Source organism: Pseudomonas sp. GW823-FHT02F05, assembly GCF_058797315.1.
The window spans coordinates 1-57,671 of sequence record NZ_JBXAJM010000003.1 but is presented as its reverse complement, the minus strand read 5'-3'; the positions used below and the strand labels follow the sequence as shown (position 1 = coordinate 57,671).

At 56.3% G+C, this 57,671-nt stretch carries 53 protein-coding genes (1 of these 53 running past the window's edge); 44 read left to right on the top strand and 9 right to left on the bottom strand.

The window, feature by feature from the left end; all coding sequences use genetic code 11:
• Positions 1–13, bottom strand: partial view of a LuxR family transcriptional regulator gene (locus tag AC1RAC_RS05285; protein WP_034126677.1) — the 5' portion only. 752 nt of this gene lie to the left of the window's left edge; only the first 13 of its 765 coding nucleotides appear in the window; its start codon is at positions 11–13; its stop codon lies beyond the left edge, outside the window.
• Positions 14–196: 183 nt separating this feature from the next.
• Between AC1RAC_RS05285 and AC1RAC_RS05280 the strand changes: the two genes are divergently transcribed.
• The 6 genes from AC1RAC_RS05280 to AC1RAC_RS05255 are packed head-to-tail and all read left to right on the top strand — an operon-like array spanning position 197 to position 6,357.
• Positions 197–1,084: a proline iminopeptidase-family hydrolase gene (locus tag AC1RAC_RS05280; protein WP_034126678.1), complete on the top strand. Its 888-nt coding sequence runs from the start codon at positions 197–199 to the stop codon at positions 1,082–1,084.
• Positions 1,085–1,087: 3 nt separating this feature from the next.
• Positions 1,088–2,035, top strand: coding sequence for an ABC transporter permease (locus tag AC1RAC_RS05275; RefSeq protein ID WP_072446751.1), 948 nt, complete (start codon positions 1,088–1,090; stop codon positions 2,033–2,035).
• Complete coding sequence (locus AC1RAC_RS05270; protein ID WP_054898622.1) at positions 2,032–2,889, top strand: ABC transporter permease; 858 nt, start codon at positions 2,032–2,034, stop codon at positions 2,887–2,889. Before AC1RAC_RS05275 ends, AC1RAC_RS05270 begins: the two co-directional genes overlap by 4 nt.
• Positions 2,886–3,842, top strand: coding sequence for an ABC transporter ATP-binding protein (locus tag AC1RAC_RS05265; protein WP_492616330.1), 957 nt, complete (start codon positions 2,886–2,888; stop codon positions 3,840–3,842). The genes AC1RAC_RS05270 and AC1RAC_RS05265 overlap by 4 nt, the downstream gene beginning before the upstream one ends.
• Complete coding sequence (locus AC1RAC_RS05260) at positions 3,839–4,810, top strand: ABC transporter ATP-binding protein (RefSeq protein WP_492616329.1); 972 nt, start codon at positions 3,839–3,841, stop codon at positions 4,808–4,810. Before AC1RAC_RS05265 ends, AC1RAC_RS05260 begins: the two co-directional genes overlap by 4 nt.
• A gap of 32 nt (positions 4,811–4,842) precedes the next feature.
• Complete coding sequence (locus AC1RAC_RS05255) at positions 4,843–6,357, top strand: ABC transporter substrate-binding protein (protein WP_054898619.1); 1,515 nt, start codon at positions 4,843–4,845, stop codon at positions 6,355–6,357.
• 134 nt (positions 6,358–6,491) lie between these two features.
• Here AC1RAC_RS05255 and AC1RAC_RS05250 read toward each other — a convergent pair whose 3' ends face one another.
• The 4 genes from AC1RAC_RS05250 to AC1RAC_RS05235 all read right to left on the bottom strand — a co-directional run bounded on the left by AC1RAC_RS05250 (position 6,492) and on the right by AC1RAC_RS05235 (position 10,180).
• Complete coding sequence (locus tag AC1RAC_RS05250; RefSeq protein ID WP_014717613.1) at positions 6,492–7,232, bottom strand: YciK family oxidoreductase; 741 nt, start codon at positions 7,230–7,232, stop codon at positions 6,492–6,494.
• A gap of 177 nt (positions 7,233–7,409) precedes the next feature.
• Positions 7,410–8,081 (bottom strand): N-acetylmuramic acid 6-phosphate phosphatase MupP, encoded by a 672-nt coding sequence (mupP, locus tag AC1RAC_RS05245; protein WP_003189759.1) that lies wholly within the window; start codon positions 8,079–8,081, stop codon positions 7,410–7,412.
• Between the two features lie 4 nt (positions 8,082–8,085).
• The gene (gene ubiG, locus AC1RAC_RS05240) at positions 8,086–8,784 is read right to left on the bottom strand and encodes a bifunctional 2-polyprenyl-6-hydroxyphenol methylase/3-demethylubiquinol 3-O-methyltransferase UbiG (protein ID WP_003189760.1); all 699 of its coding nucleotides are present in this window, start codon (positions 8,782–8,784) and stop codon (positions 8,086–8,088) included.
• 64 nt (positions 8,785–8,848) lie between these two features.
• Entirely contained in the window at positions 8,849–10,180 is a 1,332-nt protein-coding gene (locus AC1RAC_RS05235) for a TRZ/ATZ family hydrolase (protein ID WP_034126684.1), read from the bottom strand.
• A 109-nt stretch (positions 10,181–10,289) separates the two neighbouring features.
• Here AC1RAC_RS05235 and mtnA point away from each other — a divergent pair, with 109 nt between their 5' ends.
• From mtnA to AC1RAC_RS05080, 31 genes are all read left to right on the top strand, one after another.
• Entirely contained in the window at positions 10,290–11,360 is a 1,071-nt protein-coding gene (gene mtnA / locus AC1RAC_RS05230; protein ID WP_034126685.1) for an S-methyl-5-thioribose-1-phosphate isomerase, read from the top strand.
• A gap of 346 nt (positions 11,361–11,706) precedes the next feature.
• Positions 11,707–14,361: a DNA gyrase subunit A gene (gene gyrA, locus AC1RAC_RS05225; RefSeq protein WP_032892792.1), complete on the top strand. Its 2,655-nt coding sequence runs from the start codon at positions 11,707–11,709 to the stop codon at positions 14,359–14,361.
• 242 nt (positions 14,362–14,603) lie between these two features.
• A complete protein-coding gene (gene serC, locus AC1RAC_RS05220; protein WP_105226206.1) occupies positions 14,604–15,689 on the top strand; it encodes a 3-phosphoserine/phosphohydroxythreonine transaminase in 1,086 nt (361 codons plus the stop codon).
• Positions 15,689–16,783, top strand: coding sequence for a prephenate dehydratase (gene pheA / locus AC1RAC_RS05215; RefSeq protein ID WP_032902668.1), 1,095 nt, complete (start codon positions 15,689–15,691; stop codon positions 16,781–16,783). The genes serC and pheA overlap by 1 nt, the downstream gene beginning before the upstream one ends.
• A 9-nt stretch (positions 16,784–16,792) precedes the next feature.
• Positions 16,793–17,905 (top strand): histidinol-phosphate transaminase, encoded by a 1,113-nt coding sequence (gene hisC, locus AC1RAC_RS05210; RefSeq protein ID WP_198862917.1) that lies wholly within the window; start codon positions 16,793–16,795, stop codon positions 17,903–17,905.
• A 28-nt stretch (positions 17,906–17,933) separates the two neighbouring features.
• Positions 17,934–20,144 (top strand): bifunctional prephenate dehydrogenase/3-phosphoshikimate 1-carboxyvinyltransferase, encoded by a 2,211-nt coding sequence (locus AC1RAC_RS05205; RefSeq protein ID WP_492616449.1) that lies wholly within the window; start codon positions 17,934–17,936, stop codon positions 20,142–20,144.
• Positions 20,141–20,830, top strand: a complete 690-nt coding sequence (gene cmk / locus AC1RAC_RS05200) for a (d)CMP kinase (RefSeq protein WP_003189772.1) — start codon at positions 20,141–20,143, stop codon at positions 20,828–20,830. Before AC1RAC_RS05205 ends, cmk begins: the two co-directional genes overlap by 4 nt.
• Positions 20,831–20,950: 120 nt before the next feature.
• Positions 20,951–22,636: a 30S ribosomal protein S1 gene (gene rpsA / locus AC1RAC_RS05195; protein ID WP_003189774.1), complete on the top strand. Its 1,686-nt coding sequence runs from the start codon at positions 20,951–20,953 to the stop codon at positions 22,634–22,636.
• 160 nt (positions 22,637–22,796) lie between these two features.
• On the top strand, positions 22,797–23,081 hold the full coding sequence (locus AC1RAC_RS05190) for a lipoprotein (RefSeq protein ID WP_034126690.1): 285 nt from the start codon (positions 22,797–22,799) through the stop codon (positions 23,079–23,081).
• A 130-nt stretch (positions 23,082–23,211) separates the two neighbouring features.
• Positions 23,212–23,508, top strand: a complete 297-nt coding sequence (gene ihfB / locus AC1RAC_RS05185) for an integration host factor subunit beta (protein WP_003189779.1) — start codon at positions 23,212–23,214, stop codon at positions 23,506–23,508.
• A gap of 24 nt (positions 23,509–23,532) precedes the next feature.
• Positions 23,533–23,775, top strand: a complete 243-nt coding sequence (locus AC1RAC_RS05180) for a LapA family protein (protein ID WP_054921884.1) — start codon at positions 23,533–23,535, stop codon at positions 23,773–23,775.
• Between the two features lie 428 nt (positions 23,776–24,203).
• Entirely contained in the window at positions 24,204–25,547 is a 1,344-nt protein-coding gene (locus AC1RAC_RS05175; protein ID WP_072446741.1) for a Wzz/FepE/Etk N-terminal domain-containing protein, read from the top strand.
• A 468-nt stretch (positions 25,548–26,015) separates the two neighbouring features.
• Positions 26,016–26,822, top strand: a complete 807-nt coding sequence (locus AC1RAC_RS05170; RefSeq protein WP_054921880.1) for a GNAT family N-acetyltransferase — start codon at positions 26,016–26,018, stop codon at positions 26,820–26,822.
• Between the two features lie 67 nt (positions 26,823–26,889).
• Positions 26,890–27,930, top strand: a complete 1,041-nt coding sequence (locus AC1RAC_RS05165) for a DegT/DnrJ/EryC1/StrS family aminotransferase (protein WP_198862922.1) — start codon at positions 26,890–26,892, stop codon at positions 27,928–27,930.
• Positions 27,931–27,944: 14 nt separating this feature from the next.
• Complete coding sequence (locus AC1RAC_RS05160; RefSeq protein WP_083544064.1) at positions 27,945–29,093, top strand: DegT/DnrJ/EryC1/StrS family aminotransferase; 1,149 nt, start codon at positions 27,945–27,947, stop codon at positions 29,091–29,093.
• Positions 29,093–30,448: an oligosaccharide flippase family protein gene (locus tag AC1RAC_RS05155; RefSeq protein WP_072446737.1), complete on the top strand. Its 1,356-nt coding sequence runs from the start codon at positions 29,093–29,095 to the stop codon at positions 30,446–30,448. The genes AC1RAC_RS05160 and AC1RAC_RS05155 overlap by 1 nt, the downstream gene beginning before the upstream one ends.
• Before the next feature lie 11 nt (positions 30,449–30,459).
• Positions 30,460–31,470, top strand: coding sequence for a polysaccharide biosynthesis protein (locus AC1RAC_RS05150; protein WP_197882943.1), 1,011 nt, complete (start codon positions 30,460–30,462; stop codon positions 31,468–31,470).
• 1 nt (position 31,471) lies between these two features.
• Positions 31,472–32,659, top strand: a complete 1,188-nt coding sequence (locus tag AC1RAC_RS05145; protein WP_492616328.1) for a glycosyltransferase family 2 protein — start codon at positions 31,472–31,474, stop codon at positions 32,657–32,659.
• The gene (locus tag AC1RAC_RS05140; protein ID WP_082430495.1) at positions 32,616–33,539 is read left to right on the top strand and encodes a glycosyltransferase family 2 protein; all 924 of its coding nucleotides are present in this window, start codon (positions 32,616–32,618) and stop codon (positions 33,537–33,539) included. The genes AC1RAC_RS05145 and AC1RAC_RS05140 overlap by 44 nt, the downstream gene beginning before the upstream one ends.
• 32 nt (positions 33,540–33,571) lie before the next feature.
• A complete protein-coding gene (locus AC1RAC_RS05135; protein ID WP_172415457.1) occupies positions 33,572–34,588 on the top strand; it encodes an EpsG family protein in 1,017 nt (338 codons plus the stop codon).
• 104 nt (positions 34,589–34,692) lie between these two features.
• On the top strand, positions 34,693–35,712 hold the full coding sequence (gene galE, locus AC1RAC_RS05130; RefSeq protein ID WP_072446731.1) for a UDP-glucose 4-epimerase GalE: 1,020 nt from the start codon (positions 34,693–34,695) through the stop codon (positions 35,710–35,712).
• The gene (locus AC1RAC_RS05125; protein WP_054921858.1) at positions 35,709–36,833 is read left to right on the top strand and encodes a glycosyltransferase family 4 protein; all 1,125 of its coding nucleotides are present in this window, start codon (positions 35,709–35,711) and stop codon (positions 36,831–36,833) included. The genes galE and AC1RAC_RS05125 overlap by 4 nt, the downstream gene beginning before the upstream one ends.
• Before the next feature lie 28 nt (positions 36,834–36,861).
• Positions 36,862–37,845 carry a UDP-glucose 4-epimerase family protein gene (locus AC1RAC_RS05120; protein ID WP_072446729.1) on the top strand — a complete coding sequence of 328 codons (984 nt, stop codon included), beginning with the start codon at positions 36,862–36,864 and terminating at the stop codon, positions 37,843–37,845.
• Positions 37,842–38,861, top strand: coding sequence for an MraY family glycosyltransferase (locus AC1RAC_RS05115; protein WP_072446727.1), 1,020 nt, complete (start codon positions 37,842–37,844; stop codon positions 38,859–38,861). Before AC1RAC_RS05120 ends, AC1RAC_RS05115 begins: the two co-directional genes overlap by 4 nt.
• 86 nt (positions 38,862–38,947) lie before the next feature.
• Positions 38,948–40,945 (top strand): polysaccharide biosynthesis protein, encoded by a 1,998-nt coding sequence (locus AC1RAC_RS05110; protein WP_072446725.1) that lies wholly within the window; start codon positions 38,948–38,950, stop codon positions 40,943–40,945.
• A gap of 125 nt (positions 40,946–41,070) precedes the next feature.
• Entirely contained in the window at positions 41,071–42,093 is a 1,023-nt protein-coding gene (locus AC1RAC_RS05105) for a glycosyltransferase (protein ID WP_054921849.1), read from the top strand.
• Positions 42,093–43,274, top strand: coding sequence for an NAD(P)/FAD-dependent oxidoreductase (locus tag AC1RAC_RS05100; protein WP_054921846.1), 1,182 nt, complete (start codon positions 42,093–42,095; stop codon positions 43,272–43,274). Before AC1RAC_RS05105 ends, AC1RAC_RS05100 begins: the two co-directional genes overlap by 1 nt.
• The gene (locus AC1RAC_RS05095) at positions 43,267–44,061 is read left to right on the top strand and encodes an NAD-dependent epimerase/dehydratase family protein (RefSeq protein ID WP_054921844.1); all 795 of its coding nucleotides are present in this window, start codon (positions 43,267–43,269) and stop codon (positions 44,059–44,061) included. Before AC1RAC_RS05100 ends, AC1RAC_RS05095 begins: the two co-directional genes overlap by 8 nt.
• Complete coding sequence (locus tag AC1RAC_RS05090) at positions 44,058–44,882, top strand: sugar phosphate isomerase/epimerase family protein (RefSeq protein WP_054921842.1); 825 nt, start codon at positions 44,058–44,060, stop codon at positions 44,880–44,882. Before AC1RAC_RS05095 ends, AC1RAC_RS05090 begins: the two co-directional genes overlap by 4 nt.
• The gene (locus tag AC1RAC_RS05085) at positions 44,879–45,241 is read left to right on the top strand and encodes a DMT family transporter (RefSeq protein WP_232241726.1); all 363 of its coding nucleotides are present in this window, start codon (positions 44,879–44,881) and stop codon (positions 45,239–45,241) included. Before AC1RAC_RS05090 ends, AC1RAC_RS05085 begins: the two co-directional genes overlap by 4 nt.
• Positions 45,242–45,252: 11 nt before the next feature.
• On the top strand, positions 45,253–46,062 hold the full coding sequence (locus AC1RAC_RS05080; RefSeq protein WP_054921837.1) for a glycosyltransferase family 2 protein: 810 nt from the start codon (positions 45,253–45,255) through the stop codon (positions 46,060–46,062).
• Positions 46,063–46,209: 147 nt separating this feature from the next.
• Here AC1RAC_RS05080 and AC1RAC_RS05075 read toward each other — a convergent pair whose 3' ends face one another.
• Both AC1RAC_RS05075 and AC1RAC_RS05070 read right to left on the bottom strand, forming a co-directional pair.
• Positions 46,210–47,076, bottom strand: a complete 867-nt coding sequence (locus AC1RAC_RS05075) for an acyltransferase (RefSeq protein ID WP_054921834.1) — start codon at positions 47,074–47,076, stop codon at positions 46,210–46,212.
• Between the two features lie 376 nt (positions 47,077–47,452).
• The gene (locus AC1RAC_RS05070) at positions 47,453–48,772 is read right to left on the bottom strand and encodes a hypothetical protein (RefSeq protein WP_054921832.1); all 1,320 of its coding nucleotides are present in this window, start codon (positions 48,770–48,772) and stop codon (positions 47,453–47,455) included.
• Between the two features lie 196 nt (positions 48,773–48,968).
• Here AC1RAC_RS05070 and AC1RAC_RS05065 point away from each other — a divergent pair, with 196 nt between their 5' ends.
• The 3 genes from AC1RAC_RS05065 to AC1RAC_RS05055 all read left to right on the top strand — a co-directional run bounded on the left by AC1RAC_RS05065 (position 48,969) and on the right by AC1RAC_RS05055 (position 50,947).
• Positions 48,969–49,301 carry a ComEA family DNA-binding protein gene (locus AC1RAC_RS05065; RefSeq protein ID WP_073844195.1) on the top strand — a complete coding sequence of 111 codons (333 nt, stop codon included), beginning with the start codon at positions 48,969–48,971 and terminating at the stop codon, positions 49,299–49,301.
• A 138-nt stretch (positions 49,302–49,439) separates the two neighbouring features.
• Positions 49,440–50,084 (top strand): GntR family transcriptional regulator, encoded by a 645-nt coding sequence (locus tag AC1RAC_RS05060; RefSeq protein ID WP_089041205.1) that lies wholly within the window; start codon positions 49,440–49,442, stop codon positions 50,082–50,084.
• A gap of 14 nt (positions 50,085–50,098) precedes the next feature.
• Positions 50,099–50,947, top strand: a complete 849-nt coding sequence (locus AC1RAC_RS05055) for an urea carboxylase-associated family protein (RefSeq protein ID WP_492616327.1) — start codon at positions 50,099–50,101, stop codon at positions 50,945–50,947.
• A 59-nt stretch (positions 50,948–51,006) separates the two neighbouring features.
• On the opposite strand, the gene AC1RAC_RS05050 is transcribed toward AC1RAC_RS05055, so the two are convergent.
• Together AC1RAC_RS05050 and eat are read right to left on the bottom strand one after the other, a co-directional pair.
• Complete coding sequence (locus AC1RAC_RS05050; protein ID WP_003172675.1) at positions 51,007–51,174, bottom strand: DUF2897 family protein; 168 nt, start codon at positions 51,172–51,174, stop codon at positions 51,007–51,009.
• A gap of 110 nt (positions 51,175–51,284) precedes the next feature.
• Positions 51,285–52,649: an ethanolamine permease gene (gene eat / locus AC1RAC_RS05045; RefSeq protein ID WP_492616326.1), complete on the bottom strand. Its 1,365-nt coding sequence runs from the start codon at positions 52,647–52,649 to the stop codon at positions 51,285–51,287.
• 413 nt (positions 52,650–53,062) lie between these two features.
• On the opposite strand from eat, the gene kdpF reads away from it, so the two are divergent.
• The 4 genes from kdpF to kdpC all read left to right on the top strand — a co-directional run bounded on the left by kdpF (position 53,063) and on the right by kdpC (position 57,600).
• A complete protein-coding gene (gene kdpF / locus AC1RAC_RS05040; protein WP_003218754.1) occupies positions 53,063–53,152 on the top strand; it encodes a K(+)-transporting ATPase subunit F in 90 nt (29 codons plus the stop codon).
• Positions 53,153–53,161: 9 nt separating this feature from the next.
• Positions 53,162–54,856: a potassium-transporting ATPase subunit KdpA gene (gene kdpA / locus AC1RAC_RS05035; RefSeq protein ID WP_054921822.1), complete on the top strand. Its 1,695-nt coding sequence runs from the start codon at positions 53,162–53,164 to the stop codon at positions 54,854–54,856.
• Between the two features lie 15 nt (positions 54,857–54,871).
• Positions 54,872–56,929 carry a potassium-transporting ATPase subunit KdpB gene (gene kdpB / locus AC1RAC_RS05030; protein ID WP_492616325.1) on the top strand — a complete coding sequence of 686 codons (2,058 nt, stop codon included), beginning with the start codon at positions 54,872–54,874 and terminating at the stop codon, positions 56,927–56,929.
• Between the two features lie 125 nt (positions 56,930–57,054).
• The gene (gene kdpC / locus AC1RAC_RS05025) at positions 57,055–57,600 is read left to right on the top strand and encodes a potassium-transporting ATPase subunit KdpC (protein ID WP_492616324.1); all 546 of its coding nucleotides are present in this window, start codon (positions 57,055–57,057) and stop codon (positions 57,598–57,600) included.
• Positions 57,601–57,671: the final 71 nt, after the last annotated feature.

The following is a 57,671-nucleotide window of genomic DNA, read 5'->3' as shown; positions in this document are numbered from 1 at the left end:
GCTTGGCCAGCATCCGTTCTGCTCCCGAATTCATTTGAATCTCGACTTGCTGCAAGTAGAATGCCACGCCCCGGCGAAGGACTGCCAGGCCAAACCTATAAGAAATACTAGGTTATGGACGCACGGCATCCTCGGTAGTGTTGACCTGATAAACGGCCGCTACCCGCCAGGCCGATACAACACAAGGAATGTATGCATGTGGCGTGAAATTGCCCCCGACCAGCAGTACAACGTGCAAGTCGACGGCCATAACCTCGTGGTCTACAGCTTTGGCGAAGGCGATGAGGTGCTGCTGTGTCTCAACGGCGGGCCGGGCCTGCCGTGTGACTATCTGCGCGACGCCCATGGCTGGCTCAAAGCACATAACCTGCGAGTGGTTGCATTCGACCAGCTTGGCACGGGCGCATCAGCCAGACCGACCGATGCCTCACTGTGGGAAATCCGCCGTTATGTCGAAGAAGTCGAGACCGTGCGCCAGGCGCTGGGCCTGGGCCGCGTGCATCTGCTCGGGCATTCCTGGGGCGGTTGGCTGGGGATCGAATATGCCGTGCATTATCCCGGTGCGCTCAAAAGCCTGATCCTGGAAAACACCGTCGGCGACATTCCCCACCTGTCCCAGGAACTGGAGCGTCTGCGCGGCGCCCTGGGCAGCGAAACCGTGGCCATGATGCAACGCCACGAAGCCATGGGCACCCTCGACCACCCGCAGTACCAGGCCGCCATCACCTTGCTCAACTACCGCCACGTGTGCCGGCTCGACGAATGGCCAGAGCCGGTCAAGCGCTCCCTGGGCGACTGGAACATGGGGCCGTACGAAACCATGCAAGGTCCCAACGAGTTCCTCTATATCGGTAACCTCAAGGACTGGAACCGCCTCAAGGAAATGGCCGAGTTCACGATGCCGATCCTGATCACCACCGGCCAGCATGATGAACTCACCCCCGCCTGTGCGATGCGCATGAAACTTGCAGCCCCCCACGCCGAGTTGCATGTGTTCCCCAACAGCAGTCATATGCCTTTTTACGAGGAGCCACAGGCGTACTTCCCGGTGCTGCTGGACTTTCTCGCTCGCCACCGAGGCTGACGCATGAACCTGGCGCGCTACCGTTTTGTGTTGTCCCGGCCCCTGCAATTGCTGCCGGTGCTGCTGGGCATCAGCCTGATCACCTTCGTGTTGGTGCGCTCGATTCCTGGCGACCCGGCGCGTGCCTTGCTGGGTGCGCGCAGCACGCCGGATGCGCTGCTGAAGATCCGCGCCCAGTTCGGCCTCGACCAGCCCTTGTGGCTGCAATACTTTTACTTCCTGAAAAACCTGCTCAAGGGCGACCTCGGCCAATCGCTGCTGTACAAGGTCGACGCCCTCAAACTGATCGTCACCCGCATCGAGCCGACGCTGGTGCTGGTGCTGGGCAGCGTGGTGCTCGCTTTGTTGATAGCGGTGCCACTGGCAACGATTGCGGCGCGCCAGCAAGGCCGTTGGGCGGACAAGCTGATCCGCGTGTTCACCACGGTCGGCCTGGGCATGCCGGCGTTCTGGCTGGGGTTGATGCTGATCCTGCTGCTCAGCGTGAAATGGGGCTTGTTCCCGGTGTCCGGTTACGGGCGCACTTGGCTGGATAAGGCGCACCACATGCTTTTGCCATGCCTGACCATCGCCCTGGCGCTGTCGGCGGTGCTGGTGCGCAACCTGCGGGCGAGCATGTTGATGGAGTTGCAGGCGGATCACGTCACCGCCGCACGTGCACGCGGGCTGGCGGAAGGCGCGGTGTTTCGCCGGCATGTACTGCCCAACGCTCTGGTGCCGGCGGTCAACCTGCTGGCGGTCAACATCGGTTGGCTGATCAGCGGCACGGTGGTCATCGAAAGCCTGTTCGCGATTCCAGGCATCGGCCAGTTGCTGGTGCGCGGCATTTTCACCCGTGACTACATGGTGGTGCAGGGTGTGGCGATGGTGCTGGCCTGTGCCACGGTGGTGGTCAACTTCCTGGCCGACCTGGTGACGGTGGCCCTCGACCCACGGGTAAAGATGCAATGAGCAGCCGCCCATTGATTGCCCCGTGGCGCTTGCGCCTGCGCTTTGGTTTTCGCAATGGCCGGCTGACCGCCGCATGGGGTTTGTTGATCCTGTTCGCGTGGTTGGCCCTGGCGCTGTTTGCGCCGTGGGTCGCGCCCTATGACCCTATCGCGCAGGACACCAGCATGAGTTTGCTGGCCCCCAGCCTTGCCCATCCGTTGGGTACGGACAATTACGGCAGGGACATCCTGTCGAGGGTGATCTGGGGTGCGCGCATCGACCTGCAGTTGGCGGTTATCGGGGTGATCTTCCCGTTCATCATTGGCACCTTTATCGGTGCGGTCTCGGGTTATATCGGCGGGCGTTTCGACAGTGTCTGCATGCGTGTGATCGATGTGGTGCTGGCGTTCCCGTTCCTGGTGCTGATGCTGGCGATCATGGCCATCCTCGGGCCGGGCTTGCAGAGTTTTTATATCGCCATGGCGCTGGTGGGCTGGGTGTCGTACGCGCGCCTGATTCGCTCGCAGATCCTGGTGCTCAAGGAAAGCGAGTTCGCCCTGGCCGCCAAGAGCCTGGGCTTTGGCCATGGGCGCATTCTGTTCCGGCATTTGCTGCCTAATGCGCTGTTTGGCTCCATTGTGTTTTCCATGTCCGACGCGGTGCTGGTGCTGCTCAACGGCGCCGCCGTCAGTTACCTGGGCCTGGGGGTGCAACCACCGACCGCCGAATGGGGGACGATGGTGGCCGAGGGGCAAGCCTTTATCACCACCGCCTGGTGGATCTGCACCTTTCCGGGCCTGGCCATCGTGACCTTGGCCATGGGCTTCAGCCTGTTGGCCGATGGTGTTGCGCAGGTATTGGGAGAGCGCTCATGAGCCTGCTGAAGGTGCGCGACCTCAGTGTGATCGCCAACAACGCCGGGCGTGAGGTTACCTTGGTGGATCGGGTGTCCTTCGACCTGGCCGAAGGTGAAATCCTTGGCTTGGTGGGTGAGAGCGGTTCCGGCAAGACCATGGCCTGTCGTGGCCTGATGCGTCTGTTGCCATCGCCCAATCTGCGCGTGCAGGGCGGCGCTGTGCAGTTGGCCGGCCAGGACCTGTTGGCACTGGATGATGCCGGTATGCGCGCCGTGCGCGGCGGGCAGTTGGGCATGGTCTTCCAGAATCCCAGCAGCCACCTGGACCCGTTGATGCGCATCGGTGAGCAGATCGCCGAGGGCATCCGCCTGCACCAAGGCGTGTCGAAAAAAGACGCGCGCTTGCAGGCGATCGAGGTATTGCGTCAGGTCGGGATTCCCGACCCCCAGGCGCGGGTCGACAACTACCCCCATGAGTTTTCCGGTGGCATGCGCCAGCGCGCCATGATCGCCGTGGCCCTGGGCTGCAACCCGAAGGTGTTGATCGCCGACGAACCGACCACGGCCCTGGATGTGACGGTGCAGGCGCAAATCCTGCGGCTGTTGCTCGACCTGCGCGACCAGCGTGGCCTGTCGATCATCATGATCACCCATGACCTGGGCGTGGTGGCGCAAACCTGCGATGCCATCGCCGTGATGTATGCCGGGCGCCTGTGCGAGCACGGCAGCAAATACGAACTGCTGGCCCAACCGCAACATCCGTATACCGCAGGCCTGATCGACTGCCAGCCAGCCCACAGCAGCGGGCATGCGTTGTTGCGCACCATTGCTGGCCAGCCGCCGTTGCTCGATGCATTGCCCGACGGCTGCCGCTTCCACCCGCGCTGCCCACAGGCCGGCGCCTTGTGCGCCGAGTTGCTGCCCCAAGGCGCACGCGTGGCCTGTCACTACCCGTTGGGAGCGCGCCCATGAGCCTGTTACAGGTCAAGGATTTGGAAGTGCGCTTTACGGCGTCCGGCAGCGGCCTGTTTGGCCTCAACCGCCAGTGGGTGAGGGCGGTGAACGGGGTATCGCTGAACCTCGCCGCCGGTGAAACCCTGGGTTTGGTGGGCGAGTCCGGCAGTGGCAAGAGCACCCTGGGCCGGGCAATTCTGCACCTCAACCCGATCAGCGCCGGGCAGGTGTTGTTCGACGGTATCGACATGGCCCATGGCAGTGCCATCGACATCGCCCGGCTGCGGCATGAGACCGCGATGATTTTCCAGGACCCCTACGCCGCGCTCAATCCACGGCACAGCATTGGCGAAACCATCGCCGAGGTACTGCGTGTGCAGCGTAAGGTGGCGGCGCAGCAGATTCCTGATCGTGTGAATGAGTTGCTCGAACTGGTCGGCTTGCGTCCTGAGCTGGCTTCACGCAAGCCCGGCTCCCTCAGTGGCGGCCAGTGCCAGCGCGTGGGTATCGCCCGGGCGCTGGCGGTGGAGCCACGCCTGATCATTGCCGATGAATGCGTGGCCGCGCTGGATGTGTCGATCCAGGGCCAGATCATCAACCTGCTGCTGGAACTGCAACAGCGTATGAACCTGGCGATCCTGTTTATCGCCCATGACCTGGCCATCGTAAGGCGCCTATGCGACCGCGTGGCGGTGATGTACCTGGGCAAGATCGTCGAAGAAGGCCCGGTGGAAGCGGTGTTCACCGCGCCCCGTCACCCGTACACGGCGGCGCTGATCCAGGCCATCCCGGAGATCGATCCGCACCGGCCATTGCCTGCGCAGCCATTGCCCGGCGAACCGCCGAGCCCGCTGAATCTGCCGACAGGCTGTGCCTTTCACCCGCGTTGCCGGTATGCGCAAGCCATGTGTTCCTCGGTATTGCCTCCCACCCATTTCGTGCACGAGCATCGGTACAGTTGCGTGCTTGAAGACCCTTTGCTTTGACCCTCTGCCATTCATTAACAAGGAGTTGTGATATGCACTCGCGCCACTTGAAATTGCTCGCCGCCGCTACCCTCACGGCCTGGTCGCTGACCGCCGGCCTGGCCCATGCCGCCGGTGTGCTCACCATCGGCTGCCGTGAAGACAGTACCACTTTCGACCCGATCAAAAGCGCGCAAAACCGCGACACCTGGGTATTTGCCAACGTCTACGACACCCTGGTGCGCGTGGATAACCTGGGCACCAAGATGGAACCGGGCCTCGCCGAAAGCTGGGACATTTCCAAGGATGGCCTGACCTACACCTTCAAGCTGCGCGAGGCGAAGTTCTCTGACGGCTCGCCGATCACTGCCGCCGACGCCGCGTTCAGCCTGCTGCGCATCCGCGACAACAAGGCCTCGTTGTGGAGCGACCCGTTCAGCCTGATCAACACCGCCACGGCCAGCGATGCCAAGACCCTGGTGGTCACCCTGAAAACCCCGGCTGTGGCCTTCCTCTCGCAACTGGCGTCGCCAACGGTGTCGATCCTGTCGGAAAAAGCCATGACCAAGATGGGCGAAGACGCCTACTCGGAAAACCCGGTGACGTCCGGCGCGTTTACCGTGGACGAGTGGCGCAAGGGCGACCGCGTGATCCTGAAGAAAAACCCGAATTTCTGGCAGGCCGGCAGCGTGAGCCTGGACGGCGTGGAATGGGTGTCGGTGACCGATGACAACACGCGCATGCGCATGGTGCAGAACAACGAACTCGACACGGCGATCTTTGTACCGTTCTCCCGCGTGGAAGAGCTGAAGAAAGACCAGAACGTGGTGATCCACGCCGACCCGTCCACCCGTGAAGATCACCTGTTGATCAACCACGAGCACGGCTTGTTGGCGAAGCCGCAAGTGCGCCAGGCCCTGGACATGGCCATCGACAAGCAATCGCTGGTCAAAGCCGTCACTTACGGTCAAGGCACCGTGGCTTATTCCTACATTCCAAAGGGCTCGCTGTACCACTACGCCAACAACCTGCAACGCCCGTACGACCCGGCCGAAGCCAAGAAGCTGCTGGCCGCTGCGGGTGCCCAGGACTTGAAGCTCAACTACGTGGTCAACGCCGGCAACGAGGCCGACGAGCAGATCGCGGTGATCATCAAGGACCAGCTAGCCAAGGTCGGCGTGACCGCCAACCTGCAGAAAGTCGACCCCACCCAAAGCTGGCAGATGCTGGTGGACGGTGAATACGATATTTCGGTGATGTACTGGACCAACGACATCCTCGACCCTGACCAGAAAACCACCTTCGTACTGGGCCACGACACCAACCAGAACTACATGACCCGCTACAAGAACGACCAGGTCAAGGCGTTGGTGGCGGCCGCGCGGATCGAGGCAGACCCGGCCAAGCGTGAGCAAATGTATGTGGAGTTGCAGAAACTGGCCAAGCAGGATGTGAACTGGATTGACCTGTACTACAGCCCGTACATCAACATCTCACGCAAGAACATAAGCAACTTCCTGCAGAACCCGTTGGGACGTTTCACCTTGGAGGAAGTGGTCAAAAACTGAGTTTTTAACTACACCACAACGCAATGTGGGAGCTGGCTTGCCTGCGATGCAGACACCTCGGTGCTTCAGTTGCACCGCGGTGATGCTATCGCAGGCAAGCCAGCTCCCACCTTTGTTTTGCGGTGTGTCAGGGCTTATTGCGCATCGAAGGCCTGGCCATTGATGCCGGCACTGTCGGGCCCCATCAGGTACAGGTACACCGGCATGATCTCTTCCGGCGCCGGCCTTTCCATCGGGTTTTCCCCTGGGTACGCCTGGGCGCGCATGCTGGTGCGGGTGCCGCCCGGGTTGATGCTGTTGGCGCGCACTGCGGCCACATCTTCCAGCTCATCGGCCAGGGTTTGCATCAGCCCCTCGGTGGCGAACTTGGACACGCCATAGGCACCCCAATAAGCACGGCCCTTGCGCCCGACACTGCTGGAGGTGAACACCACCGACGCGTCCTGGGACAGTTTGAGCAGCGGCAGCAAAGTGCTGGTCAGCATGAACATCGCGTTGACGTTGACGTGCATCACCCGCATGAAATTCTCGCCGGACAACTGCTCGATGGGCGTGCGTGGGCCGATGATCGAGGCGTTGTGCAACAGGCCGTCGAGGTGGCCGAATGCCTTTTCGATCATCGCTGCCAGCTCATCGTATTGATGGGGCAGGGCGGTCTCCAGGTTGAACGGGATTACCACCGGCTGTGGGTGGCCCGCGGCTTCGATCTCGTCATACACCTGGGCCAGGTTGGCTTCGGTCTTGCCCAGCAACAGCACGGTGGCGCCATGGGCGGCATAGGTTTTTGCCGCTGCCGCACCAATCCCGCGCCCGGCGCCGGTTACCAGGATGATCCGGCCTTTGAGCAGTTCTGGCGGTGCAGAGTAATCAAACATAAATAGCCTCGACAAAATTCAAGGTGATACACCACTTGAAGTGGAATCCATTTCCTGTGGGAGCTGGCTTGCCTGCGATGGCGGACTAACTGCCGCCAGATGTGCTGGCTGGCAGGCCGCTATCGCAGGCAAGCCAGCTCCCACATTGATCTCAGCGTTGTTGAGATCTTCGAACAATCAGCAACTGCACAGCGCGTTATCCAGCACCTTGCGCAATTCCAGCGGGTGATCCACCACCACATCCGCGCCCCAGTGGCGTGGGTTGTCATCCGGGTGGATATAGCCGTAGGTGACCGCCGCCGTGCGCGTACCGGCGTCGCGGCCGGATTCGATGTCGCGCAGGTCATCGCCCACGAACAGCACGCTGGCCGGGTCCAGGTCGAGCATTTTGCACGCCAGGATCATCGGCTCCGGGTCCGGCTTGCTGTTTTTCACATGGTCCGGGCAGATCAGCACGGCCGAGCGTTCGGCCAGGCCCAGGCGCTGCATGATCGGTTCGGCAAAGCGCACCGGCTTGTTGGTGACCACGCCCCAGATCAGCTTGGCTTTCTCGATGTCTTCCAGCAGTTCGGCCATGCCGTCGAACAGTTTGCTGTGCACCGCGCAGTCCTTGAGGTAGCGCTCCAGGAATTCCTGGCGCAGCTCTTCAAAGCCTGGGGATTCAGGATCCATCGAGAAGGTCACGGCAACCATCGCCCGGGCACCGCCGGAGATTTCATCGCGGATGTGCTGCGGGTTGATCGGCGCCAGGCCGCGGTCGGCGCGCATGGCCTGGCAGATGGCGATAAAGTCCGGCGCGGTGTCCAGCAGGGTACCGTCCATGTCGAAGAGAACCGCTCGCAACTTCACAGGCTTACTCCTCGCGCAGGGTCTGGATCATGTAGTTGACGTCAACGTCGTTGGCCAGCTTGTAGTGCTTGGTCAGCGGGTTGTAGGTCAGGCCGATGATGTCCTTGACGGTCAGCCCGGCCTGGCGGCTCCACGCACCCAGCTCGGAAGGGCGGATGAATTTCTTGAAATCATGGGTGCCACGCGGCAGCAGCTTCATGATGTATTCGGCGCCGATGATCGCGAACAGGTAAGCCTTGGGGTTGCGGTTGATGGTGGAGAAGAACACCTGGCCGCCGGGCTTGACCATACGGAAGCACGCACGGATCACCGAGGACGGGTCTGGCACGTGTTCGAGCATTTCCAGGCAGGTGACCACGTCGAACTGCTCGGGCATTTCTTCGGCCAGGGCTTCGGCGGTGATCTGGCGGTACTCCACGCTCACGCCGGATTCGAGCTGGTGCAACTGGGCCACGGCCAGCGGCGCTTCACCCATGTCGATGCCCATGACGGTGGCGCCGCGCTGGGCCATGGCTTCGCTGAGGATGCCGCCGCCGCAACCGACGTCCAGCACCTTCTTGCCGGCCAGGTTGACGCGCTCGTCAATCCAGTTGACCCGCAGTGGGTTGATATCGTGCAGGGGTTTGAATTCGCTCTCGCGGTCCCACCAGCGGTGAGCCAGGGCTTCAAACTTGGCGATTTCGGCGTGATCGACGTTGCTCATGGTGAATCCTCTGAATCTGATAAGTCGGTGTGTCGCGGCTGAACCCAAGGCTTCAGCCGCGTCGTTATTCGCTGTGCCCGCTGATGCGTTGGCCCCAGGCAATGGCCGTGGCGGTCAACTGTTGTTCATCCATGCGGGTCAATTGCCGGTCGTCGAGCAATGGCTTGCCGGCAACCCAAAGGTGTTTCACGCAATCGCGCCCGGTGGCATATATAAGCTGTGAGACCGGATCGTAGATCGGTTGTTGCGCCAGCCCGGAAAGATCAAAAGCGACGATGTCTGCCGCCTTGCCCACTTCCAGGGAGCCAATCTGGCTGTCCAGGCCCATCGCCCTGGCGCCGTTGAGTGTGGCCATGCGCAGGGCGCGGTGGGCATCCAGCGCAGTGGCCGAGCCGGCCACGGCCTTGGCCAGCATCGCCGCCGTACGGGTTTCGCCGAGCAAATCCAAGTCATTGTTGCTGGCAGCGCCGTCGGTGCCGATGGCCACGTTGACGCCAGCCTGCCACAAGCGCTCCACCGGGCAAAAGCCGCTGGCCAGTTTCAGGTTCGATTCCGGGCAGTGAATGACGCTGGTGTTGCTTTCTACCAGTAAAGCCAGGTCGTCTTCGCTGATTTGGGTCATGTGCACGGCCTGAAAGCGCGGGCCCAGCAGGCCAAGTCGAGCCAGGCGCGCCAATGGCCGCTCGCCGGTCTGCTCGACGGCTTGCTGCACTTCAAAGGCAGTTTCGTGAACGTGCATATGGATCACGGCGTCCAGCTCTTCGGCGATCACCCGGATCTTTTCCAGGTTGGCATCGCACACGGTGTAGGGCGCGTGGGGGCCGAAGGTGATTTTGATGCGCGGGTGGTGCTTGAGGTCGCCGAACAGCTCGATACCCTGGCGAATCGCCTCGTCGGCACTGCTGGCGCCGGGGATCGGGAAGTCGAGGATCGGCAGTGCGATCTGCGCACGCATACCGCTGTTGTGCACGCAGTCACTGGCGACCTTGGGGTAGAAATACATGTCCGAGAAGCAGGTGATGCCGCCCTTGATCTGCTCGGCAATGGCCAGGTTGGTACCGTCGCGCACGAACGCTTCATCGACCCACTTGGCTTCGGCTGGCCAGATGTGCTTTTCCAGCCAAGTCATCAGTGGCAAATCGTCGGCCAGGCCGCGGAACAGGGTCATGGCTGCATGGCCGTGTGCATTGACCAAGCCGGGGCTGAGCAGCATGCCGGGCAGTTCACGCACCTCTTGTGCCGCCAGCTTCAACGCCGCGTCCCGTGGCCCGATAAAGGCAATGCAGCCATCGCGGATACCCAGGCCGTGCTCCTTGAGCACCACCCCAGCGGGCTCGACGGGTACCAGCCAGGTCGGCAGCAGCAACAAGTCGAGCGGGGCGGCAGTGGAGGTCATCGCAGGCTTCTTCCCAGGCAGCTATAAAAGAAGGGCGAAGTATACCCGAGCGTCCCGGCTGGCGGATCGCTATAATCGGCGGCTTTTGTTCATGAGTGCGGGGTAAGGGATGCGCGACCGACTGTTGGCTGCAGAGAACGTGAAGGCCATCGAATGGCGTGATGGCGCGCTGCACCTGCTCGACCAGCGTGTTTTGCCGTCCCGGGAGCACTGGGTGGCCTGCGGTACCGTTGAAGCGGTGGCTGACGCCATTCGCACCATGGTGGTGCGGGGCGCACCGGCCATCGGCATCTGCGCCGCCTATGGCTTGGTGCTCGCCGCCCGCGAGCGCATCGCCGAGGGCGGTGACTGGCAGGCCGCGTGGGAAGAAGACTACGCCTTGCTGGCCCACACCCGGCCGACCGCATCGAATTTGTTCTGGGCCTTGCAGCGCATGCGCGACCGCCTGGATCGCCTCAAGCAGGACGCCGACCCGCTGGTGGTGCTGGAGGCCGAAGCCGTCGCGATCCATGAGAGTGATCGGGAAGCCAATGTGGTCATGGCCCAGTTGGGTATGGAGCGGATTCGCAAGCATCAGGGCAATGCCCAGGCGATCCTTACCCATGGCAATGCCGGCGCGTTGGCTTCCGGCGGCGTTGGCACAGCCCTCGGGGTGATTCACGCGGCGTATCTGGAGGGGTTGGTCGAGCAGGTCTATGTCAATGAAACCCGTCCATGGCTGCAAGGCTCGCGTCTGACGGCGTGGGAGTTGGCGAGCCAGGGCATCCCGGTGGCGGTGAATGCCGACTCCGCGGGGGCGCATATCCTCAAGACCAAAGGCGTGACCTGGGTGGTGGTGGGTGCTGACTGTGTTGCGGCCAATGGCGATGTGGTCAGCAAGATCGGCACTTATCAACTGGCCGTCTGTGCCATGCACCATGGCGTGCGCTTTATGGTGGTGGCGTCAAGTTCGACCCTCGATTTGATGATGGCTACGGGGGAGGATGTTGCGCTGGAGCAGCGCGATATGGGTGAGTTGCTTGAGGTTGATGGGCAGCGGTTGGATATCGCGGCGCTTAACCCTGTATTTGATGTGACGCCTGCGGACCTGATTGACGTGATCGTCACCGAAAAAGGCATTGTCGAGCGGCCAGACACTGCCAAACTGGCCAAGTTGATGTGCCGTAAGCGGCTGCATTGAGTGTGTGGGTGCCTGCGATTGGCCGTTAAGGTCAATAAAACTGCTGGATCCATCCTCAAAAAATACCACCACCGCGCCTCTGAGCCCCTCTCGTCCCCTTCAAGCCTGTCATCCGTCAAATTACTAGCCTCCATGCGCATCAGGGGGATAGGTGCGTGGCGGCGATTGTGATAACATCCGGCGGTTTCCAGGGCTGCCCCGAGGGGTTGCCTATAACGTGCAGATCCGTGTCATAACTCGTTGATTTGTCGTAAGTCGTTGTCAGGCACCGTGCCGGCAGCGGCGAGCTTCGTTCGTCCCGAATGGATGTGACGAGGTTTCACCCGAAAAAGGAATCAGGCTTCTCATGGGCGAACTGGCCAAAGAAATCCTCCCGGTCAATATCGAAGACGAGCTGAAACAGTCCTACCTCGACTACGCGATGAGCGTAATTGTCGGTCGGGCACTGCCTGATGCGCGCGATGGCTTGAAGCCCGTGCACCGGCGTGTGCTGTTCGCGATGAGCGAGCTGGGTAACGACTGGAACAAGCCGTACAAGAAATCTGCCCGTGTTGTCGGTGACGTGATCGGTAAGTATCACCCTCACGGCGACACTGCGGTGTACGACACCATCGTTCGGATGGCGCAGCCGTTTTCCTTGCGCTACCTGCTGGTAGACGGCCAGGGCAACTTCGGTTCGGTGGACGGCGACAACGCCGCAGCCATGCGATACACCGAAGTGCGCATGACCAAGCTGGCGCACGAGCTGCTGGCCGACCTGCATAAAGAAACCGTGGACTGGGTGCCGAACTACGACGGCACCGAAATGATCCCGGCTGTCATGCCCACCAAGATTCCCAACCTGCTGGTCAACGGTTCCAGCGGTATCGCCGTGGGCATGGCCACCAACATCCCGCCGCACAACCTCGGTGAAGTCATCGACGGTTGCCTGGCCCTTATCGACAACCCTGAGCTGACCGTCGATGAGCTGATGCAATACATCCCCGGCCCGGACTTCCCGACCGCCGCGATCATCAACGGTCGCGCCGGCATCATCGAAGCCTACCGCACTGGCCGCGGGCGCATTTACATGCGTGCCCGCTCGATGATCGAAGATATCGACAAGGTCGGTGGCCGCCAGCAGATCGTCATCACCGAGCTCCCTTACCAACTGAACAAGGCACGCCTGATCGAGAAGATCGCCGAGCTGGTTAAAGAGAAGAAGCTGGAAGGCATCACCGAGCTGCGCGACGAGTCCGACAAGGACGGTATGCGCGTGGTCATCGAGCTGCGCCGCGGCGAAGTGCCTGAGGTGATCCTCAACAACCTCTACGCTCAGACCCAGCTGCAAAGCGTGTTTGGTATCAACGTGGTTGCCCTGATCGACGGCCGCCCGCGCATCCTGAACCTCAAGGACCTGCTGGAAGCCTTCGTGCGTCACCGTCGCGAAGTAGTGACCCGCCGTACCGTGTTCGAACTGCGCAAGGCCCGCGAGCGCGGCCATATCCTGGAAGGCCAGGCGGTTGCGTTGTCGAACATCGACCCGGTGATCGCCCTGATCAAGGCCTCGCCAACCCCGTCGGAAGCCAAGGAAGCGCTGATCAGCACGCCTTGGGAATCCAGCGCCGTGGTCGCGATGGTTGAGCGCGCTGGCGCCGACTCGTGCCGCCCGGAGACCCTGGACCCGCAATACGGTCTGCGTGAAGGCAAGTACTTCCTGTCGCCAGAACAGGCCCAGGCCATCCTGGAACTGCGCCTGCACCGCCTGACTGGCCTGGAGCACGAGAAGCTGCTGGCCGAGTATCAGGAGATCCTCAACCAGATCGGCGAGTTGATCCGCATCCTCAGCAGCGCCGTGCGCCTGATGGAAGTGATCCGCGAAGAACTGGAAGTGATCCGCGCCGAATACGGCGACGTGCGCCGCACCGAAATCCTCGATGCGCGCTTGGACCTGACCCTGGGTGACATGATCCCGGAAGAAGAGCGCGTGGTGACCATCTCCCACGGCGGCTATGCCAAGACCCAGCCGCTGGCGGCCTACCAGGCCCAGCGTCGTGGCGGTAAAGGTAAATCGGCTACCGGCGTGAAGGATGAGGACTACATCGCTCACCTGCTGGTCGCCAACAGCCACACCACGCTGCTGCTGTTCTCCAGCAAAGGCAAGGTGTACTGGCTCAAGACCTACGAAATCCCGGAGGCCTCCCGCGCTGCCCGTGGTCGTCCGTTGGTCAACCTGCTGCCCTTGGACAGTGATGAATACATCACCACCATGCTGCCGGTCGAGGAATACACCGAAGGCCACTTCATCTTCATGGCCACCGCCAAAGGCACCGTGAAGAAGACCCCGCTGGAATCCTTCAGCCGTCAACGCAGCGTGGGCCTGATCGCCCTGGAGCTGGATGAAGGCGACGTGCTGATTTCCGCAGCCATCACTGATGGCGAGCGCGAAGTCATGCTGTTCTCCGATGGCGGCAAGGTCACACGCTTCAAGGAATCCGACGTACGTGCCATGGGCCGTACCGCCCGCGGTGTGCGCGGCATGCGCCTGCCGGAAGGGCAGAAGCTGATTTCCATGCTGATCCCGGAAGAAGGCAGCCAGATCCTCACCGCTTCCGAGCGTGGTTATGGCAAGCGTACCGCCATCAGTGAGTTCCCGGAGTACAAGCGTGGCGGCCAGGGCGTGATCGCCATGGTCAGCAACGACCGCAACGGCCGTCTGGTCGGCGCGGTGCAGGTGCTCGATGGCGAGGAGATCATGCTGATTTCCGACCAGGGCACCCTGGTGCGTACCCGTGTGGCGGAAGTGTCGAGCCTGGGCCGTAACACCCAGGGCGTGACCCTGATCAAGCTGGCCAAGGACGAAAAACTGGTCGGCCTGGAGCGTGTGCAGGAGCCTTCGGAAGTCGAAGGTGAAGAGCTCGAAGGTGAGGAATTTGAAGGCGAGGTGATCGCAGCTGGCGATGACAACGTTGACGAGCCAACCCTCGACGCTGCCGCAGACGAAGAAGAACCGCAGGAATAAGCGGACACACAGGGGGCGGATGAAGATTCGCCCCCTTGTTGTTTGTCCCGTATGAAATACAGCGCCCTTTGCCTGGACGCGGTCCATGTGGGAGCTGGCTTGCCTGCGGTACAGGCGCCTCGGTCATTCAGTGATACCGCGGCGCTGCTATCGCAGGCAAGCCAGCTCCCACAGATGTCCGCTCCAGAACGAGGGCGTTGCTGACATGATTGCAGCCCCACCAGATCAGAGTGAGATTGGATGTGAGCAAGAGAGCCTATAACTTCTGTGCCGGTCCCGCGGCGCTTCCTGAAGCAGTCCTGCAGCGTGCGCAGGGTGAACTCCTCGACTGGCATGGAAAAGGCCTCTCCGTGATGGAAATGAGCCATCGCAGCGATGAGTTCGTGTCTATCGCCAACAAGGCCGAGCAGGACCTGCGCGACTTGCTGGACATCCCATCCAATTACAAAGTGCTGTTCCTGCAGGGTGGTGCGAGCCAGCAGTTCGCCCAGTTACCGCTGAACCTGCTGCCCGAAGGCGGCACTGCCGACTATATCGACACCGGTATCTGGGGGCAGAAGGCCATTGAAGAGGCCTCGCGCTACGGCCATGTCAACGTGGCAGGCACCGCCAAGCCCTACGACTACTTCGCCATTCCCGGTCAGAACGAGTGGAAGCTGACCAAGGACGCGGCCTACGTTCACTACGTCGCGAACGAAACCATCGGTGGCCTGGAGTTTGATTGGGTGCCGCAAGTAGGTGACGTGCCGCTGGTGTGCGACATGTCCTCGGACATCCTCTCGCGCCCGATCGACGTGTCCAGATACGGCATGATCTACGCCGGCGCGCAGAAGAACATCGGCCCGAGCGGCATCCTGGTCAATATCATCCGCGAAGACCTGCTGGGTCGCGCTCGCTCGCTGTGCCCGACCATGCTCAACTACAAGGTAGCGGCCGATAACGGCTCGATGTACAACACACCGCCGGCGTTTGCCTGGTACCTGTCGGGCCTGGTGTTCGAATGGCTCAAGGAGCAGGGCGGCGTGGCGGCCATGGGCAAGCTCAACGAAGAGAAGAAGCGCGTCCTGTACGACTTTATCGACGCCAGCGGCCTGTACAGCAACCCGATCAACCTCAGCGACCGCTCGTGGATGAACGTGCCGTTCCGCCTGGCTGATGATCGTCTGGACAAGCCGTTCCTGGCCGGCGCCGACGCGCGCGGCCTGCTGAACCTCAAGGGCCACCGCTCGGTGGGTGGCATGCGCGCCTCCATTTATAACGCCGTCGACATCCACGCCATCAATGCGCTGGTTGCCTATATGGCAGAGTTCGAGAAGGAACACGGCTAATGTCTGAGCAAGAACTCAAGGCCCTGCGCGTACGCATTGACAGCCTGGACGAGAAGGTCCTGGAACTGATCAGTGAGCGCGCGCGCTGCGCCCAGGAAGTGGCCCGGGTGAAAATGGCGTCCCTGGCGGAAGGCGAAGTGCCGGTGTTCTACCGGCCCGAGCGTGAAGCCCAGGTGCTCAAGCGTGTGATGGAACGCAACAAGGGCCCGTTGGGCAACGAAGAGATGGCGCGGTTGTTCCGTGAAATCATGTCCTCGTGCCTGGCGCTGGAGCAGCCGCTGAAAGTGGCTTACCTCGGCCCTGAAGGCACCTTCACCCAGGCAGCGGCCATGAAGCACTTCGGCCATGCGGTGATCAGCAAGCCGATGGCGGCCATCGACGAAGTCTTCCGTGAAGTCGCGGCCGGTGCGGTGAATTTTGGCGTGGTGCCGGTGGAAAACTCCACTGAGGGCGCGGTCAACCACACGCTGGACAGCTTCCTCGAACACGACATGGTGATCTGTGGTGAGGTGGAGCTGCGTATCCACCACCACCTGCTGGTGGGTGAAAACACCAAGACCGACAGCATCAGCCGCATCTATTCCCATGCCCAGTCCCTGGCGCAGTGCCGCAAGTGGCTGGACGCCCATTACCCGAATGTCGAGCGCGTGGCGGTATCCAGCAACGCCGAGGCGGCCAAGCGGGTCAAGGGTGAGTGGAACTCTGCGGCGATTGCCGGCGATATGGCTGCGGGCCTGTACGGCCTGACGCGCCTGGCCGAGAAGATCGAAGATCGCCCGGATAACTCCACGCGCTTTTTGATGATCGGCAGCCAGGAAGTGCCGCCCACCGGCGACGACAAGACCTCGATCATCGTCTCCATGAGCAACAAGCCCGGCGCGCTGCATGAGCTGCTGGTGCCGTTCCACGACAACGGGATTGACCTGACGCGCATCGAGACTCGTCCTTCGCGCAGCGGTAAGTGGACCTACGTATTCTTTATCGACTTCATGGGCCATCACCGCGACCCTCTGGTCAAGGGCGTGCTGGAGAAAATCAGTCAGGAAGCTGTGGCACTCAAGGTGCTGGGCTCTTACCCGAAAGCGGTTTTGTGAGGCTTTGACATGAGTGGCAACTTCCTCGCCCTGGCGCAGCCGGGCGTGCAACAACTCTCGCCTTACGTTCCAGGCAAGCCTGTGGACGAACTGGCCCGCGAGTTGAATCTGGACCCGTCCAAAATCGTCAAGCTGGCGAGTAACGAAAACCCGCTGGGCCCGAGCCCCAAAGTGTTGGCGGCGATTCGTGAAGAGCTGGCCGAACTGACCCGTTATCCCGATGGCAACGGTTTTGCGCTCAAGTCTTTGCTGGCGGACAAGTGCCGGGTCGAGCTGAACCAGGTGACCCTGGGCAATGGCTCCAACGACATCCTTGAGCTGGTCGCCCGTGCTTACTTGGCGCCAGGCTTGAATGCGGTGTTCAGCGAGCACGCGTTTGCGGTCTACCCGATCGTGACTCAGGCGGTGGGGGCGGATGCTCGCGTGATTCCTGCCAAGGACTGGGGCCATGACTTGCCGGCGATGCTGGCGGCCATCGATGCCCAGACTCGCGTGGTGTTTATAGCCAACCCGAACAACCCGACCGGCACCTGGTTTGACGAGCAGGCACTGAACGAATTCCTGCAGGACGTGCCGGGGCATGTGCTGGTCGTGCTGGACGAAGCCTACATCGAGTACGCCGAAGGCAGCGACCTGCCCGATGGCCTGGATTTCCTCGCGGCCTACCCGAACCTGCTGGTGTCGCGTACGTTCTCCAAGGCTTATGGCCTGGCGTCGTTGCGGGTCGGTTATGGCTTGTCCACGCCCGTGGTAGCCGATGTGCTGAACCGCGTGCGCCAGCCGTTCAACGTTAACAGCCTGGCCCTGGCGGCCGCCTGTGCGGCGGTGAAGGATGCCGAATACCTGCAAGAAGGCCGTCGTCTCAACGAAAGCGGCATGCTGCAATTGCAGGAAGGCTTTCGTGAGCTGGGCCTGGGCTGGATTCCGTCCAAGGGCAACTTCATCTGCGTCGACCTTGGCCAGGTGGCTGCGCCGGTGTTCCAGGGCTTGCTGCGCGAGGGCGTGATCGTGCGCCCGGTGGCCAACTACGGCATGCCGAACCATCTGCGTATCACCATCGGTTTGCCGGCTGAGAACAGCCGCTTCCTTGAGGCGTTGGCCAAGGTTCTGGCCCGTGGTTGATGTCACTGCATTGCAACCTGCTGTGCCTATGATCGGTCGCCTGGTGGTGGTCGGCCTGGGGTTGATCGGTGGCTCCTTCGCCAAGGGCCTGCGTGAAAGCGGGCTGTGTGGCGAAGTGGTGGGCGTGGACCTCGACCCGCAGTCGCGCAAGTTGGCGGTGGAGTTGGGCGTGGTGGACCGCTGTGAAGCGGACCTGGCCGTTGCGTGCCAGGGCGCGGATGTGATCCAGCTCGCCGTGCCGATCCTTGCCATGGAGAAATTGCTGGCGGTACTGGCTGGTATGGACCTCGGGCAAGCGATTCTTACCGATGTGGGCAGCGCCAAAGGCAACGTGGTGCGTGCGGCACGATTGGCGTTTGGTGGGATGCCGCCGCGCTTTGTGCCGGGCCATCCAATCGCTGGGTCCGAGCAGAGCGGGGTGGAGGCATCCAATGCGCAGCTGTTCCGTCGGCATAAGGTCATCCTGACGCCGCTTGCGCAAACCGATCCCACGGCGTTGGCAGTGGTGGATCGTCTCTGGCGCGAGCTGGGCGCGGATGTAGAGCATATGCAGGTCGAGCGTCACGACGAAGTGTTGGCAGCGACCAGCCACTTGCCGCATCTGTTGGCATTTGGCCTGGTGGATTCGCTGGCCAAGCGCAACGAGAACCTCGAGATTTTCCGTTACGCCGCCGGCGGCTTCCGCGATTTCACGCGGATTGCCGGCAGCGATCCGGTGATGTGGCACGACATCTTCCTCGCCAATCGCGAAGCGGTGTTGCGCACTCTGGACACCTTCCGCAGTGACCTCGACGCCTTGCGCGACGCGGTGGATGCGGGAGACGGCCATCAACTGCTGGGCGTGTTCACCCGTGCGCGGGTGGCGCGTGAACATTTCAGCAAGATCCTCGCGCGCCGGGCCTACATGGAAACCGCAGTGAGCACCGATGACTTGACCTTCATCGCCAGCCCGGGTGGCCGCTTGAGCGGGCGCATCCGCGTGCCGGGTGACAAGTCGATCTCTCATCGCTCGATCATGCTGGGGTCGTTGGCCGAAGGTGTGACCGAGGTGGAGGGCTTCCTTGAGGGTGAAGATGCCCTGGCGACCTTGCAGGCCTTTCGCGACATGGGCGTGGTGATCGAGGGCCCGCACCATGGGCGCGTGACCATTCACGGTGTCGGCCTGCATGGCCTGAAGGCTGCGCCGGGGCCGATCTATGTGGGTAATTCCGGCACATCGATGCGCCTGTTGGCCGGTGTATTGGCGGCGCAGAGCTTTGACAGCGTGCTGACCGGCGATGCCTCGCTGTCCAAGCGCCCGATGAACCGCGTAGCCAAGCCGCTGCGGGAAATGGGCGCGATCATCGAGACGGGGCCGGACGGGCGTCCGCCACTGAGCATTCGTGGTGGGCAGTCGCTCAAAGGCTTGAGCTATGTACTGCCCATGGCCAGTGCCCAGGTGAAATCCTGCCTGTTGTTGGCGGGGTTGTACGCGGAGGGTAAAACCTCGGTGACCGAGCCCGCACCGACCCGCGACCACACCGAGCGCATGCTGCGCGGCTTTGGTTACCCGGTGGCGGTGCAGGGCGCGACGGCGTCGCTGGCGTCGGGGCATGGGTTGACCGCTACGCGTATTGAAGTGCCGGGGGATATTTCGTCTTCGGCGTTTTTCCTGGTGGCGGCCTCGATTGCCGAGGGCTCCGAGCTGCTGTTGGAGCATGTCGGTATCAACCCGACCCGCACCGGGGTAATCGATATCCTGCGGCTGATGGGGGCTGATATCGCCCTCGAAAATCAGCGCGAGGTGGGCGGCGAGCCGGTTGCGGATCTACGTGTGCGTGCCGCCGCGCTCAAGGGCGTCGAAATTCCAGAGGCCCTGGTGCCGTTGGCGATTGATGAGTTCCCTGTGCTGTTTATTGCCGCAGCCTGCGCTCAAGGTCGCACCGTTTTGCGCGGTGCCGAGGAGTTGCGGCTCAAGGAGTCCGACCGTATCCAGGTGATGGCCGACGGTCTGTTGGCCCTGGGCGTGAAGTGTGAACCCACGCCTGATGGGATTATCATTGACGGTGGCCCGATGGGCGGCGGTGAAGTGCATGCCCATGGCGATCACCGGATTGCCATGGCGTTCAGTGTGGCTTCCCTGCGGGCGATGGCGCCTATTCGTATCCTTGACTGCGCCAATGTTGCTACGTCTTTTCCGAACTTTCTGACACTGTGTGCCCAAGTCGGCATCCGTGTTGCCCAAGAGGCTCAATTGTGAATATCAAAGCACCGGTGATTACCATCGACGGGCCTAGTGGCTCGGGCAAAGGCACAATCGCTGGCATTCTGGCCAAGCGCCTGGGTTGGTGCCTGCTGGATTCTGGCGCGCTGTACCGCCTGCTGGCGTTTGCTGCGCACAACCATGGTGTTGACCTGACCAACGAAGAATTGCTGACGAAGCTTGCCGCCCATCTGGATGTGCAGTTCATTGCGGCGACCGAGGGTCAGTTGCAGCGCATCATTCTGGAAGGTGATGAAGTCAGCGATGTGATTCGCACCGAGAGTATCGGCGCGGGCGCCTCCCAAGTGGCTGCGCTGCCCGCCGTGCGCGAGGCGCTGCTGCAGCGCCAGCGCGCATTCCAGGAGGCGCCGGGCCTGGTGGCCGATGGCCGCGACATGGGCACGGTGGTGTTTCCCGAGGCGCCGCTGAAGATTTTCCTGACCGCCAGCGCCGAGGAGCGGGCACGCCGCCGTTACTTGCAGTTGAAGGGCAAAGTCGATGGTGTTAGTCTGTCGAGTCTGCTAGATGAGATCCGTGCACGCGATGAGCGTGATACCCAGCGTGCGGTAGCCCCGCTCAAACCGGCGGCTGACGCCATACAGCTGGATTCCACGGAGCTGTCCATCGAGCAGGTGCTGGAACGCATCATGAGTGAAATCGCCATTCGCGATATCGCCGGGTGATCAAGAAGGCCGCAGGGGACCAGTCATAGTCCTGCGGTGGCTTCTTTTAACTGAAACTGACCCACACCGTCTGGGGTGTGGAGATGGGCGTATTCTTCGCCCTTATCAACAGGAATTAAAATGAGCGAAAGCTTTGCGGAACTCTTTGAAGAAAGCCTAAAAACCCTGAACCTTCAGGCAGGCTCCATCATCACCGGTGTTATCGTTGATATCGATTACCAAGCTCGCTGGGTAACCGTTCACGCTGGTCTGAAGTCTGAAGCTCTGATCCCGCTGGAACAGTTCTACAACGATGCTGGTGACCTGACTATCAATGTCGGTGACGAAGTTCACGTTGCTCTGGACTCGGTTGAAGACGGTTTCGGTGAAACCAAGCTGTCCCGTGAAAAAGCCAAGCGCGCTGAATGCTGGATTGTTCTCGAAGCAGCCTTCGCAGCTGAAGAAGTGGTCAAGGGCGTTATCAACGGTAAGGTTAAAGGCGGCTTCACTGTCGACGTTAACGGCATCCGTGCGTTCCTGCCAGGTTCTTTGGTCGACGTTCGTCCAGTGCGCGACACCACGCACCTGGAAGGCAAAGAACTCGAATTCAAAGTCATCAAGCTCGACCAGAAGCGCAACAACGTTGTCGTTTCCCGTCGCAGCGTGCTGGAAGCAGAGAACTCCGCCGAGCGTGAAGCTCTGCTGGAATCCCTGCAGGAAGGCCAACAAGTCAAAGGTATCGTCAAGAACCTCACCGATTACGGCGCATTCGTCGATCTGGGTGGCGTCGATGGCCTGCTGCACATTACCGACATGGCTTGGAAGCGTATCAAGCATCCTTCCGAAATCGTCAACGTTGGCGACGAGATCGATGTCAAGGTTCTGAAGTACGATCGTGAGCGTAACCGCGTTTCCCTGGGCTTGAAGCAGCTGGGCGAAGATCCATGGGTTGCTATCAAGGCTCGTTACCCAGAAAGCACTCGCGTAACCGCGCGTGTTACCAACCTGACCGACTACGGCTGCTTCGCAGAGCTGGAAGAAGGCGTGGAAGGCCTGGTACACGTTTCCGAAATGGACTGGACCAACAAGAACATCCACCCTTCGAAAGTCGTACAAGTCGGCGACGAAGTGGAAGTTATGGTTCTGGACATCGACGAAGAGCGTCGTCGTATCTCCCTGGGCATCAAGCAGTGCAAATCTAACCCATGGGAAGATTTCTCTGGCCAGTTCAACAAGGGCGATAAAATCTCCGGCACCATCAAGTCGATCACCGATTTCGGTATCTTCATTGGTCTGGACGGCGGCATCGACGGCCTGGTTCACCTGTCCGACATCTCCTGGAACGAAGTTGGCGAAGAAGCTGTTCGTCGTTTCAAGAAGGGCGACGAGCTGGACACCGTTATCCTGTCGGTTGACCCAGAGCGCGAGCGCATCTCCCTGGGTATTAAGCAACTGGAAAGCGATCCGTTCTCCGAGTACGTTCAAGAGAACGACAAAGGCGCCATCGTTAAAGGCACTGTGAAAGAAGTTGACGCCAAAGGCGCCATCATCGTTCTGGCCGACGATATCGAAGCGACTCTGAAAGCCTCCGAAATCAGCCGTGACCGCGTTGAAGACGCGCGCAACGTTCTGAAAGAAGGCCAGGAAGTAGAAGCCAAGATCATCAGCGTTGACCGCAAGAGCCGCGTGATTCAGCTCTCCATCAAGTCGAAGGACGAAGTGGAAGAGAAAGAAGCTATCCAGAGCCTGAAAGAAGCTGCTCCGGAAGCTGCTGCTGACACCACCATGGCGGCACTGCTGCGCCAGGCAATGGCTAAGCAGAACTAAGTTCTGTAAAGCTGTAGAAAAAGGGCGACCTCGGTCGCCCTTTTTTGTGCCTGAAATTTGATGAAGCAACTGCACCGAACGAAGGTGTTCAGCCCAATGTCAGAACTGACTATAGTTTTAAAAACGGCTATTTCGCGTTGCTGACTCAATAAGGGTTTGAATGAACAGAATTATCGTAGTATTCGCTTTGCTGGCGCTTGCAGGCTGCTCCTCTACCAGCGCCAAGACCCACGCCAAGCGTGGCGTCAGCGGCATCGAGATCGACTGCTCTGGCTTGGGTAACAAGTGGGAAAAATGCGAAAAACGCGCCGCCCGTGAGTGCAAGATGCAGGGCTATAAGGTCATTACCCGCTCCAGTGATGCGGAGGACGAAGAGGGCGACTACCTGTTCGGCTGGAACCCTGCTGGCGCGGTGACGCGGACCATGTTGGTGATCTGTAAGTAAGGGGTTGACCGCTCGCTGAGCGTGTTTATTCAGCCTCACATAAGTTGATACATGGGCTGTTCAAATTCATCAACTCATGCTAAAACCTTCGGAGCGCTTTTCCTAGCTGCTTGAAAAAGAAGGGAAAAATATGACGAAGTCGGAGTTGATCGAACGAATTGTCACCCATCAAGGGCTGCTCTCATCCAAGGATGTGGAGCTGGCTATCAAGACCATGCTTGAGCAAATGTCCCAATGCCTGGCCACCGGAGATCGCATCGAAATCCGCGGCTTCGGCAGCTTCTCCCTGCACTACCGCGCACCGCGCGTAGGCCGCAACCCAAAAACCGGCCAATCCGTCAGCCTTGACGGCAAATTCGTTCCCCACTTCAAACCGGGCAAGGAATTGCGCGATCGGGTGAACGAAGAAGAGGAAGAAGGCGTCTGAGTGTTTTTGGGGAAGGAGAAGAGTATGCGTGGGGTTAAGCGCGTTGTTGCGGTGTTGATTGCAGTGCTTGCGGCTTTGGTGGTTCTGGCGTTTGTGCTGGAGAACCAGCAGGGCGTGGCGCTGTCATTCCTGGGGTGGAGTACTGCGCAGATGCCGGTGGCGGTGTTTGTGGTGGTGGCTTTGATTTTGGGGATGTTGATTGGGCCGCTGATTGCTATCTTCATCCGCGGTAGAAGAGGTGGGGCGATGAGGGCAGAGCGGGTTTAGAGTGGATTGTCACTAGCTCGTTCACCGGCTTTGTAGGCTGCAGCTTTTACCGCCTGTCAGATAAATATCTTCCACAAAGCTTTTCACGCCGCATTTGATCGGGATGCTGAATCAAGGGAGGGGGCGTGCGTGTCCATTTTATTGAATGGCGTGGGGCTGATTTAGAATTTTTTTCATGTTTGTGTCTGGGAGAGGGGCTAAAGCGATTTTTCTTTCGAATTTTAGGAAAGTTCCTATAGGAATTCAAGACTTGTATTATGGCTGGGAGATGGCAAAATGGAATCTGTTCTCGATAACGGGCATTTTGTGCGCTAAAAATTTGGCAGAGACGCTGAGTTTTTAGCGGTCATCCAACTAAAATAAAAGTACACACACAATCTTGTCTGCATAACGAGCCCGCAGTTTCTCTTTGAAGGCAGGTTTTTGTTGTGAGTAGTAGCTTCCGCGCTCCGCCGGTACCCCCGTCCGACGAAATTGATCTTGCGCAACTCATGCGCGCTGCCTGGCTGCATAAGAAATTAATTTTAGGCGCGTCCATTGTTTTTGGGTTGCTGGCTGGCTTTTATGCCTATTCAGTGGTTCCGGAGTATGAGGTCAGCAGCGTGCTGCGACCTGCTGCGATCAACGAACTCGACGCGCTTAATCGCTCGGAAATTTATCAACTGCCGCCTAGTGCAGCACTCATCAGGGTGGGGGCTTCTCTGGAGTCCTACGACACCCGGTTGGGGTTTTTCCGTTCCAATCCAAAGCTCTTTCAGGCGTTTGAGCGCCCCGGCAGAACGTTGGAGCAAAGCTTCGAAGAGTTTAATCGCAACTCCATTCGTCTTATTCTCACTGATCCAAAAAAGGTAGATGCTCTCAGTTCCTTTATTGGCGTCGAGATGACATACCCGCAGGGGGTTGATGGTGTCGCGATTATCAACGGGTTTGTTGATTACGCCATCGCCACTGAGCGAGACCAAATTGCTGGCGATCTGCGTGTAATCGTTAAAAATCGCTTGAGTGAGCTCAAGGGCAAGTTGGAGGCTGCTCGTTCCAGTTACCAAATTGGAAAAGAGGCCAAGATTGCGGCTTTGCGAGAGACTGATAATTTGCGCCGCGCGCAATTGCAGGATGAGCTCAAGGCTTTGCGTGCGCAGCTAAAGGCGTTGCGTGGGGATCGTATCGCACAGCTTACGGAGGCGATCGGCATTGCCAAGTCACTTGGGATACGCAAGCCTACTACGCCCTCATCGCTTGGCGACTCGGATCGAGCCAGTTCGACTGGGACCATGCGTACTGAAATCAATAATCAGCAGATTCCGTTGTACTTCATGGGTGTCGAAGCTCTCGAGGCTGAGCGCTCAGCGTTGGCGCAGCGTAAGTCTGATGATTTTACCGATGGTCGAATTGCCCAGATCGCAAAAGAGCTTCAACTGCTGCAGGCTAACCGCGAGGCAGAAGTATTGGGCCGGCGCGATAATGAAGATATTTTTCTAGGTGGTGTGGAGTCTCTCAGGGCCGAAGAGGCCCGCCTGTCCGCACTCAGTATCGACATAAGCCGGCTCAAGCTGGTGACGGTGGATAAACGAGCACTGGAGCCTTTGGCGCCAATTCGGCCTAAAAAGACACTGATCATTCTTGCAGGCCTGGCACTTGGCCTCCTGTTAGGATTGGTAGTAGTGTTGGGCCGTTATCTTTTCGAAACCTCAGGGATTAACTCGCGGAATAGGCTGCGTGCGTCAAGCTCACTTGCGGGCGCCCAACTGTCGATTGCGAGCCGAGAAAAATAGTGCCGTAAGCACTGTAGAGAGGGGCGAGCAATGCCAGGCATTAAAGTCACTGAGCAATTGTGAGGGTGAGAGCGACTTTTTGGTTTGGTTTCGGAACTCGCTCGTTCGCGTCGTATCCAATCCGACAGGCCGAGATCATCGCATTTTGCTCTGTTTCGGGCGCGCTTTACGCTCGCTGGCCTGGCACCGTCCCTGTGCAGGTTTGGTCGGCTCCTGTTTAAGCTTCTATCAAATGGCACCCGATCAGTAAATTTGACTGATTTCTTCACCCGCTACACTGAGTGTTGGTTCAAAATTGGATACCGCTTGCTATCACTCTTGATGTTTAAACGTTGAGAATGGTCAGGGGAATTCTCTAAGCAGTTTTTGAGGGAGCGAGAATGGTGTCGAATTTGGTGCCTGTGAAGTTTATCTGGCTGGCGACGCTTGTGGAGTGGCCGATCGTCACTCAAAGGTCGGGCACTCATAATGTCTGATGTGATCGCGCGTGCTGGGGCCTCTGAGGCTGCCCGGGCGCTATTCTGGGATGTTTTCTTTTCCTCTCGTGGCCGTGGGGTTAGCTTGCAGGTCCATTTTCCTTGGTTGGAAAATGATCGGGAAGTGACTTGCCTTGAAATCAGAGACCCCTCCAACCTGGAGTCTGCCATAGCCGCTCTGATTATCAGGGTAATTGAGCTACCCACCGGTGAGTCGGTAGGACTGATCGGCTTAGTCTGCGTACATGAGGAGTGGAGGGGGGCAGGCTTGAGTGTTGAATTGATGTCGGCTGCGATGGACCATGCTATGCATAATGGTCTATCCGCATTGGTGCTCTGGACTCAGAAACCAGGCATCTACGACCGGCATGGCTTCCGTTTTGACGAGCAAGACTCAATAGGGTCGATCTATCTCCCTAGCGAGTGTGCTGAAAATATTGAATACGTAACGAGCGACTGGCCTGGCTCGGATAAGCACGACCGAGAACGTGGTCTTCCGCCGTTTGCTTTACATGGGAAACGGATTAAAAGCGAATGCGCTGAGTTGATTCTTTTAGGCGGAGCAAATCGCGTAACCTTGGCCGAGTGGCAAGGGGAGGACTCGCAGGTGGCGAGTTTGATCCAGGCTGTTATAGCAGAGCCTTGGGTCATCAATGTCTGCGCACAGAGTACATTGGTGGCGGAGTTGACTAAAAGAGGCTTCAGAGTTGATCTTGTGCCGGGAGCGGTTCGAATGATCAAGTGGTTAACAAGCCGTCCCTTGAAAGTGCACCCTATTAAACTTATTGATCGGATCTAAATGAATGTCTAGTAGTCTTCCAATGTTACCTATTGTTAAGGTCGCAATGCCTCCCAAAGAGGTACTGATGCCCGCCTTGGAAGCGGTGCTCTATAGCGGAATGATTGGAGAGGGCGAGTTTGTTTATCAATTCGAAGCGGCATTTGCGCAATTGTTTGGTCTCCAGAATGTAGTCGCCACGAGCAGCGGTACGGCCGCCTTGCACTTGGCTATGCTGCTTGGCGGGATCGAGCCTGGGGATGAGGTCATCACCACCTCAATGACGGCTGAGCCGACGAATACGACGATTCTACAAATGGGTGCCAAGCCAATTTTCGCAGACGTTGACAGTCTGACAGGTAATCTTGACCCCTCAGCTGTGGAAGCCCTGATTACAGAGAATACAAAAGCTATTTGTGTTGTCCATTATGCCGGATATCCTGCGCGGTTGACTGAGCTGCGATCCATAGCCGATCGTCACGGGCTTTGTCTGATAGAAGATTGCGCCCATGCACTGGGCGCGTCTTATGGAAATCAGTCCATTGGAACGATTGGTGATTATTCGATCTTCTCCTTTCAGGCGATCAAGCACATGACTACCGTGGACGGCGGTGCCTTGGTGGTGAAGGATGCTGCGAAAATTGCAGAGGCGCGTCGCTTGCGTTGGTTTGGATTGGCCAAGGGCGTTCCTCGCACCGAAGTCGATATAACGCGCGTGGGTTACAAATACAACATGCATAACGTGGCGGCCGTTATCGGGCTCAAGCAACTTGAATATATAACGCCACTGTTGAAGCGGCATCAAGCTAACGGCCGATACCTGGATCAGGCATTACAGAATATCCCTGGACTTCAGCCAGCTAAGTATGAAGCCAATGCACAGTCTGCCTACTGGCTTTATACGCTACTAGCGGATGATTCGGATGATGTTGAGCGTATCTTGGCTGAAGAGAGCGTAATGGCGTCGAAGTTGCACCGTCCCAATCACTTTCATTCGGTATTCAAAGAGTTCGTGAGGCCGATGCCACAATTGGACGCTTTCTATAAAAAATTGATTCATGTACCTTGCGGTTGGTGGGTCTCGGATGAGGATCGTGAGAAAATTGTTACGGCATTGAAACGCGGCTGATTAGAGATTTGACTATGCTCAACAACGTCCCTCTGTATAACTCGGTCATGCTTCCTGAAATGGAGCAGGCTGCTGTGGAAGTTTTACGTTCCGGGAGAATCGCGGGCGGAGAGTGGGTGGAAAAGTTTGAGTCCGAGTTGGAAAAAATTGCCGGCTTGCCCCATGTAGTTTCTACCATCGATATGACGACGGCTTTATATCTTGCTCTGTATTTGGCTGGTGTAAAGGATGGGGATGAGGTGCTCACCACGGCGTTTGCCTGTCTCTCCACCAACTCAGCAATTGCACAGAGTAAAGCGGTTCCTGTCTGGGTGGATGTTAGCCCGCGCTCGGTTACCATGGACGTTGCAGACCTCGAATCGAAGATCACGCCAAAGACTAGAGCTGTTATTCTATATCATGTTGCTGGCTATCCTGGGCCAGCCCGTGAAATAGCAGAAATATGCAAGAAGCATAATCTTGTCTTGATAGAAGACTGTGATAACGCTTTGTCTGCTATGCACGCTTCGCTACCGGTTGGCGCTTACGGTGACTTTGCCATTTATTCGTTTTATCCAAACCGACAGATCAATACCACTGAAGGTGGCGCGCTGGCATGCCGAAGTATTGACATGGCGAATAGAGCCCGCAAACTACGGCGCTTTGGTATCGACTTCGGCACTTTTCGATCAGCTATTGGCGAGATAAATAGCAGCTCGGATGTGCCAGAAATTGGCTGGAGCATGACGCTGAATAATATGTGCGCGGCGATGGGATATGCTCAAATGACATCCTTGCAGTCCCGGCAGGCAGCTACACAGGCTAATGCCAAAGCGTTGCTGGGGTTAACCAGAGATATAGACGGTTTGACACCTGTGCCTGTATTGGAGGGTGATCAATCCGCCTATTGGGTGTTATTGTTTTTTGTTGAAAATAGAGATGAAGTGATTTGCCGGCTCAAGCAGTCCGGAGTCATGGTTTCAAGTATTCATCAAAGAAACGACACCTACAGTGGGTTTGACGCGGCGCCGCAATATCTGCCGAATACCGATTTCCTTCAGCATCATATAATAGGTGTGCCGTGTGGTTGGTGGCTCGATGAGGATGACCTGCTGACGGTCACAGCGTCTTTGAAGGGTGCGCTGAGAGGCGCTGTGGGTACTATGACCGATTGTGCAAAATGATGAATATGTCCGTTATTAGCAGGATGCTGATGCTGTACGCTGGGCGATCGTCCAGCCTATTGGTAGCTTTTGTTTTTTTACCTATTTATAGCCGTATGCTCGGTGCGAGCCAGTTTGGCAGCATCGCGGTGATTCTGTCCTTTCAAGCCCTTCTGGTGATGATGGACTTGGGGATGTCAACGCTGCTGGGAAGGGAGGTTTCTGTATCGGGCAAAGATAAAGCCCCCTTAATCAAGTTACTTAGAAGTGCGGAGCTTAGTCTCGCCGGATTTTATGGGTTTTTGTTTTTTGTTGCAGTGGGCGTCAAGCTGTTTATTGCTGAGCTGGGCATCAGTTGGGGCGCGATCGCTGCGGTAGTCCTGCTGTTTTGGTTCTTGGTGCTGCAAAATCTTTACTATTCGATGCTGATCGCCAACAGGCAATATATATCGGGTAGCGCTTTGCAGGTGATAGGTGTGTCGCTGAGAGCGGCCTTGACTGTCATTGCAATGTACGTGTTTTCAGCGACTCTGGATGTGTTCATATACACCCAACTGGTAACTACGATTATTCATTGGTGGGTGTCTCGACTGATCTTGATAAAAGATCTGTCGGACACAGCACTCGGGGTCCAGAAGGCTGATTGGCCATCTTTTTCCGAAGCATTCAACCTCACGAAGGCTGGTGGTGCCCTGGTAATCTTCTCTGCGGCGGGTGCCGCGGTGACGCAGCTCGACAAACCAATCATCTCATTTTTTACTTCTGCTGCCAGTGTCGCGCCCTATTACCTCGCCAGCTTGCTTTGCATGGCCCCGATTTCGATTCTCGCAGGGCCAGTCAGCCAGTATTTTCAACCGATCATGCTGCGTACAGCAGCGAGCGGAGTGAGCAGTGACGCACGTAAGATAATTATCAGGTTCACCATCTCGGTCTTCGTAGTGACCGCACTACCGACCTTTGTACTCTGGTGGTTCCGTGAACCTCTCATCACGCTTTGGGTGGGGCCAGGTGCCAATAACGAGCTGATTTCAGCCTATCTCGCGATACTTTTACCCGGTGTTGCGATCGGGGCTTTCGGATTTATCCCTTATAGCCTGTTAATCTATGCCAAAGACTTCAGGTTTCAGGCGACCATGTCAGGCTTATTGACGATCGCCACGCTGGTCATGACGATATTGGCCGCCTCCGCTGGCGACGTAAAAGCAATCTGTTATGTGTACTCGGCCTATCATGCGTCATCGACTATGGTTTCGTGGGGCAGGGCGATGACCCTGCCGGATGTAAAAGGGTACGCGAGAGTTTCGGCGCTATTGGTGTCTTCAGCAGTGCTGTTGTTTGTAGCGGTGGTAGCGCTGCTGTTTTTCTTCTTGGTTTGATTGGTGAAGGTATGTTTGACAATAAGGTTTTGATGATCACCGGTGGCACAGGCTCATTCGGTAATACTGTCCTGAAGCGTTTTCTCGACACTGCGGTTAAGGAGATCATCGTGTTCAGTCGCGATGAGAAGAAGCAGGAAGACATGCGGATTGCACTGAACAATCCCAAGGTGAAATTTCACATTGGCGATGTGAGAAATTACGAGAGCATCAGTCGCGCAATGGCCGGGGTCGATTACGTATTTCATGCTGCCGCACTGAAGCAAGTGCCGTCTTGTGAGTTTTACCCGATGGAAGCTGTATTGACCAATATCATCGGTACAGAGAACGTACTCAATGCGGCGATTGATAACAAAGTACAACGCGTTGTTCTGCTGAGTACAGATAAAGCGGTCTACCCTATCAACGCTATGGGTATTTCCAAGGCGATGGGCGAGAAGGTATTGATCGCAAAGTCGCGGACAGTCCGCGACGGCGGCCCAGTGTTGTGCGCAACCCGTTACGGTAATGTGATGGCCTCGCGTGGCTCGGTCATTCCGTTGTTCGTGGATAAAATCAAAGCGGGTGTCCCTCTGACGGTGACTGATCCGAACATGACCAGGTTCCTCATGAGTCTTGAAGACTCCGTGGACTTGGTATTGCATGCGTTCGAACATGGCGAGCAGGGTGATATCTTCGTGCAAAAAGCGCCGGCCAGTACCATCGGTGATCTGACGAACGCGTTGAAGGAGCTTTTTGATAGCCACGTGCCGGTTAATATTATTGGTACTCGACACGGCGAAAAACTCTATGAGTCTCTGGTGTCTCGAGAAGAAATGGCCAAAGCCAAAGACATGGGGCGTTACTATCGAATTCCAGCGGATAACCGCGACCTAAACTATGATAAGTTTATTATTGAAGGTCAGCCCGAGGCAAACGCAATCGACGACTATACGTCGCATAATACAGAATTGCTGCAGGGCGAAGATATTAAGAAATTGCTCATGACATTGTCCTATATTCAGCACAGCCTTGGTCAATAGTATGAGCATTCTGAGTGTCATTATCCCTACGCATAATCGGGCGCGTTACGCGATTCCGTCCATCCGATCCATATTGGGTTTGTCGGAAGAAGTTCAAGTAGTGGTTTGTGACTCGAGCCCGGTTGACGAAATATCAGAAGCCTTTAAAGGTCTATATCCAGAAACACGCTTGAAGTTGGTTCGTTCGACTGAGGGCATCAGTGTGGTCGATAACTTCAACCTTGGGTTGCAGTCGGCAGATGGTGATTATTTAGTTTTCATCGGCGATGATGATTTCGTCGCGAAGGAAATAATTGATGTTGCCCATTGGGCTAAAAAACACGATGTTGATGCGCTGAAATTCAATTTTCCTGCGTTGTACTACTGGGATGATTTCAAACATTCAACCCGTGGCGATTCTTATTTTGGCACGCTGCACATGAGCCCGTTCACAGGTGATGTGGTTCGACACGACGTCAAAGCGTCGGTCAATTACGCTCTGGATAATTTTGGCGGTGGCGTATTTGGTATGCCGCGAGCGTATGCAGGTATGATTTCAAACACATTGGCCAAGAGGATTGAGGGGAAGTACGGCGCGCTGTTTGGCGGCGTCAGTCCTGATATCTACAGTTCATTGCTGATCGCCACTGAGTCCACCTCGTGCGTGCTGGTCGATTATCCGGTCATCGTACCAGGCGCCTCGGGTCAAAGTACTTCAGGCAAGAGCGTAACGGGCGGGCACTACGGAGCGTTAAGAGATAATGCTCATATTGCGCCGTTCAAAAACTTGGTGTGGGATGCCCGAATACCCGAATTTTATTCGGTTCCCACGGTGTGGTCGTATTCTTTGCTTAAGGCCGTCGAGAGAGTTCAGTCCCAAGGCGGTAAGAGCCTGAATCCGAATTTTGGCAGGTTGTTATTGAAGTGTTTCGTTTACTTTCCAGGCTCGTATAAATATACATTGGCTTCCCTGAAGGCAGCTTGCGCAGAATTTGGTGTTCTGAAGATTACTGCACAGTTAGTATTTTCAGTGTGTTCAGAATTTGTATGGGGCTTGTCAAGGATAATTAACCGGGTTCGTGCACGATACGTCGAGAAGAATGTCGAGGTTTTTGATCAGCTCAACAACACGTTGATCGGCAGCGAAAAACTACGTGAAGTCTTAGATGCGCGCGGCTCGAAGATCAATTTTCCTGAGTCAAATTCGTGAACTTCTGTTACTTCATAATTACGAAGGTGTGAGCCAGAACATGCTGTGTGAAAAGGGCGCCCGTAGCGCCACGTCTGCTAACGTGAGCGTTGTGATTCCTTGTTATCGCTGCAAGGGAACAATTCGGCGTGCGCTTGATTCAGTGTTTGCCCAGACGCTGAGACCGGCCGAGGTATTGCTGGTCGACGACGCAAGTCCGGACGGCACTCTAGACTTTCTTCAGTCATTGGTCACAGAGTACCCGGAGGACTGGGTGCGGGTTTGCGCGTTGGAAAAAAACGCAGGACCCGCAGCGGCTCGCAACACGGCATGGGAAATGGCGTCGCAGCCCTATATTGCGTTTCTAGACTCCGATGATAGTTGGCACCCACAGAAAATCGAGCTTCAGTATGGCTGGATGCTGGAAAATCCAGAGGTGACGCTAACCGGACAGATCTGTGAGACGCTGAGTTCGGAGTCGATGCCGCATCAAGTTTATAACGCTTCGCAGGCAGGATTCTATCAAGTTACCTTCCCGGCTTTATTGAAATCCAATAGATTTTCAACGCCCTCGGTCATGATCAAGAAAGATGTGGCTTTTCGTTTTTCAACGGATAAGAGGTTCTGCGAGGACTACCTGCTGTGGTGCGAGTTGCTGGGTAGTGGCGCTCGCGGCTATTCATTTGAGTTGCCCTTGACGTTTTGCCACAAGCCCATTTATGGGCATGCCGGACTGAGCAGTAATATGTGGGCAATGGAAAAGGGGGAGCTGGATGTCTATGACCATCTTTTTCGTGAGGGTCGAATTGGATCTGTCCGTCGGTGTCTCCTAAAAGGGTGGTCGGTCATGCGTTATATACGCAGAGTGCTTAAGATTAAGTTGGGATCAAGCCTGGGATGATATATCTAATTGGCTGGGGCATACTGTATCTCATGTTTTTCCTGACCGGGTTGGCGGGTAACAGGACGCGCCTGTTTATCGCAATATCTTTGATTGTATTTATGGTGTTTTCGGTCATGCGCGGTGCCGTAGGCACAGACACGGCCAACTACGAGTTGATCGTTGAAGGCTTTTCGGCAGACTATGTCTGGGGTGGCATGGAGCCGGGTTTCGTATTATTGGGTAAAGCGTTATTGTCTGTTTCAGACTCAGGCGTCATCGCAGTGAGGGTGCTCAGCTTTCTGATTTTTGCGATGTTGTTTCTATACTTGGGTCGTGCCGACAAGAACGAACGTTTTTTGCTCATCGCCTATATTTTGCCGACCTTTGTTTATCAGTACAGCATGAACGGGTTACGAATTGGACTGGCGGCAATGTTGCTGTTGCTGGCCACGCAGAACGTGCGTCAGCTTAGGTATAAATCTGGAATGGTGCTGGCGGTATCTGCCCTGTTGTTTCACTACTCGTCTCTGGTGTCGTTGCTGTTTATCTGGGCATCGTGGTCTCGTTGGCTGAAGACAAGTAATGTCTTGGTTGTCCCGTTTGTAGTATGTGCATTGTTGTTTTTACTGAGTTTGAATGGTGACTACTTTCTCGCCAAATTGCTGTCTTATCAGGATTCAGAGTCTCCAAATCCGCTGTCGGGCCTGAGTAAGGTCGGGGTATTATTGCTGTTCGTGGCAGCGTTGTTCTTTTCAAAACTTCCAAATGCGGAAAAAACCAAACTCATAGTGTTAGGCGCTGGTTTCACCATTTCTTTTTGGTTGGTGTCAGCGGTGTCGTATGCCGGTTTGCGATTTTTGGATTTGATATCCTTCGCCTTTCCCGTTGCGATTCTCTTGACCTATAGCCGTCTGGCCTTGAAATTTGACACAACAATCAAACTCGCCTTCATTATGGCGGGCGTTTTGAGCGCGGCGAGTGGCTACAGGAATTTTGTAGCCGAGGAGGGTATTGGGCCCTCTCCGTTCATGCCTTATCATTTTATCGGCTTTCCCAATGGAGATTAGAGAGGCAGCCTCATTCTGCATCTAGTGAACAGCAGCAGAGCGTGTATCTGGCTCTCGATCATTTTATATTCATGCGGTCGTGAAGGGCCGTTGGAGACGAAGTTGTGAAGATATTAGTAACTGGAGGTGCTGGCTACATAGCATCTCATACGGTGGTCGAGTTACTGGGCGTCGGTTGGGACGTTGTCGTGCTTGACAACCTGGCTAATAGCTCCGAGGTCTCCTTGGTTCGGATTGCCCAGATAGCTGGACGCGAGCCATTATTTGTCCTCGGCGACATTCTGGACGAGGCACTCCTCGCGACGCTTTTTCGCGAGCATAAATTCGATGCCGTAATCCATTTTGCTGGGTTGAAAGCTGTTGGGGATAGCGTTAAAGACCCCCTTGCATACTACCAAACCAATGTTGCGGGCAGCCTTTCACTATTTTCTGCCATGGCGGCAGCGGGCGTGTTCAGGCTTGTGTTCAGTTCGTCGGCAACAGTGTATGGCGAGCCAGAAGTCATGCCTATCTCTGAGCAATATCCCGTTGGTGCGCCCAAAAGCCCCTATGGTCGTTCCAAGCTTATCGTTGAGCAGGTACTCGAAGACCTGGTTCGCGCCGATGATCGATGGGCGATAGCGACACTTCGGTACTTCAACCCGGTGGGGGCTCATCCCAGCGGGCTGATTGGGGAAAACCCGAATGGCACGCCTAATAATTTACTGCCGTATATCAGTAAAGTAGTAACCGGTAAGCTGCCCTATTTGTCCATCTACGGTAATGATTATCCAACGTGTGATGGAACGGGCGTGCGCGATTACATTCATGTTGCTGATTTGGCGAACGGCCACATTAGCGCATTGCGGTATATAGCAGAGAAGACTGGGTTACATGCTTGGAACTTAGGCACCGGCGTGGGCTATTCTGTCTTGCAAGTGATCGCTGCATTTGAAAAAGTGTCAGGAGTGGAAGTCCCCCAGAAAATCTGTGAGCGCAGGCCGGGAGATATTGCCGAATGTTGGTCTGACCCCTCGAAGGCGTTGAGAGAACTAGGGTGGCGTGCGGAATTAGACCTTGAGGATATGATGCGGGATACTTGGAGATGGTTACAGAGCAACCCGGATGGATATCAGTCCAAATGAAAATTGCTTTGATAGGAACTACTGCTGCCTGTGTGTTGGGCTTTCGTGCTGATCTAATCCGTGCGATGACGGAGCAAGGCCACGTTGTTTACGCATTCGCTCTGGACTACGACAGTGCAAGTCGCGAGGGCGTCAGGGCGTTGGGCGGCATTCCAATGGATTATCACATTAGCAGGGCAGGATTAAACCCGTTAAATGACCTTGCCTCGACGCTGAAATTATCCAGAATTCTTCGCTCCATCGCGCCAGACATGGTTTTTTCATATTTTGCAAAGCCTGTGATATTCGGTACTTTCGCGGCTGTGTTGGCAGGTGTCAAACGCAGGGTTGGAATGTTGGAAGGCCTCGGCTACGTATTTACGGAGCTCCCTGAGGGGATGGGGTTTAAACGCAAGCTGTTAAAGTGGGTTCAAGTTTCACTTTATCGAATGGCGTTTCCGTTTCTTGAGCAATTGATCCTCTTGAACAAAGATGACCAGATTGACTTGGTTGATAAGTATCGTCTGAAGGTCAATAAGATTTCAGTGCTCGGCGGAATCGGCTTGAAATTGAGTGACTACCCCTATTCCCGACCTCCCGTGTCTCCCGTGAGCTTCATATTTGTCGGGCGACTCTTGGCGGAAAAGGGTGTGCATATATTTATCGAGTCGGCGCGGATTGTGAAAGAACAATTTCCCGAGGCGCGATTCGTGATGCTTGGGGGGATTGACGAGTCGAATCCAGGTGGACTAAAGGCGCACGATTTAGAGCGACTGAAGATGGAAGGCGTGATTGAGCATCCGGGGCACGTGTCTGATGTTGTTGGCTGGGTCTCCGGTGCCAGTGTCTTTGTTCTCCCGTCTTATTATCGTGAAGGCGTCCCCCGGAGCACTCAGGAAGCAATGGCAATTGGCCGTGCGATCCTGACTACGAATGTGCCCGGTTGTAGGGACACTGTGGTGGACGGGGTCAACGGTTACTTGGTTGCACCTTGGTCTGCGGAAGAACTCTCTGACAAGATGATCCATTTCATCAGACACCCAGACGATATAGTCCAAATGGGGTTGGCAAGCCATGCGATGGCGCAGGAGAAATTTGACGCTGGCGTTGTTAATCAGCGTTTGATGACTTATCTCGTTTGAACTTTTTGTATTATAGGTCTGGTGGATTATGGAAGGCACTAAGAAAGTCGTGCTCCTGACGGGCGTTTCCGGCTTTGTGGGGCGGGCGCTTTTGGACTCTCTGGTTGGTAGCGCAAGCTATCAGGTACGCGCCTGCGCTCGCAATATCGGTGTGGCCGAGCACCCTGATGTCGAGTACATCACCATGGGCGATCTGGGTGGTGATGCCCGCTGGGAATCTCTCGCCCAGGATGTTGATGTAGTTGTTCATGCCGCTGCTCGCGTGCATGTGATGAACGATAACAGCGCAGATCCTTTGGCAGAGTTTCGTAAGGTCAACGTGGACGGTACGTTGAACCTGGCGCGCCAAGCTGCGGCTTCCGGGGTGCGGCGCTTCGTATTTATCAGCTCAATCAAGGTAAACGGCGAGTTCACGCTCCCCGGCAGGCCTTTTACGGCAAATGACTCTCCATGCCCGGTAGACCCGTACGGCATTTCCAAGCTGGAAGCCGAAAATGGTTTGTTGGCCCTTTCCAAGAGTACCGGCATGGACATTGTGATCATCAGACCGGTTCTCGTTTACGGGCCAGGTGTGAAGGCGAATTTCCGCAATATGATGGCGTTCCTGGCGAAGGGAGTTTCCATTCCGTTGCCGCTGGGTTCGGTCAATAATAAACGCAGCCTTGTTGCTTTGGACAATTTGGTCGACTTGATCAAAACCTGTATGGTGCATCCTGCCGCAGCCAACCAGATTTTTTTGGTGAGTGATGGCAATGACGTGTCCACCACAGAGCTTTTACGCAAGGTCGCGCATTCGGTTGGAACTAAGGCGGTGTTGGTCCCGTTTCCAGTAAAATTATTGATGTTTTTGGCCACGCTTGTTGGCAAGAAAGGGGTAGCAACCCGACTCTTCGGTTCACTGCAAGTGGACATTTCGAAAAATCATCAGCTATTGGGTTGGTTGCCTCCTGTCACTCTCGATGCGTCCCTCAAAAAAACGGCCAACGCTTATCTCGAGAGTAAATTTGAATGACATTATTTTGGTTGTTTCCTGCCATTTTGATTTTGGCGTTGGTGCTCACAGGAGCGCTGCGCCGCTACGCTCTTAACAACAATCTCATTGATCTTCCGAATGGTCGTAGCTCTCATGTTGTCCCAACTCCGCGGGGAGGGGGGGTAGCGATCGTCTTGAGCTTTCTCGCGTTCCTTCCCGTCCTCTGGATCGGGGATGTACTTTCTTTTGACGCATTCATGGCGCTATTCGGCGCCGGCCTGCTGGTTGCGATCGTCGGTTTCCTCGATGACCATGGGCATATTCCAGCCCGCTGGCGATTATTGAGCCATTTCACCGCTGCTGTCTGGGTGCTGATATGGAGTCACGGCCTACCCCCTGTTGAGGCTTTTGGCTATGTGGTGGATTTAGGTTGGTTCGCCCACATACTGGCTGCGTTTTACCTGGTATGGATGCTCAACCTTTACAATTTCATGGATGGAATTGATGGCCTGGCAAGTGTTGAGGCCATCACCACCTGCTTCGGCGCAGCCTTGCTCTACTGGCTCTGCGCGACGCCCATCATCGCCTGGGTGCCATTGCTTCTTGGTTTTGCGGTGGCTGGCTTCTTGTATTGGAACTTTCCCAAAGCACGAATTTTCATGGGCGATGCTGGCAGCGGCTTCCTTGGCATATCCTTGGGTGTCTTGGCGATACAGGGAGCTTGGATGTCGTTTGACCTTTTCTGGGGGTGGTTGATTCTTCTGGGCGTGTTTATTGTTGATGCCACTTTCACACTGTGTCGGCGTACCCTGCGCGGTGACAAACTATATGAGGCGCATCGCAGCCATGCCTATCAATTCGCCTCACGCGAGTTTAGATCGCATATTCCTGTAACTGTAGCTGTTGCCCTCATTAACATTCTGTGGTTATTGCCTTTAGCTTGCTTGGTCGCGACTAAACAGCTTGATGGCATTGTCGCGTTGATCATCGCGTATACGCCGTTGATATTGTTAGCCTGGAGGTTCAGGGCGGGTGCGTTGGAAGCCAGCGAATAACATTTGTTGCTCTGTCGATAGGATGGAGCGTATTTGAAAGATCAAGCGACTGTTTTTTTGAACAATGCGGTGCTTCAGAGGTAGGTATGGATAGGGTTCGTGCATTTTTAGTTGATCTGCCACGGCGGCAAAAACGGCTTATTCAAGTTTCCGTAGATGTATTACTTGTATGGACTGCGCTCTGGCTGTCGTTCATTGTACGATTGGGTGTAGAGGATTTTGTTAACCCCTTGGTTGCCCATACCTGGCTTTTCCTGTGTGCGCCGATTGTCGCTATACCGCTCTATGTACGGTTTGGCATGTACAGAGCGGTTATGCGTTACTTTGGCAATGATGCGCTGATAGCTATTGTCAAAGCCGTGAGCCTGTCAGCGCTGATATTGGGTGTCGTTGTGTACTGGTACAGCAACCACCAAAACGTCGTGCCTCGTTCTATTATCTTCAATTACTGGTGGTTGAGCCTGATCATGGTCGGAGGGTTGAGACTCGCCATGCGGCAGTTCTTCCTGGGCGACTGGTTCTCTGCTGCTCAGCATGTGCCATTTACCAGTCGCGACAATGGCCTGCCACGGGTTGCAATTTATGGCGCAGGCGCCGCGGGTAATCAGTTGGTTGCGGCATTGCGGATGGGGCGTGTGATGCGGCCTGTCGCCTTTATTGACGACGATGTCAGCATTTCCGATCGTGTTATTTCCGGCTTGCAGGTTTATAAGTCCAAACACATCCAGAGGATGATTGACGCAACGGGTGCCCAAGAAATTCTTTTGGCTATCCCGTCATCTAACAGAGCCCGTCGCCGGGAAATCCTGGGGTTTCTGGAGGGCTTTCCGTTGCATGTTCGTAGTGTTCCGGGATTTATGGATCTCGCCAGCGGACGGGTTAAGGTCGATGATATCCAAGAGGTGGATATTGCCGACTTGCTGGGACGTGACGCGGTTCCTGCCCAAGGGGAATTGCTCGAACATTGTATCAAAGGTCAAGTAGTGCTCGTGACCGGCGCGGGCGGCTCGATAGGGTCTGAGTTGTGCCGGCAGATACTGGCGCTGCGTCCGTCTACACTGTTGTTGTTTGAACACAGCGAGTTCAACTTATACAGTATTGTTTCCGAGCTGGAGCAGCGGGTCTCCCGTGAGTCGCTGTCTGTATTGTTGCTTCCGATTTTAGGGTCGGTGCGCAACGAAGGTCAGCTGTTCAACCTCATGAAGTCTTGGAACGTAAATACCGTCTATCACGCTGCGGCCTATAAACATGTGCCGATGGTCGAGCACAATATCGCTGAAGGCATACTCAACAATGTGATGGGTACTCTGAGTGCGGCGCAGGCGGCACTCAAGGCGGAAGTCCAAAACTTCGTACTCATTTCAACGGACAAAGCGGTGCGTCCTACTAACGTGATGGGCAGTACAAAGCGGTTGGCCGAGCTGATACTCCAGGCGCTTAGTCGTGAAGATAATCCGCAATTGCACGGTGATTTAGCGGCTGTAGGCATGCCTAACAAAACGCGCTTCACGATGGTACGTTTCGGCAATGTATTGGGTTCTTCAGGCTCAGTCATTCCGCTTTTTCACAAACAGATCAAGTCAGGTGGCCCCCTGACAGTGACGCATCCGAAAATTACTCGATACTTCATGACCATTCCCGAAGCTGCGCAACTTGTCATTCAGGCAGGATCGATGGGCTTGGGCGGCGACGTGTTCGTTCTGGATATGGGCGAACCGGTCAAAATCGTGGAGTTGGCTGAAAAGATGATCAATCTTTCTGGGCTTAGTGTTCGTTCCGAGAAAAACCCGCATGGTGATATTTCTATTGAGTTCAGTGGGCTTCGGCCAGGCGAGAAACTCTATGAAGAGCTGTTGATTGGCGATAACGTTGCCCCCACCCAGCATCCAATGATTATGAGTGCTTCTGAAGACTATCTCGAATGGGATCTACTGAAAGGGGTCCTCAGAGATCTGCTTTCCGCGATAGAAGTGCATGACTACGCTAAGGTACGCCAATTGCTACGCGAGACCGTAAGCGGTTATGCGCCGGATGGCGATATCGTCGATTGGGTTCACCAGCAGCGTAGAATGAAGCTCAAGTGAGCTGAGGTGATGCGCCCAGGCCGAAAGCGATGGCCATGGTATGCGGCCATCTCGGACACGCTGGTGGAGGGCGGATTAGTCGTCCCTTTAGATCTCGGCTTCGGCATTAGCTTTTGAGAGCAAGCATGGATTATTTCCCCTGTTTTTTGTCTGTCGTGTTCGTGGCACGAAATCAGTCGGCCAGTGTCGAGAGAATTCTCGCTGATGCAGCGCTTATCATTGCTGATACTGTCGCGGACTATGAATTGATTGTGGTGGATAACGCCTCCGACGATGACAGCGTGTCGATATTGAAAGGACTCACGGCTGAAAATGGACTCGCGAATCTGCAGGTATATGCGCTAACCAAGGAAGTGGATACGGACACCGCATTTTGGGTTGGCCTGGAAAACGCACTGGGAGATTTCGTCGTTGTAGTTGACCCGTTAGCCGATGATGTAGCTTTTATCCCGACTATGCTTGATCAGGCGCTTAGCGGCGCTGATGTTGTATTTGCGAATAACGCGATGAAGCCGGCGCAGGGGCCAATGTACCGTGCGGCTAATTCTGTTTTCCATAGCCTTTACAATCGGTTCAATGGCGTGCATCTGGCCAGAGAGGCGCCGCAGTATCGCATTTTGAGCAAACGAGTAATCAATTTCATTCTTCAGCATCCGCAGCCTGTAATGACCTATAGGCACTTACCCGCAACGGGTGGTTTTGCCAAAGCTTATTTGAATTACAGTTCTCCCCCGCAAACCTCACAGCGTAAACGCCTGGGTGAAAGCATTGATCGCGGCATGCGCTTGCTGATTTCGACTACGCGCGCTCCAATGCGATTGGTCACGTCTCTCTCGCTGTTTGGGGCCGTTGCAAACCTGCTGTACTGCATCTACGTCATTGCCGTGGGCATTTTAAAAACTGATGTTGCTCCAGGTTGGATCAGTCTCTCATTGCAACAATCTGGCATGTTCTTTCTCATCTCTCTGGTGTTGTTGGTGTTGGGTGAATACATTCTAAACATGGCAAGCCTGTCGAACGAGGGGCCGCTTTATCATGTTGCGCAAGAGTTCACCAGTGCGCGGATGACCCGTTGTGAAAAGTTGAATGTTGAAGAGTGGGCATCAGAGTCGGCGGATAAGGAAATTCCGACCAGTGACCGTGCCTGATGTCGGGGCTTAACAAAGGCGAAATATGCCACGATGCGGTAGTCATCGGGGGTGGGTTCTACGGCGCTGCTATCGCTATTTATCTGGCCAGACAACGGGGATTCAAGCGTATTTTACTAATTGAGCGCGAATCGGCGTTATTGATGCGTGCGTCTTATAATAACCAGGCACGCGTCCATAACGGCTACCATTACCCGCGCAGTTTTACCACTGCCTATCGCAGTCGAGTAAACTTGCCGAAATTTGTTCGGGATTGGCCGCTCGCCATAAAGCAAGACTTCACCAAGCTCTATGCTATTGCCCGACGCAACTCCAAAGTTACGGCTAAACAGTTTGAACGGTTTTGCCGAGAGATCGGTGCAGGGATCAAACCGGCTGAGCCTTCTTTACGTGCGTTGTTTGAACCTCGATTGATTGAGCAAGTATATTGGGTCAATGAGTGCGCATTTGACACCTCGCAACTTTCCATTTGGGCTTCGCGAGAACTTAAAGAGAGTGGTGTGCAGGTTCACTATCAAACCCGCGTCGTGGCTATTTCAAAGGGGCGGCTGGCACCACTGGAGGTGGTAGTCGACCTGGCGCAGGGAGAGCAGCAAGCCTTTTCCTGCCGCTATGTATTCAACTGTACCTATAGCGGGCTAAACCAATTTGGCGGAGACTTTCCAGGCGTCGGTTTAGGCCTAAAACAAGAGATTACAGAAATGGCCCTGCTCCAGATGCCGCCCGCACTTGAAAATGTGGGTGTTACAGTCATGGACGGTCCGTTCTTTTCTATGATGCCGTTTCCCGCACGTGGGCTCCATACATTGTCTCATGTGCGCTATACACCGCACCTTCATTGGAATGATCTGCAAGGGCTAGATCCTTATCAGAAACTTGGCCAATATGATCGTGCCACGCGCGTTGATAAGATGCTCAGGGACGTAGGTCGCTATATCCCTGAAGTGTTAAAAGCCAAACATGTTGACTCATTATTTGAGGTTAAAACCGTTTTGCTGAAGAATGAAGGCGACGACGGAAGGCCGATTTTATTTGAGAAACACACCGGTTTGCCAGGCGCCTACTCAGTGCTGGGTGGTAAAATCGACAATATTTATGACGTGCTTGAAAAGCTGGATGCTGAGAGTTTCTTCACCGGCAGCGATCAAACCACGTCGATGTCTGGAGGTACGGATGCGTAGCGCGCTAATTGGATATTCTGGGTATGTAGGGGGCACACTCCTCAAGCAAACTGCCTTCGCGTCGTTGTACCGCTCAACGAATATCGGTGACATCGATCATCAGTCATTCGATACCGTCGTGTGTGCGGCTGCCTCCGCGCAAAAATGGCTCGCTAACCGGGAACCTGAAGATGACCTCAAGAAAATTGAGACATTGATTGGTCATCTTAAAACCATAAAATGCAAGACCTTTATTTTGATTAGTACGGTAGATGTTTTCAAGCACCCTATAGGGGTCGATGAGGATGCCTCTGTAGATGAATCAGGTTTGCACGCTTACGGTTTGCATCGCCGGAAATTGGAAATATTTGTTGAGAAATATTTTTCGAATTGTCTTGTTGTGCGTTTGCCGGGACTCGTAGGCCCGGGGCTACGTAAGAACGTGATTTTTGATTTTTTGAATGACAACAACCTTCACACAATTGACAGCCGTGGCGTTTTCCAATTTTATCCCATGGTTAACCTCTGGCATGACATCCAAACAGCGCTTGATGCCAAGCTCAAGTTGGTCCACCTGACGGCGGCACCCGTCAGTGTGGAGCAGATCTCGCTGCAAGGTTTTGGTCTGCCTTTTACCAATACCTTGAGCCATTCGCCTGCGTCGTATGACTTGCGTACCAAATACGCTCACGTATTCGATTCTGCTGGCTTCTATCAAAATAGTGTTCGCGAAACAATCCTGGCGGTCAGGGCATACGCGCAGTCTGAGTCCCGCACGATTAAACCTGAAACAGGGTTGAAGGCATGAGGTTGGCTATATCCAACATTGCGTGGGACATTTGCGAGGATGAGGCCGTCGCTGCCTTGCTTCAGCAGTTCTCGGTGGATGCGATAGATATTGCCCCTGGAAAGTATTTTCCTGAACTTACCAAAGCGACAGGGGAAGATATCGCTCAAGTCAAAGCTTGGTGGGCTGAGCGAGGAGTCGAAATCACCGGTATGCAGGCGCTGTTGTTTGGTACGAAGGGGCTGAATATCTTTGGTAGTGCTCGGAGCCGGGCGGATCTGCTTACACACTTGGCCGCAATATGTCGAATCGGTGCAGGCTTGGGCGGGACGCGAATAGTTTTTGGCTCACCGAAGAATCGGGATCGCAGTGGGCTGAATGATCAAGAGGCGCTGGACATTGCGATTCCCTTTTTTCGTGAGTTGGGCGATCTCGCTCAGGCGTGCGGCGTGACACTCTGCCTGGAACCCAACCCTGCGTGTTACGGCGCGAACTTTATGACCACCAGTGTTGAGACTGCCAGAGTGGTTCGTGCTGTTGCGCATCCTTCTATTCGTATGCAATTTGACACAGGCGCACTCGCGATTAACCAGGAAGATCCGCTGGAAGTCCTGGCAGATTGTGCTCAATTGATTGGGCATGTGCATGCCAGCGAGCCGAATCTTTTACCCTTGGGCGATGGCAGTACTGACCATGTGGCAATGGCCGCTGCACTGGGGCGCTACCTGCCGGCTCATCTCGTGTCCATCGAAATGGTAGCAACTGGGAATGAGCCACATTTAGAGTCGATTAAACGCGCTATCCAGGTAGCCACTCTTCGTTACCGTGGGGTCAGTGTATGAATATGAAATGGCTCATTCTCATTCTTGGTATTCTCTGCAATGCGTCAGCAAGCGTATTGGTGAAGATGGCCATGACTCCACCACGTAAGTTTCCGTCCCCCAGCGACCCCATGAGCGCGTTGAGTAATTGGCCATTTTGGCTAGGGCTCGGTTTGTATGGTGGGGCCTTTGTTCTTTACGCAGCGGCATTGGCGCGGCTCCCGATGAATGTTGCCCACCCGGTCCTGACGGCTGGAGCGATTGCGACCGTTGCTGTGTTTTCGGTTGTTTTTTTTCGTGAATCCTTCCACTGGACCACAGCGGTCGGAATCGTACTGATAATCGCCGGCGTCGGGCTGATCACAGCTCGCGTGACTTGATGGAAACCCAAATGATCCTTTCGGATATTGCTGCCGTTCGCGCAACATGGGAAGTGCCAGCGCATGACACCCCACTCTGGCTTGGACGCCAACACTCCTGGTGCGTCGTAATCCCTGTCATTAACGAAGGTGAACGAATTAAAAATTTACTCGCGAGGATGTCCGTACTTCACGTCGAGAATATTGCTGACATCATCATTGTCGATGGCGGCACCACGGACGGTTCCCTGAAGTTGCACGAGTTGAAGCCGCTTGGCGTGCGGGGGCTATTGGTCAAGACAGCAGCAGGAAAACTTAGTGCACAGCTTCGTTGCGCCTACTCCTTTGCGCTCGATCAGGGTTATGAGGGCATCGTTACCATCGATGGTAATGATAAAGATGATCCAGAAGCCATTCCGCGCTTTATAGCAGCGCTGGAGCAGGGCGTTGATTTTGTACAAGCTTCGCGATTCGTTGCAGGGGGCGTGGCTGAAAATACCCCCAAATCAAGAGACTTTGCCATCCGCTTTATCCATGCTCCGATGTTGAGCATGTTCTCGGGGTTCAAGTGGACTGACACGACTCAGGGCTTTCGGGCGTATAGCCGGAAAATGCTATTGGATTCCAGGTTGGCTGTGTTCCGTGATGTCTTTATCACGTATGAATTACTCGCTTACCTGTCATGTCGGGCCCCAAGGTTGGGATATCGTTGTGCTGAGTTGCCTACCGTGCGGCGATACCCTAAGGGTGAAGTACCGACAAAAATTAGCAGTGTGAGGGGGAATCTGTCTGTCTTGACGATATTGTTTAAGTCATGTTTTGGCAATTACAATCCGCGTTAGCAGGCCGATATGCCATGGTTTTTTCATGTGGGCAGTTCGCCTGATGAGGACGAATCGGAATGTAACGTTTATGTGGCTGGCTCGGTGGTCTGTGTCGGGGTGAAGCCGGTGCTTATCACTGGACGGTGATAAGCACGCCGGCTTTAGTTAATCCCTTAGAAAACGTGCTTTGTTGCCGGACAGGTAACGCATCACCCTTTCTTCGGATAGCGTAAATCCTTTGGTGTAGGTTTTGGTTTCGATGCACGCTTTGGATTTGAATTCTTGATTAGCCGCAGCGCTGTAGCTTTCAGTGTACTTGAACATAATTATCTGGTCGTTCAAGTCGCTGGTTGAATGAATTGTCAGCTTTTCGTTGTCTTCGTTTTTGAACGCGAAAGCATGGTTGGATTCATCGCAGAAGTCCTTGATCCAACCGCGAAGCATTTCAAATTTCTCATCCAGCGACTTGTGCGTGTAAGCATTGATATGCTCTTTGACTTTGGCGGGGGCGCCGGCAACCGTGACATTTTCTGGCACTGACTTGATAATGTTCGAGCCGCTGAGACACACGGCCCTCTTACCAATCGTGACACCAGAGCCGACAGTGCATGAGCCCACTAACCAGACATTGTCCTGGATGACTACCGGGTCGGCGGAGTAGAAGAGACAGCCTTCAATCTGTTCACCTGCGGCTATGTGCGTCCAAATTTGCGAATACATGCCGACTCTAACGCCATTGCCGATCGTCAGGCCGCCTGTGCCATCAATCACACAGTTTTGGCCAAACCAGCAGTGTTGTCCTATCGATACACCCTTTGTACTTAATACAAGGCAGTCCGAGTGTAGGGTGGTCCAATCATCAATCGATACATCACCGTCTTCAATGATGACTTTTACACCATCGCCCAAGGTGACATAGTCGCCCAGGGTTAGCGTTCTGTTGGTCTTGAAGATGAATTTTACGTTATTGCCTATCGAGCAGTTTTTACCAATATTAACAATGCCAATTCCGTGAGTCTGATAATTTTGCATCACTAACTGTCCATTTTTTTGGTTTTTTGGTTCAGGCAGAGTTATCTGCATTTGTCCTGGAAACACTACCGAACGCTGAATTCGGTCTAAGTAGTGACGTATTAAATCATATGAGGATGGTATCTGTCCTACGTGCAGGCCGTTCGATCACGAGGTATGTCGACCTCGATGTGGTTTGACGCTATGAGTCGCTAGCCTTCACCGACCCTACCGGATCCGTGCTCGTGCTGAAGCCTTCACGATGGGTACGTGAAGAGAGCTTTTGGCTTGGATGAGCACTCGTTCTCGAATCGGGGCTGCCGCAGGCTATACCGGCAGCGCTCCTTAGCTCTGTTGCAAGAAATATCGTGGGCCGAGGGGAAGTTCAGCTTTCGACTCAACTGGATGTGGCCGGTTTTTTAAAGTGGATATTTATGAATAGAACGATTGAAAGAGTGGCTATAAAAATCATCCAGTAGGCGTACCGCAGATCGCTGGCTGGTGTGATGAGTAGATAGCTTGTCGTGTAGGAAAGCCCCGACATGGGTAAAAGCCAGAGTGAATGTGCCCTGCACTGTCGGCTGAGTTGAAATGCGCCAATCAATAGTATGGATATGATAAGCCAGCTATAAGGTTTGAAGAGCTCGGGAAGTATTTCTATCGAGGTTGTAACGTAACCAGCGGTAAGTTTTTCTATCGACGAGACCGATCTGGTTCCTGCATTGGGCTCATACGGCTGATTCATGACACGAAATTCAGTAGGGTAATAAGGAGGGAGGGAGGGCGAGCGTATGAAATTCAAAAAAGCATTCAATCGGAATTCTCCATACGTCAGAATATTCCGCGGTACATACCGGGTCCACGCTTCTTTGAGTTCCTGGTAATGCGCTTGGGTGATATCGGTGAATTTTTCATTGCTCAGACAAAAGGCGGCGCCCACTTCATGAACATTCAGGTACTCACACTGTTTGATGGCATTCATGTCGTCTGGACTCAAAAAGCTTACAGGCACTTCGACGCCTCTGACCTTGAGTGCAACGATATCATCGAACATCACATAACTAACTGAATTGGCTTTTTTCGCCCCAATCAAGGGGGTAACGCATAAATGCGCCAGACCAATTATCGCGCCACTGATGAATATAAAAAATATTGTGCTCTTGATGGTATGGATTTTTAAAATTGAGTTGATCAAGAATGGCAGCAGAAAGATCCCGGCGCTTAAAGAGTTGGTTCGCACTAGCGCGCCGTACAAAAATAATACTGAGACAAGCAGCGCAGCAGCCTTGGGGAATTTTTGACAATCTCTATAATATAAGCAGATTGCAGTAGCCAAGCCCCAGGAGTAAGCCATGGCCACATCTTTCCAGAGGGTAAATTCGAAGTTCATGATCCATGGGGCAATAGGAATCAGCAAGAAAAGCATGCCATAGGAGTATTCCTCTCTAATGCAAGCTTTATATAAAATCAGCGCGGTTGCCCATAGCAGACTGCACTGCAATAGGAACATCCCTCCCGGACCATCTGTAAAGGGCAATAACCAACTCCATACGTAAGCCATCGTGGGCGGTTGCCAATCGCTGTATTCTCCGGCTCTCGCTTGTCTGAGCTGCTCCATGCTGTCCCATGTCATCGCACCGGGATAAAACGAGAAAACCGATACCATCGACAGGATGAAAAGTGCCAATCCGATCAGGTTTAAATATTGCTTTTTCACCGTGCAGTCCTTGGTCAGAGTCTCACAATCAGGTGCAACTTTATCATTGGGCCATGAACCGTTGTGAAAATCATCTATTAGGCGTCATTCATACTCTGTTACTCACGGGCTTTTGACATGCTCCAACATTCGCCTAAGTTAGAAAAGCAGCTTCGGAAAAGCTGCTTTCCCTCACCGATATCATGGAGCGTCACCAATGCAAAACCTCTACATCTCATCCCTCATCTTCGCCTTCCTTACCAGCCTCTCCGTCGCCACCACCGCTGCGCCGTCCATCAAGCCAGAGCCCCCAACCCCGATCTCCACCCAAATGACCAAGACCGAGCAATCCACCAAGGTCAACCTCAACGCCGCCGACGCCGAAACCCTGCGTCGCGATCTCTTCGGTATCGGCGCTTCCAAGGCGAAGGCAATCATCGCCTATCGCGAAAGCAACGGCCCGTTCACTGCGGTGGATGAGCTGCTCGAGGTAAAAGGCATCGGCAAGGCACTGCTGGAGAAAAATCGCGACAGGTTGGTCATTAACTGAGTATCTGAAAACAGCGCGAAGGGCCGGTTGATGATCGGCCTTTCCTTATACGGCCTTGCGAATTCCCCTCGCCGGCGGCATTGGCACGAAACGTGGTTACCTCTAATTCAGTGATTGTTCAACAATCTCGAGGTAACAATGCCACTCACTTTATCTTTAGCCGACCAAATCGCCCTGGAACTCCGCGCCGACATCATAGGCGGCCGGCTGTTACCAGGCATGCCGCTGATCGAGGTGGACCTGGTCAAAGCCTACAACGCATCCCGCAATACGATTCGCGAGGCGCTGCATCGTCTGGGCCAGGAGGGCCTTACTCGCTATGTCCGCAACAAGGGCGTGATGGTTCGGCGCTTGGTGCGGGCGGAAGTGCGTGACCTCTTTGTCGTCCGCCGCACCCTGGAGTTGCAGGCGATTGCCCAGAGCGGGCCGCTGACGGACGTCCAATCGACGCGTATGCAAAGCGCCATTGACGCCACCCACTTGGCCCGGGAGCGCGAAGATTGGCGAGCCGTGGCCACCCACAGTCTTATGTTCCACCAGCAGATCGTCGCCTTGATGGGCAGCCCATTGTTCGACGAGTTTTTCGCTCAGGTGATTGCTCAGTTGCGTCTGGTGTTCTGCGCCGCGCCTGACGAGCAGCGTTTCCAGTCGCCCTGGCTGGAGCGTGACCATGAGATATACACACTGCTAACCCGCAACCAAACCCAGGCCGCCAGCGAGGCGATGAGCCTGTACCTGGACGATTCAGAACACCTTTCCCTCGCCCTGTTTGATCACCCTTGATAGAGGATTGCCCCATGTACAAAGACTACCCGGCCGCGTACCAGGTCAGCAAAGGCTCAGCATTGCAGGTGGATACGGCGTTCTATGAGCGTATTCGTGATCAGAAAAGCCAGCGCACGTTGATCGAGCAGTTCGAGGTGCCGATCCGCACGGGGAGGGCTTGGAAGGTGCCGGCCGGGCATGTGTTTCGGGTGACCACGCCGGTGGGCCCGCAGGTGGGGGACTTTAATGTCTGGAACGCCAACGATCCGCGCGAACGTTTGTGGGCTGCGCGCACTCGTCAGCTGCAAGGCGCTCATGTCAGCACCCATGATCGGTTGTGGTCGAACCTGCCCTTTTTAAGGCCCTTGGTCACGATCACCGATGACAGCCTGGCCAGCTACTGCATTGATGAGCACGGTGGGCGTTTGCATGATTTGTTGGGCACGCGGTGCGACCCCTATGTGAACCGTATGTTGACCGGTGAGGACTTTCATCACCATTGCCACTCGAACCTGACCCGTGCGGTATTGCCCCACGGACTGACGGAGTTCGATGTGCATGACGTGTTGAATATTTTCCAGTGCACCGGGCTCAATCACGATGACATGTACTTTATGAAGGCCTGTCCGGCGCAGAAGGGCGATTACCTGGAGTTCTTTGCCGAGATTGATTTGTTGTGTGCATTGTCGACGTGCCCTGGCGGGGATCTGTCGCTGCCGATGTGGGGGCCGGAGGCGCAGGACCCGTTGACGGTGTGTCGTCCGTTAGGGGTTGAGATCTATAGGCTGGAGGATGAGTTGCTCAGTGGCTGGAGCCAGCCGGAGCGTGCTGCCTATAAGGGGCAACATGGGTTGCATATTGCCAAGGCGGATTGGGAGTAGGGGGGGCTGCTTCGCAGCCCAGCGGGAGCAAGCTCCCTCGCCACGGGGTTACACGCGTTTTATCTGTCTTGCGCATCCTTGGCGTCCGCCTGCGCATTTCGCTCGGCCACGCGTTTGCGTTGTTCGTCGGTGAGTTCGACTTTGTTGGCGCTGTCACGCAGCATCATCAGGCCACCGACGATCGACCCGATCGCGACTACCATAATCAACCATGCATACCACGGCATAAGGCTCTCCTTGAGGCAGATGTCCGTGGGAAAGCTTCCCACGGTAATGACTGCTTTGAGTCACGGGCTTTCTGAGTAGTTCAGTGTAGGCCCGTTCTGCCTCATAGGCGCTATTGTCCGGTCAACATCGCATCTGCCGGCGCATCGACACGGTCTTGTGCGGTCAGCTGGAAGTAGATGAAGCCCACTGCCATAAAACCCAGGAAGATCAGCCCGATCAAGGCATTGAACCAGGCCATCGCCACCAGGCATACCACCGCCAGCACCAGCGCAATGCCTGGCACGATGGGGTAGCCCGGTGCGCGGAAGGTGCGCTCCAGCAACGGCTCGGTCCTACGCAGTTTGAACAGGCTGAGCATGCTCATGATGTACATGACGATGGCACCGAACACCGCCATGGTAATCATCGCGGCGGTCAGGGTCATGCCGCCCAGGTTGATCAGGCCGTCGCTGTAGATGGCGGCGATACCCACCACGCCGCCGGCGAGGATGGCCCGGTGCGGTGTCTGGAAACGTGAGAGTTTGGCCAGGAAAGACGGCAGGTAACCGGCACGGGCCAGGGCGAAGAACTGGCGCGAGTAGCCGAGGATGATGCCGTGGAAGCTTGCCACCAGGCCGAACAGGCCAATCCATACCAGCATGTGCAACCAGCCGGAGCTGTCACCCACCACGGTTTTCATCGCTTGGGGCAGTGGGTCGTTGATGTTCGAGAGGGTGCGCCAGTCACCCACACCACCGGCGAAGAACATCACGCCCATGGCCAGGATCACCAGGGTGAGGATGCCGCTGATGTAGGCTTTTGGAATGGTGCGCTTGGGGTCCTTGGCTTCTTCGGCGGCCATGGCCGCGCCTTCGATGGCGAGGAAGAACCAGATGGCGAAGGGGATGGCGGCAAACATCCCGGCAATTGCCGGGGCGCCGAAGGTGTCGGAACCGGCCCAGCCGTTGAGGGCGAAGTGGCTGAAGCTGAACGCCGGTGCGACCACCCCCATGAACACCAGCAGTTCGGCGACGGCGAGCACGCAGACGACCAACTCAAAGGTGGCGGCGAGTTTCACCCCGAGGATATTCAGGCCCATGAACACGATATAAGCGCCGACGGCGGCGTGCTTGGGGTCGAGTGCCGGGAACTGCACGTTCAGGTACGCACCAATGGCCAGGGCAATCGCGGGCGGGGCGAAGACGAACTCGATCAAGGTGGCCAAGCCGGCAATCAAACCGCCTTTCTCACCGAAGGCGCGACGGCTGTAGGCAAAGGGGCCTCCTGCGTGGGGAATCGCAGTGGTCAGTTCGGTGAAGCTGAAGATGAAGCAGGTGTACATCGCGGCGACCATCAACGAGGTCACCAGAAAGCCCAAGGTACCGGCGACGCCCCAGCCGTAGCTCCAGCCGAAATACTCGCCGGAGATCACCAGCCCCACGGCAATGCCCCATAGATGCAAGGTACCCAGTGTGGGTTTGAGTTGTGTGTTCATTGTGCTGCGCTCCTTGAACTGTTTGGAATGATTCAAGGTGTTGCAGTGGCTATGCCAAGCCTCAGAACTATGTCGTAAAGCAATGCCTATGTCGCCGAAGGGACGGTTTGGCGTTTGAATGCGGCATGAGTTGCACCACATAAGTGCGGTGGTGACTTGGCGGGCGCTTTCGCGGGCAAGCCCGCTCCCACACTTGACCGAGTTTTAACTGAAAGAACGCAGTCGAATGTGGGAGCCGGGCTTGCTCGCGAAGAGGCCCCCCCAGCCACGGCAAACCCCGCTGTAAACCCCGCATAAACCCACTCTTTACGCCATCTTTACGCCCCACCCGGTGCCTCGCTCTCGTTCCTTTACACCGCTCCTGCGGACAATGTCCCCACACGCGGCAATCGCCGCAAGACGGGGAAATTTCCATGAGCGTTCTGGACGGAGTGTCACTGCTATTGGCCGTGGCGCTGTTCATTTATCTGCTGGTTGCGCTGTTACGCGCGGATCGGAACTAGGAGCGGGCTATGCACAGTTATGACTATTGGCTGATCATCGCCTTCTTCGCCGTGGTACTGGTGCCGGCACCCTTTTTGGGGCGGTTCTACTACAAGGTGATGGAAGGCCAGCGCACTTGGCTCACCCCGGTACTGGGGCCTGTCGAGAAAGCCTGTTATCGCCTCTCGGGCGTGGATGCGCAGCAGGAGCAGAGCTGGCAGAAATACATGCTGGCCTTGCTCGCATTCAACCTGGCAGGCTTCTTGTTGTTGTTCTCGATCCTGTTATTCCAGGGCTCCCTGCCACTGAACCCGCAAAAACTGCCGGGCCAGGAATGGACCCTGGCGTTCAACACCGCCGTCAGCTTCATGACCAATACCAACTGGCAGAACTACAGCGGCGAAGCGTCCCTAAGTTATTTAAGTCAGATGGCCGGCCTCACGGTGCAGAACTTCGTCAGTGCGGCGACCGGTCTCGCCGTCCTGGTCGCCTTGTGCCGTGGGATCGGGCGCAAATCTGCCCAGACCCTGGGCAACTTCTGGGTCGACATGACCCGCGCCACCCTCTACGGCCTGCTGCCGTTGTGCCTGGTGCTCGCACTGTTCCTGGTATGGCAGGGCGTGCCGCAAACCTTCGCTCACTATGTGGATGCCATCACGCTGCAGGGCGTGGACCAGGTAATTCCGCTGGGGCCGGCCGCCAGCCAGATTGCGATCAAGCAACTGGGCACCAACGGCGGTGGCTTCTTCGGCGTGAACTCGGCGCATCCGTTTGAAGACCCGACAGCCTGGGCCAACCTGTTTGAAGTGGCCTCGATCATCCTGATCCCGGTAGCGTTGGTGTTTACCTTCGGCCATTACGTCAAAGACCTGCGTCAGAGCCGGGCGATCCTCGCGTGCATGCTGGCGTTGTTCTTGATCGGCGGCGCGACGTCGCTGTGGTCCGAGTACCAGCCCAATCCAACCCTGAACAACCCGGCGGTGGAGCAAACCGCACCGTTGGAAGGCAAGGAAACACGCTTCGGCACCACCGGTACCGTGCTGTGGTCGGTGACCACCACTGCGGCGTCCAACGGTTCGGTCAATGGCATGCAGGACAGCCTCAGCCCCCTGAGTGGGATGGTCGCGCTGGTCAACATGATGGTCGGCGAAGTGATCTTCGGCGGCGTGGGTGCCGGTATGTACGGCATGTTGCTCAACGTGTTGATCGCGGTGTTCCTCGCCGGCTTGATGATCGGCCGCACCCCCGAATACCTGGGCAAGAAACTCCAGGCCAAGGAAGTGCAATTGCTGGTGGTGACTCTGCTGGTTATGCCGGTCGGCGTATTGGTCTTGAGTGCCATCGCCGCCAGCCTGCCCGGCCCGGCAGGTGCCATCAGCAACCCTGGCCCCCATGGCTTCAGCCAGTTGCTCTACGCCTATACCTCGGCCAGTGCCAACAACGGTTCGGCGTTTGCCGGCCTCGGCGCCAATACCCCATTCCATAACCTGATGCTCGGCCTGGGCATGTTGATCGGCCGCTTTGGCTACATCCTCCCGGTACTGGCCCTGGCCGGCAGCCTGGCGATGAAGAAGGCCGCACCGATTGGCCAGAACAGCTTCCCCACCCATGGCGCGCTGTTCGTGACCTTGTTGACCGTGACCATTTTGTTGGTGGGCGGCCTGACTTTCCTGCCGACGCTGGCGTTGGGCCCCATCGCTGAACACTTGAGCATGGGCTTCTAGTTAAGGGATATGAAAATGAATATGCCTGCAAAAAACGCGGCCCCGGTCAAACCCCAGGAGCCTGCCAAAACCGCCATCTCGGCCCTGTGGCGCCCGGCACTGGTCCAGGCGTTCGTCAAGCTGGACCCACGCCAACTGCAACGCTCGCCAGTGATGCTGGTGGTGGAGCTGACCGCCATCCTCACCACCGTATTGTGCTTTGTGCCCGACACCACCGTGCCGACCTTTGTCGCCGTGCAAATCGCCGTGTGGCTGTGGTTCACCGTGCTGTTCGCCAACTTCGCCGAGGCCTTGGCCGAAGGCCGTGGTAAAGCCCGGGCCGACAGCCTCAAGGCTGGCAGCGAAGGCTTGAGCGCCCGACGCCAGGAAGCCGATGGCAGCTTCAAGGTGGTGCCGGCCACCAGCCTGCGCAAAGGCGATGTAGTTCGTGTTGCCGCCGGGGAAATGATCCCCGGTGACGGCGAGGTCGTCGAAGGTATTGCGGCAGTCAACGAAGCAGCGATCACCGGCGAATCCGCCCCGGTGATCCGCGAGTCTGGCGGCGACCGCTCGGCCGTCACCGGCAACACGCGGCTGGTGTCGGACTGGCTGCTCATCCGCATCACCGCCAACCCGGGCGAGTCCACCCTGGACCGCATGATCGCGCTGGTGGAAGGCGCCAAACGCCAGAAAACCCCCAACGAAGTCGCGCTGGATATCCTGCTGATCGGCCTGACCCTGATCTTTCTGCTGGTGGTCGTGACCCTGCAGCCGTTCGCCCACTTTGCCAATGGCAGCTTGCCGCTGGTGTTCCTGGTCGCACTGCTGGTGACGCTGATTCCCACCACCATTGGCGGCCTGTTGTCGGCCATCGGGATTGCCGGCATGGACCGCCTGGTACGCCTCAACGTGATTGCCAAGTCCGGCCGCGCGGTGGAAGCGGCGGGGGACGTGCATGTGTTGCTGCTGGACAAGACTGGCACCATCACCTTTGGTAACCGTCGCTGTTCGGCTGTGGTCGCGGCGCCTGGCGTCAGTGGCCGCGAATTGGCCGAAGGCGCGCTGCTGGCATCCCTGGCCGATGACACGGCGGAAGGCAAGTCCATCGTTGAATACCTGCGTGCCTTGCACCCGCAGGCCGAGCCGAGCCTGGATGAGTTGACCGCCGTACCCTTCAGCGCCGAGACCCGTTTGTCCGGTGTCGACTATCAGGGCCGTGTGTTCCGTAAAGGCGCGGTGGACTCGCTGCTGGCGTTTATCGGCCAGCAACGCAGCGACCTGCTGCCTGCGTTGTCGCGGGAAATCGACAAGATCGCCCAAAGCGGCGGCACGCCCTTGCTGGTGTGCGCCGATGGCAAGTTGCTGGGGGCGATCCATCTCAAAGACGTGGTCAAGCCAGGTATCCGTGAGCGTTTTGCCGAGTTGCGCAAGTTGGGGATTCGCACCGTGATGGTCACTGGCGACAACCCGCTGACCGCCGCCGCGATTGCCGCTGAAGCGGGTGTGGACGATGTGCTGGCCGAAGCCACGCCAGAGAAGAAACTCGCGCGTATTCGCCATGAGCAGAACGATGGTCGCCTGGTTGCCATGTGCGGCGACGGCGCCAACGACGCCCCGGCGCTGGCCCAGGCTGACGTCGGCATGGCGATGAACGACGGCACCCAGGCCGCGCGGGAAGCCGCCAACATGGTCGACCTCGACAGCGACCCGACCAAGCTGCTGGACGTGGTGCAGATCGGCAAGGAGTTGCTGGTGACTCGCGGCGCGCTGACGACCTTTTCCATCGCCAATGACGTGGCCAAGTACTTTGCGATCCTGCCGGCGTTGTTCGCCTCGATCTACCCGCAACTGGGCGTGCTCAACATCATGCACTTGCAGAGCCCGCAGAGCGCGATCCTCTCGGCCATCGTGTTCAACGCGCTGATTATCGTGGTGCTGATCCCGTTGGCCCTGCGCGGCGTGCGCGTGCAGGCCGCGAGTGCGGCGGCGTTGTTGCGGCGCAATCTGCTGATCTACGGGCTGGGCGGATTGTTGGTGCCGTTCGTGGGGATCAAGGCCATTGACATGCTGCTGACCGCGCTGCACTTGGTCTGACCTGATCGTTCCCACGCTCCGCTGATTGTTCCCACGCTCCGCTGATCGTTCCCACGCTCCGCGTGGGAACGCCGCCGCCCCGGACGCTCCGCGTCCCACCGCACCACTGAATTGAGGAGTCTGAAATGTCCAACATCATCCGCCCAGCCCTGAGCCTGCTGGTACTCATAACCCTGATCACCGGCGTGGCCTACCCGCTGGTAGTCACTGGCGTGGCCCAAGTGGCCTTCCCCGATCAAGCCAATGGCAGCCTGGTGCGCGACGCCAGCGGCAAGGTGCGCGGCTCCAGCCTGATCGCCCAGGACTTTACCGGCGACAGCTGGTTTCACCCACGCCCGTCAGCCGGTGCTTTTGCCACAGTGTCCAGCAGTGCCAGTAACCTGGGCCCCAGCAATCCGGCCTTGGCGACACGCATATTCGAGGATGCCGGCAAACAGTCAGTGCCTGGCCAGGGCCCGGTGCCATTGGCCTCGCTGACCACCTCCGGCAGCGGCCTTGATCCACACTTGCCACCGCAGGCGATTGCCTATCAACTGGCGCGAGTAGCGGCGGCGCGAAATGTGCCGGTGTCGACCTTGCAGCGGTTGCTGGATGAGCACATCGAAAGCCCCCTGGTAGGCCCGCCTGTAGTAAACGTCCTGGCCCTGAACATGGCTTTGGAAACGTTGTAAGCCTTGCGACCGCCATCGCGGGCAAGCCCGGCTCCCACATTTGGAATGCATTCCACTGTGGGAGCCGGGCC

Bases quoted from the DNA above. Each gene is read 5' to 3' on its own strand.
- AC1RAC_RS05280 (WP_034126678.1), top strand. From the start codon at position 197: ATGTGGCGTGAAATTGCCCCCGACCAGCAGTACAACGTGCAAGTCGAC.
- AC1RAC_RS05275 (WP_072446751.1), top strand. From the start codon at position 1,088: ATGAACCTGGCGCGCTACCGTTTTGTGTTGTCCCGGCCCCTGCAATTG.
- AC1RAC_RS05270 (WP_054898622.1), top strand. From the start codon at position 2,032: ATGAGCAGCCGCCCATTGATTGCCCCGTGGCGCTTGCGCCTGCGCTTT.
- AC1RAC_RS05265 (WP_492616330.1), top strand. From the start codon at position 2,886: ATGAGCCTGCTGAAGGTGCGCGACCTCAGTGTGATCGCCAACAACGCC.
- AC1RAC_RS05260 (WP_492616329.1), top strand. From the start codon at position 3,839: ATGAGCCTGTTACAGGTCAAGGATTTGGAAGTGCGCTTTACGGCGTCC.
- AC1RAC_RS05255 (WP_054898619.1), top strand. From the start codon at position 4,843: ATGCACTCGCGCCACTTGAAATTGCTCGCCGCCGCTACCCTCACGGCC.
- AC1RAC_RS05250 (WP_014717613.1), bottom strand. From the start codon at position 7,232: ATGTTTGATTACTCTGCACCGCCAGAACTGCTCAAAGGCCGGATCATC.
- ubiG (WP_003189760.1), bottom strand. From the start codon at position 8,784: ATGAGCAACGTCGATCACGCCGAAATCGCCAAGTTTGAAGCCCTGGCT.
- AC1RAC_RS05235 (WP_034126684.1), bottom strand. From the start codon at position 10,180: ATGACCTCCACTGCCGCCCCGCTCGACTTGTTGCTGCTGCCGACCTGG.
- mtnA (WP_034126685.1), top strand. From the start codon at position 10,290: ATGCGCGACCGACTGTTGGCTGCAGAGAACGTGAAGGCCATCGAATGG.
- gyrA (WP_032892792.1), top strand. From the start codon at position 11,707: ATGGGCGAACTGGCCAAAGAAATCCTCCCGGTCAATATCGAAGACGAG.
- pheA (WP_032902668.1), top strand. From the start codon at position 15,689: ATGTCTGAGCAAGAACTCAAGGCCCTGCGCGTACGCATTGACAGCCTG.
- hisC (WP_198862917.1), top strand. From the start codon at position 16,793: ATGAGTGGCAACTTCCTCGCCCTGGCGCAGCCGGGCGTGCAACAACTC.
- AC1RAC_RS05205 (WP_492616449.1), top strand. From the start codon at position 17,934: ATGATCGGTCGCCTGGTGGTGGTCGGCCTGGGGTTGATCGGTGGCTCC.
- rpsA (WP_003189774.1), top strand. From the start codon at position 20,951: ATGAGCGAAAGCTTTGCGGAACTCTTTGAAGAAAGCCTAAAAACCCTG.
- AC1RAC_RS05190 (WP_034126690.1), top strand. From the start codon at position 22,797: ATGAACAGAATTATCGTAGTATTCGCTTTGCTGGCGCTTGCAGGCTGC.
- ihfB (WP_003189779.1), top strand. From the start codon at position 23,212: ATGACGAAGTCGGAGTTGATCGAACGAATTGTCACCCATCAAGGGCTG.
- AC1RAC_RS05180 (WP_054921884.1), top strand. From the start codon at position 23,533: ATGCGTGGGGTTAAGCGCGTTGTTGCGGTGTTGATTGCAGTGCTTGCG.
- AC1RAC_RS05170 (WP_054921880.1), top strand. From the start codon at position 26,016: ATGTCTGATGTGATCGCGCGTGCTGGGGCCTCTGAGGCTGCCCGGGCG.
- AC1RAC_RS05165 (WP_198862922.1), top strand. From the start codon at position 26,890: ATGCCCGCCTTGGAAGCGGTGCTCTATAGCGGAATGATTGGAGAGGGC.
- AC1RAC_RS05160 (WP_083544064.1), top strand. From the start codon at position 27,945: ATGCTCAACAACGTCCCTCTGTATAACTCGGTCATGCTTCCTGAAATG.
- AC1RAC_RS05155 (WP_072446737.1), top strand. From the start codon at position 29,093: ATGAATATGTCCGTTATTAGCAGGATGCTGATGCTGTACGCTGGGCGA.
- AC1RAC_RS05150 (WP_197882943.1), top strand. From the start codon at position 30,460: ATGTTTGACAATAAGGTTTTGATGATCACCGGTGGCACAGGCTCATTC.
- AC1RAC_RS05145 (WP_492616328.1), top strand. From the start codon at position 31,472: ATGAGCATTCTGAGTGTCATTATCCCTACGCATAATCGGGCGCGTTAC.
- AC1RAC_RS05140 (WP_082430495.1), top strand. From the start codon at position 32,616: ATGCGCGCGGCTCGAAGATCAATTTTCCTGAGTCAAATTCGTGAACTT.
- AC1RAC_RS05135 (WP_172415457.1), top strand. From the start codon at position 33,572: ATGTTTTTCCTGACCGGGTTGGCGGGTAACAGGACGCGCCTGTTTATC.
- AC1RAC_RS05125 (WP_054921858.1), top strand. From the start codon at position 35,709: ATGAAAATTGCTTTGATAGGAACTACTGCTGCCTGTGTGTTGGGCTTT.
- AC1RAC_RS05120 (WP_072446729.1), top strand. From the start codon at position 36,862: ATGGAAGGCACTAAGAAAGTCGTGCTCCTGACGGGCGTTTCCGGCTTT.
- AC1RAC_RS05115 (WP_072446727.1), top strand. From the start codon at position 37,842: ATGACATTATTTTGGTTGTTTCCTGCCATTTTGATTTTGGCGTTGGTG.
- AC1RAC_RS05110 (WP_072446725.1), top strand. From the start codon at position 38,948: ATGGATAGGGTTCGTGCATTTTTAGTTGATCTGCCACGGCGGCAAAAA.
- AC1RAC_RS05105 (WP_054921849.1), top strand. From the start codon at position 41,071: ATGGATTATTTCCCCTGTTTTTTGTCTGTCGTGTTCGTGGCACGAAAT.
- AC1RAC_RS05100 (WP_054921846.1), top strand. From the start codon at position 42,093: ATGTCGGGGCTTAACAAAGGCGAAATATGCCACGATGCGGTAGTCATC.
- AC1RAC_RS05095 (WP_054921844.1), top strand. From the start codon at position 43,267: ATGCGTAGCGCGCTAATTGGATATTCTGGGTATGTAGGGGGCACACTC.
- AC1RAC_RS05090 (WP_054921842.1), top strand. From the start codon at position 44,058: ATGAGGTTGGCTATATCCAACATTGCGTGGGACATTTGCGAGGATGAG.
- AC1RAC_RS05085 (WP_232241726.1), top strand. From the start codon at position 44,879: ATGAATATGAAATGGCTCATTCTCATTCTTGGTATTCTCTGCAATGCG.
- AC1RAC_RS05080 (WP_054921837.1), top strand. From the start codon at position 45,253: ATGATCCTTTCGGATATTGCTGCCGTTCGCGCAACATGGGAAGTGCCA.
- AC1RAC_RS05075 (WP_054921834.1), bottom strand. From the start codon at position 47,076: ATGCAAAATTATCAGACTCACGGAATTGGCATTGTTAATATTGGTAAA.
- AC1RAC_RS05065 (WP_073844195.1), top strand. From the start codon at position 48,969: ATGCAAAACCTCTACATCTCATCCCTCATCTTCGCCTTCCTTACCAGC.
- AC1RAC_RS05060 (WP_089041205.1), top strand. From the start codon at position 49,440: ATGCCACTCACTTTATCTTTAGCCGACCAAATCGCCCTGGAACTCCGC.
- AC1RAC_RS05055 (WP_492616327.1), top strand. From the start codon at position 50,099: ATGTACAAAGACTACCCGGCCGCGTACCAGGTCAGCAAAGGCTCAGCA.
- AC1RAC_RS05050 (WP_003172675.1), bottom strand. From the start codon at position 51,174: ATGCCGTGGTATGCATGGTTGATTATGGTAGTCGCGATCGGGTCGATC.
- eat (WP_492616326.1), bottom strand. From the start codon at position 52,649: ATGAACACACAACTCAAACCCACACTGGGTACCTTGCATCTATGGGGC.
- kdpF (WP_003218754.1), top strand. From the start codon at position 53,063: ATGAGCGTTCTGGACGGAGTGTCACTGCTATTGGCCGTGGCGCTGTTC.
- kdpA (WP_054921822.1), top strand. From the start codon at position 53,162: ATGCACAGTTATGACTATTGGCTGATCATCGCCTTCTTCGCCGTGGTA.
- kdpB (WP_492616325.1), top strand. From the start codon at position 54,872: ATGAATATGCCTGCAAAAAACGCGGCCCCGGTCAAACCCCAGGAGCCT.
- kdpC (WP_492616324.1), top strand. From the start codon at position 57,055: ATGTCCAACATCATCCGCCCAGCCCTGAGCCTGCTGGTACTCATAACC.